Below are 57,671 nucleotides of genomic sequence, written 5' to 3'. Positions count from 1 at the left end.
AGATTTTTGAAACACTTTATTTTGCCGCTGTAACCGCATCTATGGAAATGGCCAAAGAAGAGGGTGCGTATTCTACTTTTGAAGGTTCTCCTATATCTGAAGGAGATTTCCAATACAATCTTTGGGGTATTAAGGATGAAGATTTATCAGGAAGATGGGATTGGGCAAAGCTTCGTAAGCAAGTGAAGAAAAACGGGGTTCGTAACTCATTGTTGGTAGCCCCAATGCCAACGGCTTCTACCTCACAGATTTTGGGGAACAACGAGTGTTTTGAACCATATACTTCTAATATTTATACAAGAAGAGTATTATCTGGTGAGTTTATTGTTGTAAACAAACACCTTTTGGAAGATTTGGTAGGTTTAGGTTTATGGAATGAAAATATGAAGCAGGAATTAATGCGCGCTAATGGATCTATACAACATATAGAAACTATCCCGCAGGACATTCGCGATCTCTACAAAACCGTTTGGGAGCTTAGTATGAAAGATATTATTGATATGAGTCGCCAAAGAGGGTATTTCATTGATCAGAGCCAGTCTTTAAACTTGTTCATGGAAAACGCAAACTATTCTAAATTAACGTCAATGCATTTTTATGCATGGAAGAGTGGCTTAAAAACGGGTATGTATTACTTGCGAACCAAAGCAGCGGTAGATGCTATTAAGTTTACATTGGATAACAGTAAAAAGAATGCAGCACCAGTTAGTGTAGCTGCAGAAGCTGAAGCAGCGGCAACGACACCACCTGTGGAAGCCGCCGTGGCAATGGAGGTGAATACTACGCCACAAGCAGAATCTGATATTCAGCCTATGACGCCACAAGAAATGAAAGAAATGATTGCCCGTGCCAAAGAAGGTCAAGCAGATGATGATTGTTTGATGTGCGGTTCTTAATCCCTAGTATTTTAATAGACTTAAAAACCCTGACTTTTTAGTTGGGGTTTTTTTATGTCTTCAATTTAATAAATGTAAATAGAAAGTATAGTCTAAAATGCTTTTGTACTGAGCATAATTAGGGAATAAGAAATAGAAGTGAAAAATTTAGAGACAATGAGGTACAGGTAACCATTACCTAGAAGAAAATTTTATAAATCGAAGAATAGATTATTTCTCCAAATATGGCCTTGCTACTGCTGAAAATATATATGCAGCAATATATACGATGAGTATGATGATATATTTGTCCATTGTGCCCCTATGATAGATTGTATACTATATACGTAGTAAAAAGGGTATAAAGATTACAACAAAACACTGAAAATGATAAAATTTCAGAGAATTTTAGGAAAAACGGAGCTGAATAAGAGAAGTTTCCAAACTTTTTTGAAAATATGCCTTTAGCTCACCATTATAAAATAGGTACTGGATTAATTACCTAGGGAATAATGAAGTGGGATTATTCTAATTGGCCTTTTACTTCTTTTCTTCTAAAAAAGCTAAATGCTAATTTGGAAATTAACATAAGCGCCGTGTAAGTTATAAGTAGGTATATATATGGAGTCATATCATAACAACGGAGCTTTTGTATGCTATGTTACTTCCTTAGTATGTAGAACATCGAAAAGTGTCAATATACTCGTTAAAATGCAGAAGCCATATGATAATTACGATGAAATACATCTTCTTTAAGCTAAATGGCGCATTTGATATAAAAACCAGCTCCTATTTTATTCTAAAATCGGGGCTGGTTTTATGTGTAAGTAGGTAATTATAGAAATGAATCTTCTTGTATATAGGCATCTATAACTGCTTGTTCACCTGCCTTTCCATCTTTGGAATTACCATGTTCCATTCCCAATACACCTTTAAATCCCTTTTCATGAATCCATTTAAATACATTTTTATAATTGATTTCACCGGTGGTAGGCTCTTTTCTACCAGGATTATCTCCAATTTGTATGTAGGCTATTTCGTCCCAGGTAAGGTCCATATTGTGGATAAGATGACCCTCGGTTTTCTGCATATGATAAATGTCGAATAGGATTTTACAGGCAGGACTATCAACACCTTTACAAATCATATAGGTCTGATCCGAATTTTGTAGGTACAAGTCTGGTGAGTCAGAAAGAGGTTCTAAAACCATGGTCAGTCCGTGAGGTTCTAATATTTCGGCACCTCGTTTTAGTGCTTCAATAACATTTCCGTCTTGAACCCCAATAGGAAGTTTTCTTTCAAAACCCCCGGGTACGACGGTCATCCATTTGGCATTAACACGTTTGGCAGTTTCAACGGCTCGTTTGCATCCATTTAAGAAAATATCAATATACTCTTGTTTGCCAGCTGCAAGGGTGTTTTTCATGTTTCCTCCTTTATCAACCACAAAAACACCCATGGTCATGCCTCTTTTAGCAAGTGTTTCTCCCATTTTGGTCTGCAGGGTAACATCGCGCTTCATCATGCCATTATCTTCAAATGCAGTAAAACCTTGGTCTGCCATAAAGTTGATCTGATCAATAGGGTCATCACCTGCTAATTCTTTGAACATGCCCAAATGGGGCGCATATTTTAGATTGAATTGATGCGGTTTAAGTGGATTGGAGCTTAAGTTGGAGTACGCAAAATTACCACCTAAAGACAGGGCTCCACCTGTTAATGCAGATTTTTGAATAAAATTTCTTCTTTTCATTTTGTATATAGGTTTGGGTTTGTATTTGTAAAACAAAAAAGAGCCGTAAGTAAATTCTAATTTACCAACGGCTCTTCTTTTATAGGCACAATTCTTATGTTAGAGTGACCAAGCTTTTCCGCCAGTCAGCTCCTCTGTGTCTGCACAAGCAATATACTCACCAGGAATTGGTAAATAGGCTAAAACCTTTTCGCCAACATATTCAGAAGTTTTATACCCCCAAATAGTCATACCTCTAAGGTTATTGGCAAAAGCAAATCTAGAAATGCCATCATCTAGCAAAGCCTCTTTACCTTCGGCAATAGCCTCATTGTATTGTTTGATCGCCAAATTATTCTTTACTTCGTCTTCTTTAGTCACCTTTAAGGCAGCGGCAAGAACAGGTTCTAGTTCTTCAGAAGTTAGGTCTGCGGCTTTTTCTTTGCCGGTATCTTTCAATGCTTTTTCGATAAACCTATCCATAGACATTTTAAGGAAATCTTGTTGCTCCTTTTCCATAACCTGATCCGCGAAACGGTCAATGAAAATATTAACCTGAGTTTCTGAAGCAGAAGGCGTATCCGTTTTTGGAAGAATGATGTCAACTAATTTGGTCAATACCGCTCCTTGGTCTTTTGTAAAGAATTCAGGAGTCCATTCAAGTACGGTTTCGTTTTTACAACTTTGAACAATACTTAGCAAAGTTGGGGTGGCAACGGTATAACCCAATGCTATACCCATATTCTTGAGTGCTTTTCTTCTATCCATTATATATTTCCTTTTTTAAGTTGTTTTACAGCATGGTCTGCTGCTCTAGCTGTAAATGCCATATATGTTAATGACGGGTTTACACAACTTGCAGAGGTCATAAAAGAACCATCGGTTACGTAAACATTAGGGACATCATGAATTTGGTTATTGCCGTTCAATACAGATGTTCTTCTATCTCTACCCATGCGTGCAGTACCCATTTCATGTATACCTAGACCTAAACCTGTTTCACGATCATGACCCTTAACATCCTTCACGCCTGCTTTTTCAAGCATATCTATGGCAGATTGCATCATGTCTTTACGCATATTTAGCTCATTCTCTTTAAATCCGGCGTCAAAAGTAACTGTTGGTAGTCCCCAATCATCCAGTTTGTCATAGTCTAAGGTCATCCGGTTATCTTCATACGGGAGCACCTCACCAAAACCGCCAATACCTATAGTCCAGCCACCTGGTTTCAGAATAGCATCTTTTAGGTCTTTTCCGTAAGATAGCTCAGCAACTGAGTCTTCCCAGTTCCCTCTACTAGCGCCTCCTTGGTAACCAAAGCCACGTTTGTAATCTTTTCTTTCCGTATCGCCACCTAAGTTTCTAAATCTTGGAATATAAACACCATTAGGTCTACGACCTTTATAGTATTTGTCATCAAAACCATCAAATTTACCAGAAGCACCTACACCTAAATGGTGATCCATGATATTGCGGCCCAACTGGTCAGAATCATTACCCATACCATTAGGGAAACGATCGGATTTTGATTGCATTAATATAGAGGTAGATGCAATTGATGATGCGCAAAGGAAAATAACCTTCGCCTTAAATTCATATGCTTCTTTAGTAACTCTATCTATAACTTTAACACCGGTTGCTTTTTTGGTTTCCGGATCATAAATAACTTCATGTACAATGGAATCCGGACGCAACGTCATATTACCTGTAGCTTCTGCAGCAGGCAAAGTAGAAGAAAGACTGCTAAAGTAGCCTCCAAAAGGACACCCTCTAATACATCTGTTTCTGTATTGACATTTTGTACGGCCATCAAAATTTTTGGTGCCCGTAATATGGGCAACTCTACCAACGGTTACCGCACGACCATCAAACTCTTCACCAACTTTTTCTTTGAAGTGCTCTTCAACACAGTTAAGGTCCATTTTGGGAAGAAAGTTGCTGTCCGGTAATTGGGGTAAGTTTAATGCTTCACCACTAACACCGATATAGTCTTCAACTTTGGCGTACCAAGGCTCAATATCTTTATAACGAACTGGCCAGTCTACTGCTATACCATCTTTTTTATTGGCTTCAAAATCAATATCACTCCAGCGGTAGCTTTGGCGGCCCCACTGTAATGAACGGCCACCTACGTGGTATCCACGCATCCAGTCAAAACGTTGTATTTCGTTGTATGGATGCTTAAGGTCGTTCACGAACCACATCTTGCTTGCGGCATTGGTGGTATAACCTGTTCTGTTCTGTTTTTCTTGTTGTGCGATGTCCTCTTTAGTTGGCTTTCCTCCGTTAGGAAAGTCCCAAGGGTCCATGGTCGCAGTTTCATAGTCTTCGATGTGCGTCACCATACGGCCGCGCTCCAGTACTAAGGTCTTAAGTCCAGCCTCACACAGCTCTTTTGCTGCCCAGCCTCCGCTAATTCCTGTACCTACCACAATCGCGTCGTAAGACTCTTGCTCCTCGTTGTAATAAAATTTGCTCATGTACAAAATTGTTTAGTCCATAAATTTATTAAATATTAAATTAATTTTCTACATTTAATCGCTATACATCTTGTTAAGGTGACATATATGGAAGTAATCTACCTCCAAATCCTTAAATTTCAATAAACTAATCTCAAATAATGAAAAGAAGAAACTTTCTAAGAAATAGCTCTCAAGCCGGTTTGGCACTTTCGATTTTAGGATTTGCTGCTTGCAAGGAGACTAAAAAGGGTGAAAAAGTAACTGATGCAGCTTTAGAACCCGAAGAAACGATTGTTGAACCTTTCTTTAAATTATCATTAGCCCAATGGTCCATTCACAGAATGATCAGAGAGGATGGCGTTGATCCTTACACATTTGCTGAGAAAGCAAAAAATTGGGGTTTTTCAGGATTGGAATATGTTAGTCAATTATATAACCCTGAACTGGAAGATGCCGGATATTCAGATGAGGCAATGGCAGCTTTTGTAGAAAAGTCCAATGCCGAGGCTAAAAAGCATGGGATGCAGAATGTTCTTATCATGATTGATGGTCAGGGTAACCTTGCTGTTAGTGATGAAAAGGAAAGGAATGAAACGGTAGAAAAACACAAAAAGTGGGTAGATGCAGCAGCAGCTATGGGGTGCCATTCTATACGTGTAAATTTGAGTGGAAGCAATGACCCGGAAGAATGGAAGAAAAATTCAATAGATGGTCTTACAAAACTATCTACCTACGCAAAAACAAAAAACATTAATATCTTGGTAGAGAACCACGGGGGGCTATCTTCTAACGGAGCAATGCATGCTGAAGTTATGAAGGCCGTAGCGTTGGATAATTGTGGAACACTACCCGACTTTGGTAACTTCTGTATTACTAGAAAAAAAGACAGTCGTGAGTGTGAAGTAATGTATGACAAATACAAAGGAGTTAAAGAATTAATGCCTTATGCTAAAGCGGTAAGTGCTAAATCTCATGATTTTGATGCAGAAGGTAACGATACCGATATTGATTATGTTAAAATGCTTCAAATGGTAAAAGACAATGGCTATACCGGATTTATTGGTGTAGAATATGAGGGTAATGAATTAGGTGAAGAGGCAGGAATTATTGCCACCAAAAAATTGTTACTTAAAGCGTCTAAAGAAATTAGCTAAACCAAAATAGATATCTGTTGTCGTGAAAGTATTTTTCAATCAATTATTCGACTATAATTTTTATTGCAACAAAAAAATCATTGAGGCAAGTATCTCACTTGAGATAATGCCTCAGAAAAGCATTGTGTTGTTTTCGGAGATATTGAATATGCACCATATCTATAATGAGCATATGGCCAAACGTAAACCTAAATTCAAGATAGGGCAGTTGCACGATGTGAGTACTTGGGCGGATATTCATTATGAGAACCAACGTAGTTCATTTGATATTACTTCGGAAACAGAAGATTTTGAAAAGCGAATAGATTATGAGAATGATGAGGGGAAGCTTTTAATCCATACCGTTCAAGACATGCTTTTCTATATTATTAATGAGTCAACACACCACCGTAGCCTCATAGAGGTAGATTTTGAAAGTAATGGGTTAAAACCGTTTCGAACAAATTACATTACGTACAAACAGTAGCACGTGCCAATGACTGCCAAAATAAAGACCCAACTTTCAATAATGATGTTTTTGGAATTCTTTATCTGGGGTGGCTGGTTCGTTACCTTGGGGATATATCTCCCTAATACGCTAGGTTCTACGGGGAGCGAAATAGCTTTAGCATATTCAACACAATCATGGGGCGCTATTTTAGCACCCTTTATTATTGGCCTTATTGCCGACAGGTATTTTAACGCAGAACGTATTTTAGGTGTGCTACACGTAATAGGCGCTGCGTTAATGTATGCCATGTACCAAGCAACAGATTTCTCGGGATTTTTCCCATATCTCTTGGTTTACATGATTATGTACATGTCTACATTGGCCTTGGTGAATTCGGTTTCTTTTAACCAAATGAAAGACCCGGCCAAAGAGTTTTCGTTCGTGAGGGTTTTTGGAACTATAGGATGGATTACTGCCGGTTTGCTCATAAGTTATTTTAATTGGGATTCGCAAGAGGGGATAACCGAAGGGTTTTTGAGGAACACTTTTCTAATGGCTTCTATATCATCCGCATTATTAGGAATATTTAGTTTCACCTTACCCAAAACACCACCAACGGCGGATAGGTCTCAAAAAATTAAATTGGCGGATATCCTAGGATTAGAGGCCTTGGCGCTGTTGAAGAACAGGAATTTTCTCATTTTCTTTCTGGCTTCGGTGCTTATCTGTATTCCCTTGGCATTCTACTACCAGCATGCAGGACAATTTTTAGGGGAAATAGGAGTTGAAAACCCGGCAGGTAAAATGACTATTGGGCAGATTTCAGAAATTCTGTTTCTTTTGCTCTTGCCTTTCTTTTTTAAACGTTTTGGTTTTAAAATGACCATTGTAGCTGCAATGTTAGCTTGGGGATTAAGATATTTGATGTTTGCCTACGGCGATACGGGAGAATTAGTTTTTATGTTGTTGACGGGAATTGCACTACACGGTATATGTTATGATTTTTTCTTCGTTTCCGGACAGATCTATACAGATAGTAAAGCAGGCGCAAAATATAAAAGTTCAGCTCAAGGGCTCATAACTTTGGCAACTTACGGCGTAGGAATGCTAATAGGTTTTTGGGTTGCGGGAGCCATTACGGACAGCTACGTTTCAGAAGGTGCTCAACATGATTGGAATACCATATGGTTATATCCGTCCGCATTTGCGTTTCTGGTGCTACTACTGTTTGTCATTTTGTTCAAAAATGAAAAAATAGCCTATAAATCATAGTTATTTTATTAAATTCAAACTCTTAAAAAACAAGAAACACAAAAAGCCTTAAACAAGGCTTTTTACTAATTAAAAGGATTATAAAATGCCAAAGAAAATCAGACTCGGAATTTTAGGTGGAGGTGGTGACTCCCTAATAGGTGTTCTACATCGTGTAGCATCTCATATAAACGATAATTATCAAATTGTTGGGGCTGTATTCAACCCGGATTTTGAGCAAAATATAGCTTTCGCCAAAGAAATAGATGTCCCTACTGATCGTATCTATAAAGATTTTGATACGATGGTGGAAGAAGAAATGAAACTGCCAGAAGAAGAGCGAATTCAGGTATTTTCTATTCTTACGCCCAACTTCCTTCATTTTCCAATGGCTTTAAAATTGTTGGAAAACGGTTTCAACGTTATTTGTGAGAAGCCCATGACAACCTCATTGGAAGAAGCTAAAAAATTGCAAGCGGCTCACGAAAAGGCAGGAACTGTTTTTGCTTTGACACATACTTATACAGGTTACCCAATGGTACGCCAAATGCGTGAAATGATTAAAAATGGCGAATTAGGAAGAATTCACAAGGTAGATGCGGTATATTACCAAGGGTGGATCAATGAAATTATCCATGACCAAGAAAAACGTTCTTCGGTTTGGCGTTTAGACCCTAAAAAGGCTGGTATCAGTTCTTGTATTGGAGATATTGGGGTGCATGCCTTTAATATGGTAGAATATACAACAGGACTAAAAATCAAATCTATTTTGAGCGATTTCAACTATTTGTACGAAGACAACCAGATGGATGTTGATGGAACGGTTCTTATTAGAATGAACGACCATGTGAAAGGAATAATCAGAAGTAGTCAGGTGGCTACAGGTGAAGAAAACGGACTTGGAATTGCTATTTATGGCGAAAAAGGAGCTTTCAAATGGGAGCAGGAGAATCCTAACTATCTGTATGTGATGAGTGATACAAAACCAACTCAGATATACAAACCAGGTCATGCGTATAACAGTGAACTATCTTTAGGAGGAACAAAACTGCCTCCAGGACACCCTGAAGGTATTTTTGACTCTATGGCTAATATCTACCTTGGTGTTGCAAAGGCGATAAGAGGAGAGCAGTACGATAGTGGTGAGTACCCAACCATGACCGATGGTGTTCGTGGTATGAATTTCATTGAGGCTACAGTAGAGTCCAATAAAAACGGAAATACTTGGGTAGAATTGGAAGATTAAATCGTCTAAATTTCTACATCACAAAAAAACACCCCGAAAGTATTTAGCTTTCGGGGTGTTTTGTTTCTGATCACATTAGCTGATATATACCCTTATTTTACCGGTTGTATCATAAAACTAAAAGATAAATTATCTGGTTTAATTTGATATTCTTCATGGGGTAATAAGCCCCAGCTGTTATCGCCTCCAACGCCCATTTGACTATAATCAATATTAATGTTGATGAGGTCTCTAATAGGAATATCATAGGTATGGCGCTGTTGTTTTTCCATGCCCTCGTCAAAATCTGAATTGTATTGGTTATGGGCGCTAAAACCAAACAGTTTTGATGAAGAAATTTGAATTCCTTTACCGTTTTTATTTAAAAATGATAACGTACGGATATCCGTTCTGTACCCATTTTCTTGCGGACGTATGTATTCAAAATACAAATCCTTTACTGTTGCATCATATTTGCCCACCAATGCCGAAGTTTTTCGGTCTTGGTAATTCTCATGTGGACCTCTACCGTACCAGCTCACTTTATCGTATGCCGAGTCTATGATAAAGTTATTTCCAAAACGAGGAACAATGGGCAGGCTATTCTTAATGTTAGAAAGGTCTGTGCTTACTAAAATATCTCCCTTATTATTAATAGTATAAGTTACTGATGCTTCTCCTTGTACAGAAGGTAAGCTATACATGGCCGTAAGCTGTAAATCGTTTTTAATTTTAAACGGATTCTTACTAAGTTTTACAGCGTCAACAACCTTTTTACCGTCATTGGAGTTCAGTTGAAAACTCGTCAGGTTTTGAGTTTCGGTAGCCTCTTTCCAGACATTTAGACGTTTAGGCATATTGTACCCATAATCATTATCGGTTGGAGCGCGCCAGAAGTTTACACTCGGTCCGGTTTTAATTAAGTTGCCTTGGCCGTAGTCTAATGTTGTCAAGCTACCATCGATACTGTTAAAACCGACTTCAAATCCTTCTCCTTTAATTTTTACGGTGCCATCTACATTCGTAACTGTAAGTCCATTGGTTTCCATTTCAAAAACGCTGGGGGTAAAATCGGTCAGTTTAAATTGCTCATAGGCTAATAAGTAATCTTCAGGTATAAGAGCGTCAGCGCTTTTAGTGGTTGCATAAATATTTAAGAAGTATTCAGCTTTTTCGTCGGTCAATTCCGGTAGGGCAATTTGAAACTCTTTAGACTCATACGGAGCTACTGCTACATCGGTAATATTACCAGCCTTCACCTCAATTCCGTCTTTGAACAATTTCCATGTGAAATTATATTCTGAAAGGTTGGTGAAATCATATTTGTTAGTAATCGTGATTTTACCTGATTTAGGGTCGTTCGATTTAAATTTTACATATTGATATACCTTTTTTACCTCGTACAAAGCAGGGTGAGCCGAACGGTCAGGGTCAACCAATCCGTTTAAGCAAAAATTATTGTCATTTTGTAGGTCCGAAGCACCAAAATCTCCTCCAAAGGCATAGAATTCAACACCGTCTTCATTTTTTGTTTTTAGGCCTTGATCAACCCAATCCCAAATAAAACCACCTTGCAACACGTCGTATTTTTCAATAACATCCCAATAATCCTGAAGATTACCAACGCTATTCCCCATGGCATGGGCATACTCACATTGAATAAGAGGTCTTTTAGGGTCGTTTTCGGCATATTTAATAGTCTGTTCTATAGTTGCGTACATTGGCGCTTGAATGTCCGTATTCGCATATTGGGTGGCTCCTTCGTATTGAACAGGGCGAGTAGCATCATGTTTTTTAAGCCATTCATAAGTAGCAAAGAAATTTTCTCCATTACCCGCTTCGTTACCCAAAGACCAAGTAACAATAGAAGTGTAGTTTTTGTCGCGTTCGTACATTCTTTCGGTACGGTCTAAATGCATGGCTTTCCATTCTGGTCTGTAGGCTGGGTGTATTTTCTTAGCTTCCTCATCGTTATCAAGACCTTGGTTGGTAGTTCCCATACCATGGATTTCAATATTGACTTCATCAACTATGTAAAAACCATATTTGTCTGCCATGCGATAGAAAAACTCATTTTTAGGATAATGACTGCAACGTATAGCATTTAGGTTGTTGCGCTTCATTACCTCCATATCTTTTAGTGTTACCTCTTTGCTGATAACATGACCAGTGGTTTCATCATGATCGTGTAGGTTGGCGCCTTTAATAAGAACAGGTTGACCGTTGACCAAGAACTGGTTGTTTTTGATTTCAATTTTTCTAAAGCCTATTTTAGAACTTACGGCTTCGGTAACGACTCCTTTTTTGTTTTTAAGAACGAAAAGTAAAGTGTAAAGGTTAGGTTTTTCGGCATTCCAAGTTTTAATACTTTTTAGTGAATTTTCAAAGTTTACCATAGCAGTGTCTCCATTGAAAACCACTTCTTTTTCTTCGGAATAGAGTTCTTTGTCACCGTCTAAGAGCTGTACGGTTGCTTTATATCCTTTTGCTTTTTTTGCTGTGTTTTCCAGTTCCAGGCTAACGTTAAGAAGACCATCAGAATAATTGTTTTCCAGGTCGGCAATAGCACGGTAGTCTTTAATGGTGGTTGCCTTCGTGGCATATAGGTAGACATCACGGTCAATACCGCTCAGGCGCCAAAAATCTTGGTCCTCCATATAACTGGCATCGGACCAGCGAAGGACCTGTACTGCCAATGTGTTCTTTCCGGGTTGTAAATATTTGGTAATATTGAATTCTGCTGGGGTTTTACTTCCCTCGCTATAACCAACTTTTTGACCGTTTACCCAAACATACATGGCACCGCTAACGCCGCCAAAATGTAAATAGATGGTATTGCCTTCCCAATTCTCTGAAACCTCAAAATCGCGCTTATAACTTCCTACGGGGTTTTTGTCATGGGGAATGAAGGGAGGGTTCTTTGGAAATGGATACACTACATTAGTATAGATAGGCGTGCCGTAACCTTCCAGTTCCCAATTGGAAGGCACCGGAATTTTACCCCATGCAGATGCGTCAAAATCTGTATTCTGAAAATCTACAGGTCTGGACATTATATTATCGGCGTAGTTAAAAAGCCAATCCCCGTTTAAGGATTGATAAAAAGGAGAGTTTTCCCAGCTGTCATTTTTCAATGCATTTTCAGTCGTTTCGTACCGATAGAAAGAAGCAGTGGGTGCTTCACGATTAATTTGAAATATTTGGGGATTCTCCCATTCTGGGTTTTCCCATTTAGGAGCTTGACCTTGTGCAGATAAAAATGATAAGAAACCGAACAGGGATAGAAAGAAGCCAAATAATGGCTTTGTGGGCGTTGAGATGCGCATAGTTGAGTTAGTTTACATTGATGCTGTACAAGGTAAAAAAACTTTAGAATAAATTAAGCCAATGTATCATAATATAGCACAGATTATTAGGAGCTATATATGCTACAAAAAAATAGGCCTAATACTTTAGTACTTGGCCCTTGTTCAAAAATTAATGCTGATTTAGGTTGAAAAAGATTATCGTTCAAAAACCTTTTCAAATTCTTGACAAACAATAATCATACTTTCGCTTGCTTTACGATTGAAAGCCGCCAATTCTTTAGTATAATATTCCCAATGTACTTTTTTCCAATAAGCTAAACTCTTATCGCCCTCACCCTCCATTCGGGCGTGTTCTTCAGTGATGCTAAAATACGGTTTAAGCTTTACGGAAGTGGTTCTTACAATACACTGTGCTTCACCTTCCCAATTGGTTACGACCATGAAGTCACCAATTTTTGGCAGTGGCTCTTTGGCGTATTGCAAACCCAGTAGGCTTGGGGATGTTGCACGTTTGATGCCTTTTTTGACCAATGCGGCACATTCGTTGGCATCCAATTCGTTATTACAAAAGTGAACTACTTTTGGGGTGTCTACAAAAGCATGTTCTAAGTGCTTGTCTAGATAATCTCCCCATAAATTTCGGGCTGAAGCGTTTTCCATATAGATATTGTGGTTAGCTAATCTTTCACGGTTTTAGTGAGAAATATAGTTCAACAAGATACAAACGACCGAACAATTTTAGTGAAATTTTAGAATATCAGACTGATTTATCGGTCGTTATACCTATTTATGAAAATTTTCCTGCTTTTAATTGTTCTGCGGCATGGTTTGCCGCCCTAGCGGTAAATGCCATATAGGTCAGCGAGGGATTCACACAGCTTGATGATGACATAAACGCACCATCCGTTACATATACATTGGGCACGGTATGGATTTGATTGTTTTTGTTAATAATAGAGGTTTTGGAACTATGCCCCATGCGTGCCCCACCCATTTCATGAATACCTAAACCTGGTCCGCTAGACTCCTCGTAAGGTTCTACATTCTTAAAACCCGCAGCTTTGAACATATCTACAATCTCCTTTTTAATGTCTTTGCGCATTTCGTATTCGTTCTCTTTGAACTCCACATCAAAATCCAATTGGGGAAGCCCCCATTTGTCCTTTTCGGTTTCGCTAAGGGTTACACGGTTGTCATCATATGGCAGGAACTCTCCAAAACCGGTAACACCAATTTGCCAATGACCCGGTTTAAGAATAGATTCCTTAAGTTCTTTTCCATATCCCATTTCTGCAATGGAAGCCGACCAGTCTTCACGGCTGGCACTGCCTTGATAACCAAAACCACGTAGGTAATTTTTACGTTTGGTCTTTTCGTCTAGGTTAACAAACCTAGGAATGTAAAAACCGTTAGCTCTTCTTCCTTTATAATATTTATCTAAATGTCCATCTACTTTGCCAAATGCTCCAAGCTTATAGTGATGGTCCATTATGCCGCGCCCAAGCGCATCGGAATCATTGCCCAGTCCGTTTGGAAAGCGCTCGTTTTTTGATTGTAGAAGAATGCCCACAGATGCCATTGCAGAAGCGCAAAGGAAAATTACTTTTGCTTTAAACTCTATTTTTTCGTTGGTTTCGGCATCAATAATTTTAACGCCAGTAGCCTGTTTTGTACTATCGTCATACATTACTTCATAAACAATGGAATTGGGTCGTAAAGTCATATTGCCAGTTCGCTCTGCAGCAGGTAGTGTAGAGGAGTTACTGCTAAAATATCCCCCGAAAGGACAACCACGCCAACAACGATTTCTATTTTGACAAGTACCCCGGCCTTCGAAATTGGCTTCAGGGTCAGTTATATGTGCTGCACGGCCGATAGTAATTAAACGTCCATCTTCAAATTTTTCTGCTATGGAGGCCTTAAAATCTTCCTCCACACAGTTCAAGTCCATTTTGGGCTGGAAGATACCATCCGGCAATTGTGGAAGCCCTAAACTCTCTCCACTTACCCCAATATATTTTTCTACTTTGTCGTACCAAGGTGCAATATCTTTATAACGTACGGGCCAGTCCACACCAATACCCTCTTTCCGGTTGGCGTCAAAATCAAGATCGCTCCATCGATAGCTCTGTCTTCCCCAGGTCAAAGATCTACCACCTACTTGGTACCCTCTAATCCAGTCAAAACGTTTGGTTTCGACATACGGGTGGTCTATATCATTAACGAAAAAATGCTTAGAGTCCTCGGTTGGTGCCCAGCCTACCCTGGCTTGTACATGGTATTTAGCTTTGTCTTCTTTGGAGAGCTCTCCCTTTAACGGGTAGTCCCAAGGGTCATCGTGCATAGTGGTGTAATCTTCAATATGCTTTACCATGGGGCCACGTTCGAGTACCAAAGTTTTTAATCCGTTCTCACATAATTCTTTAGCGGCCCAACCGCCACTAATTCCAGTCCCGACAACAATAGCGTCGAATTTTTCTTCTTTATTCACGGTCGTATTTTTTGTTTTAAACGTGTTGTATTCGCTATATTTATAACTTCTCTAGAAGATAACATTTGAGAAGATTACAATAATTAAATATAGGGTTTTTCTTTAAAAGCAAGGAAAAAAGAGATAGCCCATTACTAAATACAAACAACTATAGGATGAAAACAATTAAAGGGCCTGGTGTTTTTTTAGCGCAATTTGTAGACAGTAAAGCACCGTTCAATACGTTAGACGGCATGTGTAAATGGGCTGCGGATTTAGGTTACAAAGGTATACAAATCCCTACATGGGAGAGTTTTTTAATAGATTTGGACAAAGCAGCCGAGAGTCAGGATTATTGTGACGAGCTTAAAGGAAAAGTGAATTCTTATGGGCTGGAAATTACGGAACTTTCAACTCACCTCCAAGGTCAATTGGTAGCGGTTCACCCTGCTTACGATTTAATGTTCGATAATTTTGCTCCAGATGCCGTCAAGAACAATCCGAAAGCACGAACGGAATGGGCCGTAGATGTGGTTAAAAAAGCGGCTACTGCAAGTAGAAGACTGGGACTTAATGCCCATGCTACTTTCTCCGGTGCTTTACTTTGGCATACATGGCACCCATGGCCACAAAGACCTGCTGGTCTTGTAGAAATGGGTTTTGAGGAATTGGCTAAAAGATGGATGCCTATATTGAACCATTTTGATGAACAAGGTGTTGATGTTTGTTATGAAATCCACCCAGGAGAGGATTTGCACGATGGAGATACTTTTGAGCGCTTTCTGGCCGCAACGGGTAACCATAAGCGTGTAAATATCCTTTATGATCCAAGTCACTTTGTTTTGCAACAGTTGGATTATATTGAGTACATAGACCATTACCACGAGTTTATTAAATCTTTTCACGTAAAAGACTCTGAGTTTAACCCAACAGGAAAGAAAGGAGCTTTTGGAGGTTATAACGATTGGGGCGATCGTGCCGGTAGATACCGTTCTTTAGGGGATGGTCAAATCGACTTTAAAACCATTTTCTCTAAACTTACGCAGTACGGCTGTGATGTTTGGGCAGTTATGGAATGGGAATGTTGTATTAAGAGTCCTGAACAAGGTGCTCGTGAAGGCGCTATCTTTATCCAAGATCATATTATTGAAGCTACAGAAAAAACTTTTGATGATTTTGCAGGTTCGGCAATCGATAAAGAAATGCTTAAAAAAATATTGGGTACCTCTTAAAACGGTATAACAATAGAAGTGAATGACATGAAACGGTTCTTTTGTTTGTAAAACAGGAGAATCGTTTTTTTTTAAATAGTAGAACAAACTAACTTAAAACAACAAGACGCATGAAAAATTTAATGGTAATCGTTTGTATGGCGATAATAGTTTTTGGTTGCAAGGACAAAGCCGAAAAAACGCAGAAAGAAAAGGAAAAGGAACGTATTGCGGAAGCCGAGAAAGCAGCTCCACCACAGGAGTGGACGGTTCTTTTTGACGGTTCTTCTTTTGATGGCTGGAAAGAATATAACAAAGAAGATGTTTCCAGTAACTGGAAGTTGGAAGATGGCGCCATGGTATTTTATCCTCCAAAAGAGAGAGGTGAGGGCGAAGCTTTTAATTTAGTTACTGAAAAGGAATACACAGATTTTATTCTGTCTTTAGATTGGAAGATATCCGAAGGCGGTAATAGTGGCGTATTCTGGGGAGTGAATGAAAAACCCGAGTTATCTGAAGCGTACCAAACGGGGCCTGAAGTGCAAGTTTTGGATAATGAAAAACATCCGGATGCTAAAAATGGAACTACTCATCAAGCAGGATCCTTATATGATATGGTGGCGCCGTCCCAAGATGTAACAAATCCGGTGGGAGAATGGAATACCATGGTAATTACAATCAATCATAAAGAACAAAAAGGCAGTATTTCTTTAAATGGAACTGATGTTGTTGACTTCCCGGTTGGTAATGAAATGTGGAACGTTATGGTGTCTAAATCAAAATTTGCAGATTGGGACCATTTCGGAAAATTCACTACCGGAAAAATAGGTTTACAAGACCATGGTAATATGGTTTCTTTTAGAGATATAAGGATTAAGGAGCTTTAGTCATAGCAGAATTGCTTAGCCCTTTTTGGATAATGCCTTCTTAAATATAGGCAACTTAAAACAATATGTAGTTAAGTTGCCTATGTTTGGTTTTGAGATGTTTAATCTTCTTCTTTGTGCAATCAGTTATGGATGAACAGGACCTATACTTTCCGTAATTACGTTATATTTGCCAAAATTCATAGCAATTTATGATTCAGTCCATGACCGGTTTCGGTAAGCACGTTATACAGCTTCCAACCAAAAAGATTACCGTAGAGCTAAAATCCCTTAACAGTAAAAGTCTTGATTTAAACGCTCGTATGCCTTCTGCATATCGCGAAAAAGAACTTGAACTTCGTAAAACCATTGCAAGTTCTTTGATGCGTGGCAAGGTTGATTTTGGACTTTACATTGAATTGACCAGCGGTGAAACGTCAACAGAGGTTAATGAAGCAGCGGTCAAGAATTACATGAAGCAGTTAAAGGCCATTGCAGATGGCGATGAGATTAAGTTGCTAGATATGGCTCTTAGAATGCCGGACTCTTTGAAAACGGCACGGGAAGATATTGATGAGGCCGAGTATGAGTCTATAAAGCTTGCGGTTCAAGAGGCGTTAAAGGATATAAACACTTTCCGTTCTGAAGAAGGTCAAGTACTGGAAAATGATTTTCTTGAGCGAATCAAGAATTTACAGGACCTCTTGGAAAAGGTAAAAGCTATGGATCCTGATCGTCAGTCAGATGTTCGCGAGCGATTGAACAAAGCGGTTAGCGACCTAAAGACAGATCTTGATGCCAATCGTTTTGAACAAGAGTTGATTTATTATCTTGAAAAGTATGATATAACCGAGGAGAAAGTGCGCTTGGCTAATCATCTAGATTATTTTACAAGCACCTTAAATTCTAATGATTCCAATGGAAAGAAATTAGGTTTTATAGCTCAGGAAATTGGGCGTGAGATAAATACCATTGGTTCTAAGGCTAATTATGCACCAATGCAGCAATTGGTAGTGCAGATGAAAGATGAACTCGAAAAAATAAAGGAGCAGATGCTCAACGTACTCTAACGTATCCATTCAAACCAAGAACTCATGAAAGGCGGTAAACTCATTATATTTTCGGCACCTTCTGGAAGTGGTAAGACAACCATAGTACGCCATTTATTAAAGCAACCCGAACTAAATCTTGCGTTTTCGGTTTCGGCCACTTCAAGACCCAGAAGAGCCAAGGAAAAACAAGGGGAACACTATTATTTTATCTCGATTTCCGAATTCAAAAACCATATTAAACATGATGATTTTCTAGAATGGGAAGAGGTATACCGAGATAATTTTTATGGTACGCTTAAAACGGAGATAGAACGTCTTTGGGCCGAAGGTAAAAACGTGATTTTTGATATAGATGTGGCCGGTGGCTTACGAATTAAACGCAAATTTCCGGATAAGACATTGGCGGTCTTTGTAAAACCACCAAGTGTAGATGAACTTAAAATTCGTCTTAAAAAGAGAAGCACCGAAAGTGAGGACAAAATCAATATGCGTATTGCCAAGGCATCAGTAGAACTAGCAACTGCACCGCAGTTTGATAAGATAATAAAAAACTACGATCTAGATACGGCTCTGGAAGAAGCCCATCAATTAGTTGCCGAGTTTGTTGGTGCTGACATTGAAAAGTAGTTTTCTAGGACATTTTAATTTGTTCAGTTTTACATGAAAAAGGTAGGTCTTTATTTTGGTACTTTCAACCCTATACACATAGGGCACATGATAATTGCGAACCACATCGTAGAATTCTCGGATTTGGATGAGGTTTGGTTTGTAGTAACTCCTCAAAGTCCGTTTAAGACCAAGAAAACTTTACTTGCCGATAACCATAGATATCAAATGGTATATGAGGCTACAAAAGATTATCCTAAGCTCAAACCCAGTAAAATAGAATTTGATTTACCACAGCCAAATTACACCGTGAATACATTGGTACACTTAAGAGAAAAATATGGTAAAAACCATGACTTTGCTTTGATTATGGGTGAAGATAATCTTAAAGGGTTTCACAAATGGAAGAACTACGAGGTAATTTTAAGTGAATACAATCTATATGTCTACCCAAGAATTTCCGAAGGAGAAGTAGAACACCGTTTTAAGGGGCATTCAAAAATTCATAAGGTAAATGCGCCCATAATGGAAATCTCCTCTACTTTTATTCGTAAAAATCACAAAGATGGTAAAAACATTCGTCCTTTACTTACGGATGCTGTTTGGAAGTATATGGATGAAATGAATTTTTATAGGTAGATTATTTACTTAATATTTTTCTTCCGTTCTCAGAATATATCATTTTCAACGTCTCGTCACTTAAATCCAATCCGTTAAGTGGCCAATGATACGAAAATAGGTCCCAAGCATAAAAGTGTTCGTCAGCACTTTCTAAAATACGAAACGTAGTCTCATACATGCTGGCATCCATTCCCATATCCGTTCCATACACCAATCTATCTTTATATTTTTCAAAGAAAGCTTTTGTACGACGCGGTACAGGAGCTACTTCCGAATATCGTGCAGATATATCAGCATATAAATTAGGATGTTTATCCAACAGTTTACTTAAAATTTCCAAGTCATGGCTGGTATTGGCAAAATGGCAAGCAATAAAAGTAGTGCCTCTGTTATTCTTGACTGCATTAGATAATGTAGTTAATAGCTCTTTGTGAGAAAGAACACCCTCTTTAGAGGTGTCTACTTTCCAGGTATATGCATTCATAAGACCATCGTTTTTTTCGTTCATAGGTAAATACATCCAATAGGGGTCTGCTACATGGACACTAATAGGCATACCCAACTCACCACATCTTTTTAAAACAGGTTGTAACCGCGGATCATCCATATGAAGACCCGGTGCTTCAGCTGGTTTTGAATAAAAAAGGCCAAGACCTTTGTCACCTAATTCGCCCACACCTCTTGCACCTTTGTCAAAACATCTTTCTAATTCCTTGACAGCCTTTTTGGTCCAACCTTTTTCGTTATAGCCGGTGTAATCAAAACCGCACCAGACTTCAATTTGGTCGCCATATTTAGAGTACATGTCATAGATGCTGTCAAAACGGGATCCAGTGGAGTAGGTTAGAATGACTGACTTTTCTACGTTATGGCTTTTCATCGTAGCAATCCATTCCTCTAGTTCTTTTTCTGATTTAGCATCAGGATGTGAGTGAAAGTCTATGACCGGATACTTAGCCCTTATAATTTTTGTTGTAGGAGTGTTGTAAATGCTTTCGGGTTTAAAATCTTTAAGGAGTAGTTTATCTTGTGAGTACAATGGGTTGGTAAGAAATAAAACCAAGAGGGAGAAGGACAATAATTTCATTTTAGGAAGAATTTAGTTGATGTTCTTTAATCATAAAAAGGTACTAAAAAGCTTCCGTTCATCATAGGCTGAAACGAACCATTCAGAAAAAATGGGGGAAATTTGGTGTTTTAAGTAGGACTAAATTTAAAACTAGATTGGGAGTTACTGTTGCAGGAATCAATAAAATAAGGAACGAAAAGGACTATTTGTTTAACTCTTCTAAATTGTGAACTACCCAATCATAAGCCTCATCCAATTCATGGAATACAGCAATTGGTTTTTTTATAAACATTCTTTCCAAAGTGGCTATCATACGACGATACTTGTTTTCTGAAACAATAGCCATCCCCATAAGATTTGGAAACATATCTACTATTTCTTTATAGCCCATGGGATCCATTGAATATGAATTTTTTCTATGTGAAATATAAATAAACGGTTTAGTCTTTCCGTATTGGCGTTTTAAAATCCTTATGGGTCCAAGGGAGTCTACCTTACTAACATCTGCGCCTTCAGCAAATTCCCCGACCAAAAAGTTGGAGTAAAACCAAAATTTGGCAAATCCAAAATCGTGGGTTGCCAACAGTTCGTGCTTTATAGATGTAGACGTTTTCATACCGTACCTTAGATGTTAAGGTACAATTTTAACTGAATAAAATATACGGATTGTTGGAAAAGAAACTAACTAAGATGTACACGTGCAATTTTACTAGTATGTAATAGGCCTATTTATCGGGGTCAAAAAGAGTTACTTTATATTGAAATTTCTGAGGTTCCGAGTTAATAAGTACATTGTCTATTGTGATATTGTAGGTAGTATCTTCCGTTATAGAATTACCGTTTACATCAGGTTGCCATACAATAGTATTATCACCATAGATACCGGTTAATTCCTCAATGCTTAGAGAAATAGAATTACCGTTCTCAGCTTTCATTGAAATAGTGGTTTCAGAGAAATCTGCGCTAGCAATTGAGAAAGACCATCTGGCATAGGCAAGTCTACCTGGCAAGTAACCTTCTGGTGGCCAAGCTATAAAGCTAGGTGCGTCCAAAGGAGTAGTGCCTGGGTTTCCCAATACCCAAAGCGCATTGTACCCACTCGTATTTCCTATACCGATTTCTTGTAATCTTGGCCATAGCAGCCATCTTCGGTGACCTACAGGAAAATTTTCATTACCATGATCGCGGATATAGGAATCTATGGATGCTGAGTTTTTTGTTGAGGTCAGTAAAGCATTACCGGCGGCTTCTGTTCCATCACTAGTATAACAATTCCATGTTTCAGGTGGGAAATGATTTAGTGTATTGTTGGCATGCATCATAAGTGCTGCCTGTTGTGATTTATTACTTTTAGTGGCGTTTTCTGTAATTGTATTTTTCAAACCTACCGCTGTTCTGTAATATGCCAAACGCATTAGTATTTTTTCTCTAATGGGTTCGGGAACGGTACCCGGATCACAATTCTCTACGTTGCCGGACCATGCTATTTCGTTTGCCGTATTACCGGAAGCTAAGTAATAGTCTTCGTAAAGCTTTTTAGCATCATCTCTTGCACTTAGGTCTAGATTTGCGATTAATTCTTCCTCTTCTTCCTGAATGAAGGTGGAGCTCTCTTTACTGCATGATAGAAATAGTGTAAAACAGCAAACTGCGGGTGCTAGGTAGTTTATTAGGCGCATTAGATAAAGATTTGGGTATCTTTTTACTAACGGCTAAAATTATAGAAAGGTATTTTTTTTCGATAAAGTGATTATCGTGCTAAAAGGATGACACAATTTTTAACCAAATAAATCCGAGATTTATACTTTGGTATTGGCGTGTTGATCGTAAGTTTCTAGCAGATTCATGGTAGCTACAAGAAGATCTTTAGTTTCCAATAACAAGCTAAAGTATAAAGCTGTGTTTTTGGGGCTAGACTCATCAGTTCTTGTGCGCTCTACTTGCTTGTGAATTTTCATATCCACTTTTTTGAACAATTCTTGTTTGTGAATAATGAGTTCCGTTAGTTTTAAGAAATCCTTAGTCTCGAATATAGTTTCAATCTCTTTAAATAGTTGATCTAAGTACCCATCTGTTTCCTTAAGATCTTTAATCTGGTTGAACCTTAATTTCTTATGATTATTATGTACATGCTTGTAGCCTGCTTTTGCTATATATTCAAGAGATTGAGTCATATCTTGCAAGTAGCTCAAAATAGAAATATAGAAATTACTGGTACTTACACTAGATTCATCAAGGTTTTTAATAAAGTAGAAAATGTTATCCCTAAGATCTTCAACCTCTTTATCAAACTTGTTTATTCCTTTTTTACTCCTTTTAAGCGTATCAATATCATGTTTGGCCAAACCATCTATACTCTGGGTATAAATTTTATTGGCTCTTTTAATGGCAAGAGAAATGTTGGCAGCACTTTCGTCAATTACACCTATGATAGAGTTGCTTTCTGCTCTTTCTAATTTTTGCTCCAATTTGGTCTCCTTCATCTTTTTAGTGTGAGAAAGATAGTTTTTCCCGATCAGAAGAAAAGCAACGATCAATAAGACACTAATGGCCCAAATACCCCCTAAATGGATGACGTAAGCAATAATAGCGGCTGCAGTAAAAGCACTTAAGGCGGTAAAGAACCATCCGCCTATTACATTAAGAACACCTGCCACACGATATACTGCACTTTCCGCACCCCATGCTCTATCTGCCAAAGAAGTTCCCATAGCAACCATAAAAGTAACGTAAGTGGTGGAAAGAGGAAGTTTCATTGAAGTAGCCAAAGAAATAAGAACACTGGCGACCATTAAATTAACGGATGCACGAACCAAATCAAATGCAGGTAAATCTTGAACCCTGCTTTTAGGTACATAAATGTAAGGCTTTTCAAAGCGAGTGTCCATTTTCTTTAATAGTGCCTCGGGAATAAGAGCAGATATACTTTCGGAAGCCGTAATTGTAAATTTTACAATCTGTCTAGACAGAAAATTAGGCTGAAAACGCTCATCACCTTCATCTTGTCTAGATAAATCTACACTGGTTTTAACTACATTTTTTGCTTTAGATGAAAACCATAAGGTCACTACCATTATCATGCCTGACAACAGTAATAAGTATTGGGGTGTTTGTACTGCAGAGGCAAGACCCTCCATTGTATATTTATCCGCATCAATACCAGAAGAGCTCCAAGTAGTGTAAGATTCCATAGCGGCTAATGGTACACCAATAAAGTTTACAAGGTCATTTCCGGCAAAGGCCATAGCGAGAGCAAATGTACCTACTACGATAATCAAGGTGTATATATTGATTTTTGTTAAAGTAGAAACTAACCAGGAAAATAATGTCCATACCACAAAATTGCTAAGAATAAACAAGGCTTGTTTGTTAGCGATCATATCAAGAATCTCAGGGCTAAAGACAGAAGCACTTTTAAGACCTTTTACTAGGATAAAGTAAATGATAGAAGTAAGGGCGAATCCACCAAAAATAGCACCTACCCATTTTGGTTTATTTTCAAATTTAAAGGAAATAAGTAAACGAGAAACGAACTGTACTAAGGCACCTACACTAAAAGCAATTACAACTGATAGTAGAATACCTAAGATAATCTCTGTTGCTTTATCCGTATTAATGTACGTCCACAAATCGGATACACCACCATCGTTACCTGCTATTTTCACCAAGGAAATGGCTACTGCCGCCCCTAAAAGCTCAAAGACTATAGAAACGGTCGTGGATGTGGGCATTCCTAACGTATTGAAGAAATCTAACAATAGAATATCCGTTATCATCACCGCCATGAAAATAATCATGATTTCGGCAAATACGAATTGTTCAGGATTAAATATACCTTTTCTGGCCACCTCCATCATTCCGCTAGAGGAAATCGCTCCAAAGGCTATACCAACGCTAGCAACAATCATTACCGTTCTAAATGATACGGCTTTTGAGCCAATTGCAGAGTTCAAAAAGTTCACAGCATCATTACTTACACCAACGACCAAGTCAGTTATGGCAAGCACGGCCAGTGCAATAATCATAAAAAGGTAAAGGTTCTCGCCCATCAAAAATAAAATGTGCACAAAAATGGTATTATAATTTATTAATTACGTTAAACTAAGGTTATGAAGTAGGGCCTGCTATTAGCTGGATATCTACAATTTAATTTATGGTACCGCATAAGGGTTATCAAGTCCTCAATGTTTGGGGTATTAAGAGTTTTAGTAAAATTATGGAGGTAATTTAGGCTATTCAGGGCATTTAAAAGAATGTGTTGTCAGCTTTTTTTGGAAATATTTGTGTGGTTTGAGCAATATTTTGATAGTTATATCGTTTTCAATGTAAATTTAATGTTAAGCAATAGTGTTTTTAACGTAAATTTATTTATCTTTGATTGAGTAAACAGGCACAGAATCATTTTAAAATCAACGACATGAAAAATTCAATTATACTTTTCGCCCTTGCATTAACTATGACAGTTGGGTATGCCCAGAAGGAAAAAGAAGTTAAATTAAACAAGGACACTAATTTAGTAGAGGCTACATATTTCCATGATAATGGAGAGGTAAGTCAAAAAGGAACTTTTGATTTAGCTGGAAAATTACACGGTCAGTGGATCAGCTTTGATGAAATGGGAGAAAAAGTATCTAAAGGAAATTACAATAAAGGTGTTAGAACCGGAAAATGGTTTTTCTATAACGACGGTGCTGTAAAGGAAGTGGAATTTGATAATAATGTTATTGCTAATGTTATTAATAAGGAGAAGAAATCTGCAGTGGTCTCAAAGGACTAACAAATCTATTGTATTGAAAAAGGGAGTTTTCACATTGTGAAAACTCCCTTTTTGTTTTTATGATATCTTGACTGAAACTACTTGTCTAAGCTAGTAAGTGCTGTTTCAGGATTTTGCAATGTGTTCTCATCTGCAAATGTCATTTCGGGAAGACTTAGAGTTTTAGCTTGTAAACCTTGAGTTATCTGCAAAGTATTGGAAGCGGTTACCTGAACAGGAATTTCATGCGCTTCATAACCCAAAAAAGTAATTTTTAAAATATAATTACCCGGTTCAATATTTGATATTTCAAAGTTGCCACGAAAATTGGTCTGAGTCTTAAATTTTGTATCCTTAATCTGCACATCAGCAAACAACAAAGGTTCATTGTTCATTTCCATGTCATAAACAGTTCCTTTAATAGCTCCTTCTTCTTGAGCAAAAAGGCTTAGTGTACATACAAAGGCAAGAAAGAATAACGTCTTTTTCATTGGTTCTTATTTTCTTTGCAAAGAAAACCCCAGTATGTTAAGTTAGGGTTACCTGAAGTTTAATTGTTGATATTCTTAAGGTTAAATAACGGTGCGTTCTTTTGTATACAAAAAGGTATTGAAATTGAAAAAATGTAACTTGCGTGACTTAAAAAGTTGTTATGAACTGGGAAAATTTATTGTCTCTTAAGCGTCAAGGTGATACGCATAAAAGATTACGTAAAGAACAGGATGAGACAAGGTTGGGTTTTGAAGTAGATTATGACCGAATCATATTCTCTAGTGCATTCAGAAGTTTACAGGATAAAACGCAGGTTATTCCCTTATCAAAAACAGATTTTGTTCATACTCGTTTAACGCATAGTTTGGAAGTTTCGGTTGTAGGTAGGAGTTTAGGGCGTATTGCAGGTAAAAAGATTCTTGAAAAACATCCTTTTTTAAGTGAGATTTACGGTTATAGATTTAATGATTTTGGAGCCATTGTGGCTGCTGCGGCATTAGCCCATGATATTGGTAACCCTCCTTTTGGGCATAGCGGCGAAAAGGCCATAGGTGAATATTTTATCACGGGAAATGGAAGAAAATATGCATCGGTTTTAACTGAAAAGGAGTATCAGGATATAATAGATTTTGAAGGAAATGCCAATGGTTTTAGATTATTATCACAATCTAGGGAGGGTGTTATTGGAGGTTTGCGATTGAGTTATGCAACTCTTGGGGCTTTTATGAAATACCCTAAAGAATCGCTGCCTAAAAAAGCTTCAAAACATATAGCTGATAAGAAATTCGGTTTTTTTCAGCCTGAAAAAGAAGCTTTCCAAGAAGTGGCAAAAGATTTGGGTCTTCTACAAACTAGGCAGGGAAAGGATATTTCTTTCGCTAGGCACCCCTTAACCTTTTTAGTAGAAGCTGCAGATGATATCTGTTACACTATAATTGATTTTGAAGATGGTATTAACCTTGGTCTTATTTCAGAAGACTATGCGTTGGAGTATTTAATAAAATTAGTTAAAAACACCATAAATACCAAAAAGTATAATTCTCTGAAATTTAAGGAAGATAGGTTGAGTTATTTGCGCGCCCTTGCCATCAACACCTTGATAAGCGATGCAATTGCGGTATTTATTGAGAATGAAGATAAAATACTGAGTGGTACTTTTAATACTGCTTTATTGTATCAAAGTGTGTTTAAGGCGCAAATTGAAGATATTATCTCTATTAGTGTTGAGAAAATATACAGGTCTCAAGAAGTAATCGAGAAAGAAATAGCTGGGTATAAGATTATATCAGATATACTAGAGGTATATACCAATGCACTAATTCGTAAGAAGGAGAACATAGCCTCTAATTACGATGCATTAATGCTAAAGACGCTACCGGAATTTTATAGAAATACAGAAGATTCTGTGTATCACATTCTTTTAAATACATGTTGTTACGTAGCTAGCCTTTCGGATAGTGCGGCAGTGCACATTCATAACAAAATAATGGGGAAACAACTTTAGAAGGCATAGGAAACACCAACCCCTAATAATTGTTTAAATTGAATGCGTGGGTTTCCCGCATCCACAACAATACCATTGGCATCTTTTTGTTCGTCAAAAAGAATGTCATCATCGTAGATAATATGTGTTCCTATGGTGGTAATTACATATTTGTTTACTTTTAAATCAAAATTAAGCTCCCAGTCCACATCTATATTTCCAAACTTCTGGAGGTAATCCGTATATAGGCTTAACCGATGCTTTAAAATCATATTCTTGTAAATCTCTTTTTGGTACTGATTAGTGACCAGAAAACCAAATTCAAGAAATATTTGTTCTCCTTTTTCAAGTATATTTCCATCGGCATCCAACACGGCTTTTTTTACACCAAAAGCCCCTTTATTGGCTAACTCCTCGTCTAAAACAAAAGTTGCCTTTTGCGTTATTGGAGAAATATAGAGGTTAAATTTTTGATCTTTGGTAATGTAAGATGTACCGGCACCTAAAAATGAATATCCAGGAGCCATAAATCTTGAAATAGGTGATGACCTATCCGGATATTTATAACCGTTGGAAAATTGGGTGTTGAAGTTGGCTTTCGCCGAATAATACCAGTTGCTAATAGTGTCTCTTTGTAAACCAAAAGTAGAACTAAACCGAATGGCATCATCGGTTTTTCTCAATTTCTGTTCATCTTGAACATTAAGTCCATATCGCATCTCCATATAGTTATCCCATTGGATATATCTAAACTTATAATTTCTCTCAAAGCGAGCGTTCCCTAGAGCTGAGATAGAGTTATTACCACCCGCATTCCAATTCACAAAAGCTACTTCACTAAAATTAGCTCCTAGTTTATTAACGTTAGTCCAAAAGGAAGGTACTCTAAATCTGTTAGGTTTTTCATCTAGGGCATTGGTCCGGTTAAAAGAAATGACGGGGTTCATTAAATCTACACTACGTGGTACAAATTTTATCTTTTCTTGAGTTTTCCTAATGACTACGGTATCTACAACAGTAGTATCTATTACCATAGTATCAATTTCCATTTCCCTCCCCGGTGGCAATGAATCTTGATTTTGCCCAAAAGAAGAAAGGCAGATGCTAAAAAAAAGAATAAATAAGCATGTTTGGTTTGGGTAGTTATTCATTAAGTAGCGTTTTAATTTGTTCTTTTATTCTCATTGGGTCAATTTTAGCTTGGACATGTAACTGTTCAACGGTGCCATGTTCGATAAAAACATCGTCAACTCCTAAAATATGTATTTTTTTAGAATAGCCTAGTTCATTGGCTAGTTCTAGGATTGCAGACCCAAAGCCGCCCATTTTACTTCCATCTTCAATAGTAATTATGTGCTTGTACCGTTTTAAAATAGTGCAAAGAAGATTTTTGTCCAAGGGTTTTACAAAGCGCATATCATAATGACCTATTTTGTTTTTTTTGTCAATTTCAAGTATAATATCCGCAACTATATTTCCGATATGACCTATAGTTAATAAAGCAAGTTCAGAACCTGTTCTTAAAGTTCTTGCTTTACCTATTTCAATTTTTTCAAAGGAATTTTTCCATGTTTTTTGAACTCCTCGCCCCCTGGGATATCGAATAGCGATGGGATGGTTTAAGGCCAATTGGGCCGTGTACATCATATTCCTAAGTTCCGTTTCGCTCATTGGTGCAAAAATAGTCAAGTTAGGAATGCATCTTAAATAAGCAATATCATATATCCCATGATGAGTGGCACCATCTTGACCAACAAGACCGGCCCGATCTAAACAAAAAACAACAGGCAAATTCTGAATAGCTACGTCATGTATGACTTGGTCATATGCGCGTTGAAGAAAAGTGGAGTAAATTGTGCAATAAGGAACTAAGCCTTCCGTAGCCATACCAGCGGCCAAGGTTACGGCGTGCTGTTCTGCAATGCCAACATCAAAGGCTCTGTCCGGTATTTCCTCCATCATATATTTTAGCGAACTGCCCGTGGGCATTGCGGGAGTTATACCAACAATATTTTTGTTTTTGCGGGCTAATTCTACTAGTGTATGTCCAAAAACATCTTGGTATTTTGCAGGTTGGTTGGCTACTGCTGGTTTTTTATGAAGCTCACCGGTGCGTTTGTCAAATTTACCAGGGGCGTGATAGGTAACTTGGTTTTCTTCGGCTTTCTTTAACCCTTTTCCCTTAGTGGTTATAACATGCAACAATTTTGGTCCGGCTACCAATTTTAAATGATTTAGTTCGCTGATCAATGTATCAAGGTCATGGCCATCTAATGGGCCTGTATAGTGTAAGTTGAGACACTCAAATATATTCTCATCTTTTGCCGTTCCTTTTTTTACATTGGTCAAGTATTTTTTTAAAGCTCCAACACTTGGGTCAATACCAATAGCGTTGTCATTAAGTATAATCAATACATTGGAATTGGTAGAGCCAAGATGATTTAAGGCCTCAAAAGCCATGCCACTGGCAATGGAGGCATCACCAATTACCGCAATATGCTGTCTATCGTTCTCATTGTTCAACTGAGCGGCCATAGCCATACCCAAAATAGCAGAAATTGAAGTAGAGCTATGTCCTGTGCCAAAGGAATCATATATGCTTTCGCTTCGTTTTGGAAATCCGCTTATGCCACCTAATTGCCGGTTGGTATCAAAAATCTCTTTTCTTCCCGTTAATATTTTATGTCCGTAGGCTTGATGGCCCACATCCCAAATAAGTTTGTCCGTAGGCGTGTTAAAAACATAATGCAGGGCAATAGTCAGTTCTACAACGCCAAGGCTAGCTCCTAAGTGGCCTTCTTTGGTTGCAACAATATCAATAATAAAATCCCTTAACTCTTGAGCAAGTTGATAAAGTTCCTCTTTTACCAATTTGCGTAAATCCTCAGGATAGGTAATATGCTTTAGAACTGATTTCAAATTAAAGATGTAAAATGTAAAAATAAGCGTTTAGCTGTGTAGAGACAATTCTTTTTAATTCAGTGTTGAATATTTGCGAAGTCAATTAGGACAGCTTTTGGTTGGTGGAAAATTTTAATATGGGCAAGTTATGCGGATCTTTCGAAAAGTATGGCATAAATTTGTGTTAAACCCTGGTTATGATAGAGCCTTTTGATGATGCGTATTATATGAAGAAAGCACTTCAGGAAGCTGAAGCCGCTTATGAAAAGGGTGAGGTACCTATAGGAGCGGTTATTGTTATACAGGGCCGGGTTATAGCACGTGCCCATAATCTTACGGAGCAATTAAATGATGTTACCGCTCATGCGGAAATGCAGGCTATAACCGCTGCTGCAAATTTTCTGGGAGGTAAATATCTACAGAACTGTACACTCTATGCTACTCTAGAGCCCTGTCAAATGTGTGCTGGAGCACTTTATTGGAGTCAAATTTCAAAAATAGTTTATGCAGCCAAGGATCCTCAAAGGGGTTGTGGCGTTATGGGAACAAAATTGCATCCAAAGACGGAAATGGTAGGTGGACTAATGGAAAATGAAGCCAGTGATTTGTTGAAACGTTTTTTTAACGAAAGAAGGAAAAACAAATAACATCTGCTTTTGGAGCATAAAAAACCCCAACCGAAGCTAGGGTTAGCGTTGTTGGTAGCTTTTATACTAGCCTACAACTAGTACTTGCGCGGCTACAATGCCTTTCCGGCCTTCCTCTTCCTCATATTCTACTTTCTCACCTTCATTTAGAGCCGTACCGTTTAATGCAGTAGCGTGTACAAAAATGTCTTTTCCGGTTTCATCGTTAGTTATGAATCCATATCCTTTGGATTCATTGAAAAATTTTACTGTGCCAGTCATGATTAATTGAAATTAGTTGATAATAGTTTACAACTAAATTATAAATTTTTTGATTAGGCAAAGTTAAAATGAAGTAATTTTTATGATTAAGATTGTTGATTATCAGTCTTTTCGGTTTCATTACCTCTCATTTTTTTTATGTTCTCCTCAGTAAGCATATAGTCTTTCATTTTCTTTCCTTTACTATATGTGAAGAGAAATAAAGGCATGGCCACAAGGAAAAGTCCAAGGGTACCAGAACCAATAAATTTATGGCTCAAAGGCAAATTTTCTTCTTGAATACTGAAGCCATAGATGATAGCAGCAAAACAACCCAAAGTGATTAAAGAAACAAGGTATTTCATAGTAGCGGTAAAATTACAAAACCTTTTAAGACCTTATCTTGTAAAATTAATGAGTTCTCGCCTATAGGCGGTCAAGAGTTTGGATTTTGATACAAAGCCTATGTATCTGCCATTTTTAATAACCGGTAGGTTCCATGCCCCGCTGTTCTGAAACTTTTCCATTACTTTTTGCATACTGTCTTTTCCATGAAAGATATGTTCGGGAGCATTGTGCATAAAGGTCTCTACTTTGGTGGTTTCATAAAGAGAGGTGTCAAACATAAATTCTCTTATATCATCTAATAAAACAATACCTACTAAAGATTGGTTTTTATCAACTACAGGGAAAATATTTCTAGCTGATTTTGCAACGGACTTGTGAAGCATGTCTCCCAGTGTCATATCAGGATTTACAGTTTTAAAGTCTTTTTCAATAACATCGTCCAGTTCCATAAGTGTCAATACCGATTGGTCTTTATTGTGGGTCAGTAGGTCTCCGCTTTGGGCCAGCTCTCTTGTGTATATAGTGTAATCAACTGCGTTTTTGGTTATAAGATAAGATATGGATGAGGTAATCATTAAGGGAACAAATAACTCGTAACCACCTGTAATTTCAGCAATTAAAAATATTGCGGTTAAAGGCGCGTGTAATACACCGGCAATGAGACCTGCCATGCCAATTAACGTGAAATTACTTTCGGAAACGGCAAAACCTAAGCCTGAGTGGTTCACGATTTTTGCCATTACATTGCCAAGTGCACTACCCATTACCATGGTTGGGATAAATATTCCACCAGCACCACCAGCTGCCAATGTCGTGGTCATTGCTACCGCTTTAAAAATGGTTATTCCGAACAAAAGAGCTATAACAACCCAGATATTTTGAGTGTAATCATCAAAAGGAGTTTTGCCCAAAGCTTTAATATGGTCACCGTGAAGTAGGTCGTTAATAAAGCTAAAACCCTCTCCGTATAACGGCGGAATGAAATACAACATTATGCCTATGGCCAATCCGCCAACTAGGAGTTTGTATTTTGGGGTTTTTAACCTGGCAAATAGCTTTTGAATACGAAAATACATTCGTGTAAAATAGATGGAAGCGAAAGCTGTTCCTACACCTAAAATGATATAAAATATAGTGTCCTTTATCTCAAAATTCTGAGTTAAGGTAAAATTAAAAAGCACCTCGTTACCTAAAAAGAAGTAAGAGGTCAAAACCCCAGAGATAGAAGCCAATAATAGGGGAAGCATAGAGAGCATGGTGAAATCCAAACTAAAAACTTCCACTGCAAAAATGATAGCCGCAATGGGTGATTGAAATATAGAGGCAATGGCACCGGCCGAAGCACAAGCAATCAATAATGATCGGGTTTTTGCGTTAATGTGAAAAAACCGTCCAATATTTGAACTTATGGCAGCTCCCGAAGCAACTGCAGGGCCCAAGAGACCCGTAGATCCACCAAAACCGATAGTTAAGGGAGCGGCGATCAATTGGGTATAAATATGATTTGGTTTAATTACCCCTTTCTTTTTAGAAAGTGAAAAAAGAATAGAAGAAACCGCGTGTTGAAGTGGTTCTTTATGAATGTATTTTACGTAAAGATAAACAAGCGTCAGGCCTATTATGGGTAGTATAAAATAGAGCCCGTTGTTTGAAATGAAAATCCCCTTTTCAAGAGACACCTCAATAAAGTAAACAATGTTTTTTAGTGTAACGGATGCCAGCCCTGCTAAAAGCCCTACCAATACGCTCATGATTTGCGTAAAAGTCTTATTGGAGATATTTTTATATCGCCACTTTAAAAATTTAGTAGATAGTCTTTGTAGTTTGGTTGGCATTAAACAGATTTGCTATCTAAAAGTATAAAAAAATCCCACTCCAAGGTGGGATTTCTTTGCTATCCTTTTATATCTAGCTTTAGATTTAGTTCGCGAAGCTGTTCTTGGTCAATTGCTGCGGGAGCATCAATCATAACATCACGTCCGCTGTTGTTTTTTGGAAAAGCGATAAAATCTCTAATCGTTTCCTGACCCCCAAGAATAGATACCAATCGATCTAATCCGAAAGCAATACCTCCATGTGGCGGAGCTCCATATTGAAAGGCATCCATAAGAAAACCGAATTGAGCCTGTGCTTCTTCTGGCGTAAAGCCTAGGTGTTTTAACATTGTGCTTTGTACGTCTCTATCGTGAATACGAATAGAGCCGCCTCCTATTTCATTACCGTTCAGTACCAAATCATAGGCATTGGCACGTACCGCACTTGGGTCGGTTTCTAGCAATTCTAACTGTCCAGGTTTTGGGGAAGTAAATGGGTGGTGCATGGCGTGGTAATTACCAGTTTCTTCATCAAGTTCCAATAGAGGAAAATCAATAACCCACAACGGTGCGAACTCCTCAGGATTTCTTAAACCTAATCTTTCAGCCAGTTCCATTCTAAGAGCACTCAATTGAGCTCTGGTCTTGTTGGCATCCCCAGAAAGAACACAGATAAGATCACCAGGTTTTGCTCCGGTAGTTTCAGCCCATTTGGACAAATCTTCTTGATCGTAAAACTTATCTACGGTAGATTTGAAACTTCCATCTTCATTATACTTTGCATATACCATTCCTTGGGCACCAATTTGTGGTCTTTTCACCCAATTTACCAAGGCATCTAATTCTTTACGCGTATAATTTGCAGCACCGGGTACCGCAATCCCAACCACCAATTCCGCGGAATTGAATACCCCAAATTCTTTATGTTGTGCTACGGTGTTTAGCTCGCCAAATTCCATCCCAAAACGAATGTCCGGTTTATCATTACCGTAGATGCGCATAGCATCATCATAGGTAATTCTTGGAAAGGCAGATATTTCAAATCCTTTAATTTCTTTCAGCAGATGTTTGGTAAGCCCTTCAAATTCATCAAGAATATCTTCTTGTTCTACAAATGCCATCTCGCAATCAATCTGCGTGAATTCTGGTTGTCTATCGGCTCGGAGGTCTTCATCACGAAAACACTTTACAATCTGAAAGTATTTATCCATACCTCCCACCATAAGTAATTGCTTAAAAGTTTGAGGAGATTGAGGCAAGGCGTAAAACTGCCCTTCGTTCATACGACTAGGCACAACAAAGTCCCGAGCTCCTTCCGGCGTGGATTTTATTAAATATGGTGTTTCAACTTCAATAAAACTCTGGTCACTAAGGTACTTTCGTACTTCCATAGCCACCTTACTTCTAAAAACAAGATTGTTTTTAACAGGATTCCTGCGAATATCCAAATAGCGATATTTCATCCGTAGGTCTTCACCGCCGTCAGTTTCATTTTCTATGGTAAAGGGAGGTGTTTTAGATTCGTTTAGAATAACTACCTCATCTACCAAAACTTCAATATTACCAGTAGCAAGATTTGGATTTTTCGAAGATCTTTCAATGACCTCACCGGTTACCTGAACAACGAATTCCCTACCTAAATGCCTTGCTTGCTCCAATAATTTTGAAGAGGTACGATCTTCATCGAAAACCAACTGCGTAATGCCATAACGATCACGAAGGTCTACCCAGACCACAAAACCTTTATCACGAGTTTTTTGTACCCATCCGGATAGGGTTACTTTGGTTTCAATATGCGATTCTCGTAATTCTCCGCAAGTATGGCTTCTGTACATTATTAGATAGGTTTAAAGAGCAAATGTAAGAAGTTATGATGGTATCATCTAAAAAAATATGCCAATCGTTTTAGTTGATCATATCATAATTAATTGTCCTTGGAAACGCTAAAATTTAACAGATATTTTAGTTTTGCAGTAATTCTTGATTAACTTGGTAGGAAAATGATTAATTCAAAACATATAAAATGAAGAAAGCTTTACTTAAAAAGTTATATTTCCTTGCACTTTTAATACTGCCGATAACGATATTGGCCCAGGAAACTATTACAGGAACTATTATCGACCAAAATGGGGAGCCTCTTCCTGGTGTTAACGTCGTTTCCAAAGGAACCATGAACGGAACCACAAGCGATTTTGATGGAAATTACAAAATTGCAATTGATAGTTTTCCTGGGGTTTTAGTTTTCTCTTCAATAGGATTCAACACTAAAGAGGTAAAATTTGCTGAGGCAGGAGAAGTAAATGTAATTTTACAAGAAGGAGTTGCACTTGATGAAGTTATTTTAGTGGGTAACAGATCGAAGCCTAGAACAATGTTAGACTCCCCTGTTCCAATTGACAATATTGGGGTGTCTGAATTACGTAATACTGGGCAGCCTACCATTGATAAAATGTTAACGTATAAAGTACCTTCGTTTAATTCAACTACACAAACCGTTTCGGATGCTACAGCTCATTTTGACCCTGCGGATTTGAGAGGCTTGGGGCCAAGTAGAACTTTGGTCTTGGTTAATGGCAAAAGAAAGAACCAAAGTGCTTTGGTTTATATCAATGATACACCTGGTAAAGGTGAGGTGGGTGTGGACCTTAAGAGTATACCTGCCGCCGCAATTTCTAGAATAGAGGTTTTGAGGGATGGTGCTTCTGCTCAATATGGTTCGGATGCAATTGCGGGTGTTATTAATATGGTTTTGAATAAGAATGTTGAGTATACTACTGTTAATGTTACATCTGGTATTACATCTGAAGGAGATGGATTTAAGCTTGGTGCAGATGTTAATACCTCTATTAATCTTGGTGATAATGGTGGGTACTTAAATTTGACAGTAGGTTATTATCAGCAAGAAGAAACGAACAGAGCTGGTACTCCAGGGGATGATGTTCTTTTTGGAGTTGCGGCAGATGACCCCACATGGTCTTCTTGGTTATCTGCTAACTCAGATTTAGGTATGACTGTTGGTCAACCTAAATTAAACAAAGCGGATATCTTTATTAACGCAGGGGTGCCATTCAAGAATGGGAAAGGTGAGTTTTATACATTTGGAGGATTCACGTATAGAAAAGGAAAGAGTTTTGCCTTGTACAGACCTCCTTATTGGATAGCTGATCCATTTAATTTGCTTCATGAAGCTGGTTCAGAATATCAAGGTTTTCAACCAACTTTTGAAACAGACGTTCGAGATAATAATGCTACAGTAGGGGTGAAAGGAGAGGTTTTAGGTTTTAATGTCGATTTGAGCGGTACATATGGTAGAAATGCTATTGACTATGAAGTTAACAACAGCCTTAATGTTGATTTAGGAGCAAATAGCCCAACTTCATTTGATGTAGGTGCATATTCGTTTAGCAATACACTTGCTAATTTAGATTTTTCTCGTATTCTAGGTCAAGTGAGTATTGCTTTTGGAGCAGAAGTTAAAGAGGAACGTTTCACGGCGGAAGCTGGTGAGCCTGCATCATATTTTGGAGGTGGAGCACAATCCTTTCCTGGTTTGCAGCCTGCAAACGCCATTATTGCCAAAAGAAGTAATTATGGTGTGTATGGAGATTTAGAGTGGGAGCCAACGGAACAATTTTTGATTGGTGGTGCAATCAGATATGAAGATTTCAGTGATTTTGGAGATAACGTTTCTTGGAAGGTGAACGGAAGATATTCTTTGGGAGAAAAAGGGGCGTTAAGAGCTTCGTATAGTACAGGTTTTAGAGCACCTTCTTTACATCAGATTTACTTAAGTAATATTCAAACATTAGTATCTGGAGGAACTATTTCCAATCAAGGTACATTTAACAATGTTGATCCCGTAATTAGAGAAGGATTGGGCGTGCCACAATTGACTGCTGAAACTTCAAACAATATTTCTGCGGGTTTAACATTTGAACTAATCAATAATTTTACTGCCTCCTTGGATTTCTATAATGTTAGAGTAGATGACCGAGTACTTTTTACTGGAGAAATCGGTAATGATGGAGATGATACCACAACAAATCCAATAGAACAGATTCTTGATGATAACAGTATTACAAGTCTCAAATTCTTTGTGAATGCGGTTAATACAAATACCTCTGGTGTGGACATTGTTTTGAACTATCGAAATATAAAAATAGGCAGTGGTGTACTTTCCGCTACTTTGGCCGCCAACTTTAATGAAACAAAAATAGAAGGGCAAATTGATACACCACCTTTATTGGCTGCAAATGATTATATTATTTTTAATAGAAAAGAGCAATCAAGGATAACATCGGCGAGGCCTAAAAGTAAAGTCTTACTTGGTCTTGACTATAATATCGGCAAATTTAATGTGGCTCTGAATAATACATATTTTGGAGAGGTTAGTTGGAGCCATTCTAGCAACGGGCTTAACGGAGCAGATTTAGGAAATGGCCCTTTACCTACTGATGATGCTGCTTTTGATCAAACTTTTGGAGGTAAGGTCATTACAGATTTGATAGTTGGGTACGATTTCAGCGAAAAAATTTCAGCATCACTTTCTATTAATAATTTGTTCAACGTATATCCGGATGAAATTGATACTAAAGGTGACTTTGTTACTGATTTAGGAGGTAGATTTAAATATCCTTGGGAAGTAAATCAATTTGGATTTAATGGTACAGTAATTAACGCAGGAGTTACCTTTAAACTTTAAAAGATTTACAAATTTGAATAAACAAAAACCCCGCCAATTGGCGGGGTTTTTCCATGGAATAAAACCACATTTTAAACAGTAGGTTCTAAGCTTTTTTCTATTGTTCCTGGTCGTTCCTTTTTTCTTCCCCATACTGCAATTTTTATTCTGTAGGTAATATTGAACAACACCGGTACAATAATTAATGTTAGGAAGGTTGCTACTATCAATCCAAAAATAACCGTCCATGCTAATGGCCCCCAGAAAACAACATTGTCACCGCCCATATAGATTTTTGGATCAAATTCAGAGAACAATGAGAAGAAATCAATATTAAGACCTATTGCTAACGGAATTAAACCTAAAACGGTGGTAATAGCAGTTAGAATTACGGGACGTAATCTTGCCTTGCCACCTTTTGTAATGATTTCAGTTACCTCTTCTAAAGAAATTAAATCTTTATCGTTAAGACCCAATTCTACTTTCTTTCGATCAATAAGTATTTGGGTATAATCTAGGAGGACCACCCCATTGTTCACAACAATACCTGCGAGCGAAATAATACCCATCATGGTCATCATAATAACAAAAGACCATCCAGTAGCAATCAATCCGCCAAACACACCAATGAAGCTCAAAAAGATAGCAATCATAATGATAAGTGGTTTGGAGATACCTCCAAATTGGAAAATTAGAATCAACATAATCAATCCCAATCCAGAGAAGAATGCACCTACCAAGAACTGCATTTGTTTATTTTGTTCTTCAATCTGACCGGTAAAGTCAATCTGTACATCTTCAGGAAGCCCCTTAAAATTATCCATCTCCTTTTGGATTTCCGCTACAATGGCACCTGCATCACTAAAACCAGGTTTTAGCTGAGAATATATGGTTACAACTCTTTTCTTATCCTTATGTTTGATGGCGCTAAATCCAGATGAATTTCGTTGTTTGGCTACTGCCGAAACGGGAATCTCTTTTATCTGACCATTTGAAGGATCTCTAAAAATGATGTTCTGATTGAATAAGGCATTTTTGTTATATCTAATATCCTCATTGAAACGAACATTTATGTCGTAATCATCACCATCAAGCTTGTATACACCTGCTTTTTCACCAAACAGCGAACGTCTTAATTGAAGTCCCACCTGACCTACGGAAACACCCAGTTCACCAGCTTTCTCTCTGTCAACAACCACCTGCATAGAAGGCTTGCTCTTGTTTACATCGATTTTTAATTCTTCAATACCGGCAACATTTTTTGTGTTGATAAAGTTTCTAACATCTTCAGCGGTATTGATCAACTCCGTATAATCCTTACCTTCCAGTTCTATATTTATCGGGTAACCTGCCGGTGGACCGTTGGCCTCTTTTTCAACTGAGATTGCAACACCAGGGTATATTCCGGTAAGTGCCTCTTGTATCTCCCCACGAAGCACTTCAGTGTCGCGGCCATCCCTGTATTTATACTCTCGCATAGATACCGTTACCTTTCCACGGTGCGGCATTTCTGCCGAAGAACCACCATCCGTTTGTGGGTTCCCTGCACCTTCTCCCACCTGCGAGACTGCGGATTCTACCAAATAGTTATAATCACCATTAGTATATTTATCTTGATTGGCAACAGCAAAAACCCTAGCTTCAATCTCTTTGGTAAGTTTGTTGGTCTTATCTATTGCTGTTCCTTGAGGATATTCGATATAGGCATAAATCTCGTTTGGTTTGTTATCCGGGAAAAACTCAACTTTAGTACGGCCACTACCCAAAGATGCTCCAAAAGCCATAAAAACACCAATTAATAAAAGGAAGGTGATTCCAAAATACCAATACACGTTCTTACCTCGTAATGAGTGTGCGATTCGTCTTTCGTACCAATTCTCAAAACGTACCATAGCACCATTTTGGAAGCTAATAGCCCATTTTTTCAAAGCATATTTATATACCCAGAACATGATGGCCGTTAAAATCATTACGGATCCTAAACCACTCATTGCCCCTCCAAAAATTAAGATAAATAGACCAAAACCACCTAATATGGTACTGATTCTAATTAACTGCTTTACTGTAAGTTCTTTTTCGCCAATTTCCATAAACTGGGAAACTAACATAGAGTTCATGAAAATTGCAACAAAAAGTGAAGAACCAAGAACTACAGATAAGGTAATGGGGAAGTAAATCATAAACTGCCCAAAAATACCAGGCCATAAACCCAAAGGCACGAATGCCGCTACTGTAGTTAATGTTGAGATGATGATAGGAAATGCAATTTCACCAATACCTTTTTTAGCAGCTTCGGTACGGGACATACCTTCGCTCATTAAGCGGTATACATTTTCGACTACAACAATACCGTTATCTACCATCATACCCAGACCCATGATCATCCCAAAAAGAATCATCGTGTTCAGGGTATAGCCAAGGTTGTTCAATATCATGAACGACATAAACATGGACATAGGAATGGCAAAGCCCACGAAAAGAGCATTTCTAAATCCTAAAAAGAACATCAGTACCGTTACCACTAGGATAATACCAAAAATGATATTATTCACAAGGTCATCTACCTGATTCAAAGTTCTTCCCGAAGAATCATTGGCAATGGTGATGTTCAGATCAGCAGGAAAATAAGCTTCCTGTTCCTTTTTAACGATTTCCCTTACTTTCGTGGTAGCTTCGATCATGTTTTTCCCAGAACGCTTTTTAATGTCCAACATAACCACACTTGTACCGAATTCACGTGCAAAAGTGGTTTTTTCTTCTTCGGAGAAAGTTACCTGGGCAATGTCTTTTAAATAGATTGCCCCATTTTCTGACTTTACGACAAAATCGTTCAGTTCCTTTGGATCTTTCACTTCGCCCAAAATACGAATGGTGCGCCGCTGACCTCCGGAGAGAATGTTACCCGCAGACATAGTGGAATTACCGTTGCTTACCGCGTTAATTATGTCCTGAAAGCTAACTTTAGAAGCCATCATCTTATAGACATCTACTGCAATCTCTACCTCTTTTTCTTGTGCACCACGAATGCTTACCTCCTTGATCTCCGGAAGGTCCTCAATCTCATCTTGTAAATACTCCGCAAATTCCTTTAATTTTTCTACAGGATAATCTCCTGTAAAATTCACGTTCATAATAGGGAACGACTCCGAAAGGTTCAGGTCAAAAACATCAGGTTCAACTTTGGCGTTATTAAAAGTGGGCCAATCTTCACTGGCCTTTTCGCTATCAACTTCGTCTTTTATTTTCTGTTTTGCTTGTTCAACGGATAACTCCTCATCAAACTCAACCGTGATGATAGAATAATCTTCCTGTGAAGTTGAGGTTACTTCTACCACGTTACTTACGTTCTTTAAACGGTCTTCAAGTGGGTCTGTAAGTAATCTTTCTACATCTTCTGCCGTGTTACCTGGGTAAATGGTACTGATGTAGATTTTGGTCTCTACAATTTCCGGAAAATCCTCGCGAGGCATCGCAAAATATGATTTTAGCCCTAACCATAAGAATATGGCAATCATAACGTAAATGACGGAAGGGTTGTCTATAGCCCAAGATGAAAGGCTAAACTCTTTGCTAGCATTTTTTTGCTGTTTACTGCTCATCGGTCTCGTCATTTAGAATTTGAACCTTCTGGCCATTTTTAACACTTCTGGCACCTTCTTCAATAATATAGTCTCCATCACTTATCCCTGATAAAACTTCAATTTGACTTCCTTGTGTTTTACCGGTCTGAATAATACTCTTTTTCAAAATCGCTTCATTCTCACTACCATCTAATTCGGCAATAAAAACGTATTGGTCTCCTTCAGCATTTTCCGATATGATACTTTGTGGAATAACAATGGCATTCTCACTTGTATAATCATTTATATTCACCTTTGCCGTAAGGTTGGGTTTTATATTTCCTTTTTTGTTTGGAACGGGAATTTCAATGGTAAAGGCTCTATTGCTAGGATTGATGAAATTACCGGTCTGTCTAACTTTTGTAACTATTGTATCGCCTAAAACAGGAAAGTATACTTTGGCTTCTTTTCCAACTTTAATACCATCTAAATAGGTTTCCGGAACATCTACCTCAATATACATATCAGAAAGGTTTACAATACGAAAAACCTCAGAGTCTGGACCTGGAGAAACTACTGTGCCTTGATCCTTGATAACATCATCTATAATTCCTGAAAAGGGTGCTCTAATAGTGGATTTTCCTAATTGACTCTGTGCTTGTTTGATGGCATCTTCGGCAGCTTCGTAATTGGTTTTCGCTGACAAATACTCTATCTCAGAACCTATTTTTTGTTCCCACAAACGTTTTCTACGCTCAAAAGTAGTTTTGCTAAGCTCGGCCTGAGTTTTTAGTTGAGATAATTGACTGCTCATACCGCCATCATCTATTGTTGCCAATAGTTGACCTGCACTTACTCTTTGTCCGTCTTTAACATAAACACGTTGTAAAGTACCGGACATTTCAGGATATACAAGAACGTTTTGTTTAGTTTTGACATTTCCTTGAAGCTCTAAGAAATGATCGAATTTTGCCGCTTTAGCAGTTACGGTAGTTACTAGAGGCAACTTTTCATCGCGACTCATGGTGCTAATTACAGAATCAAGTTTTTGAAGTTCGTCTTCAATAGATTTCTGTTGTTCGGAAAGTTCACTTTTTTTAGCTCGGATACTCTCTAAATCTCCCTGCGCAATGACGTCATTAACAGATGCGTCCTTCCCACCACAAGCGGAAAAAAGTAGGGCGGTAGTTGCTAAGAATAGTATTTTTTTCATCGTAATAAGTTTGTTATGTTATTTATCTTAATTACTTAAGATTAGAATTGGGTTCGTTTATAATGACCTCTAAATCGGTTTTTTTGTTGATGACTTCTACCATAGATTGCAGGTAGCCTTGTTGTGCATCATAGAGCTGGGTTTGTGCCTGGCGAAGCTCAAAGCTGCTGGCAATACCTTCAGAATATTTAATTTGGTTTTTGTTTTCGATACGTTCCGCCAAATCTAAATTTTGCTTTGCTGTTTCATATTCCTCTATGGCAAGGATATAATCGCTTTTAGCAGATTCTAGTTGAAGCCTTATAGATTCTTCCGCTTCGGAAAGTTGGGTTTTGGCTTTTTCCATGGCAATTTTGGCTCTTGCAGTACTTGCAGAACGTTTACCGGAACTAAACAAAGGAATAGTAAGGTCAACGCCTAATATTGAAGAGTCAAACCAGTCTTGCTCACCTTTAAAAAAACTAAAATCATTTGAGTAAGCAGCAGTACCATAATTAAGAAAGGTATTTAAGGTTGGTAGGGCTCTACTTCTTGCCAGCTTCCACTCATAATACCTTTGTTCAGTAAGATTCATGGCCAATTTATAATCTACATTGTTAGCCATATCAAAATCTACTTCCATTAGGCCAAAGTCAATTTGAGTTGTGGTAAGATTATCTAGATTCTCTTCCAATTTAGTAGGAGCATCAATAGCAATACCCATTACAAGGTTTAGCATTTGGCGAGTTATATTTTCAAGTCTAATGGTATTCTTCAATTGGCTTTCTACAGATGATAGCGTAATTTGTAACTGCTCAACACTTTCTTCGTCACCAAGTCCGTTTTCATATAGTTTACTGGTCTCAAAAAGATTTTTATCCAATACGGCCTTATTCTTTTCTAGAATGGCCACACTTTCTTGAGCTAGCAGCACATTACCATATGCTTCAACCACAGATTTTCTAACCTCCTGGTCCATTTTCTCTTCATTATTGACACTATAACTCAAAAATGCCTTTGTTGCCTGTACACCAACTATATATGAGCCATCAAAAATCTTTTGGGTTAAAGTGGCAGTTGCCGTAGCAGACTGAGCTTGACTAAAGATTACATCTGTATATGTTCCGGGTTCGCCACCAAAAAATTCTGCGGGAATTACGGTTACAGGTTGCTTTAATTGATTTTGATAGCTTACCGATCCGTTAATTTGCGGAAGTCCGTCTGCAATAGTTTCCCATTTTTGTTTTCGGGCATCCGTAAGGTCTCTATCTGCATTAATTGCACTGTAATTGTTTTCTAAAGCAAATGCAATAGCTTCTTCCAATGTAAAACTGTACGTTTTTTCAGGAGGGTCTTGGGCAACTGAAAGTACAGTTGTAAGCAAAGCCATGGTTGTTATAAATAGGTTTTTCATTTATTCATGATTTGAATTTATAATTTCATTTAAAACTTTTCTTCCTTTAGGCGTAACAATTCCTCTTAAATGGTATTCTAGATAATAGTCCATTAAGGCGTTGGATGGAAACTGTTCTTCTGGAAATAATTGATAGTCCTTAATACTGGTTATACCAGAAAAATATATCCGGGAGATAAATTCAATATTTAAATTTTCTCTGTATATCCCGTAATCGATACCCCTCTTTATATTATTTACCACACACGCTTGCATTACTCCAAACTGTTTAGCTTTTAGTGTATTATGAATTTTTGGATAATACTTTTGGAGCTGATATTGCGGGGAAGACTTTTCTCCCTTTAGATGAATCATTACAAACTTTTTAATGTCGTAAAGCTCTTCGATAGGATCTTTGTGCAGCGAGCAAATTTGATTTATACCTTCGGATATTTCACAAAAAAGATTGCCGGTACATTCTTGAACTAATGCAGTTTTATTTGCATAATGGGTGTAAATGGTTTTTTTAGATATTCCCATTTCATGGGCAAGATCGTCCATAGTAACACTCTTGAACCCTAAAGTCAAGAACATGTTTGTGGCTTTGTCTAAAATTTTTTCTTTCATAGAAGCGTCAAAGATAAGTTGGAAACTTTAAAAACATTAAAAGTTTCCAAAGTTTTACAATTTTTTAACATACCGTTATTATAGTTTAGCTTTTCTTTTTTTGGTGAGTTATATTTTATTGTTCTTGTTTGTCCATTCCGCTAATTGATGTGAATGCGATGTATTTTTTATTGGTTATTTTTTACAAAATCCTATAAAAGCATATTCTTTATTTAAATGGTCTTATTTTTGAAAAAATTTCCTTGAATGCATTCCATAGAATTTTACCGATCAGAGTTTATATCGTTTTTAGAGCAAAAGGCAATTAAAAAAGAGCCAAAGAACCTATATAGTCCTATTTCCTATATTTTAGGATTAGGAGGTAAACGCTTACGACCCGTACTCACATTATTATCCGCTGAAATATTTGAAGCTGATTATAAGGTTGCGTTAGATGCTGCTTTAGCTGTAGAGACGTTTCATAATTTCTCTTTGGTTCATGATGATATAATGGATGATGCGCCTTTAAGGAGGGGAAAATCCACTGTGCATGAAAAATGGGATATTAATACAGGCATTCTTTCTGGTGACGCAATGCTTATTACTGCATATCAGCTATTTGAAAATTATGATGGAGACACTTTCAAGAACTTGGCTAAACTTTTTAGTAAGACCGCATTAGAGGTCTGTGAGGGTCAGCAATATGATATAGATTTTGAGGAAAGAGATGATGTAACTTTACCGGAGTACCTTAAAATGATAGAATATAAAACTGCTGTATTGGTAGCTGCGGCTTTGCAAATGGGTGCGATTATTGCTAAGGCATCGGAAAAGGAGCAGAGTGAAATCTATAATTTTGGATTGAATCTAGGTCTGGCGTTCCAATTACAAGATGACTATTTAGATGCCTTTGGGGATCCAAAAACTTTTGGTAAGCAAGTAGGAGGTGACATTATTGAAAATAAAAAAACGTATTTGTATTTAAATGCTCTAGAATTAGGTTCGGAAGTGCAGCAGAAAGAATTGTTGGATATGTATTCTATTCAGCCGAAAGATCCTTCCGCTAAAATTGAAACTATTAAAGAGATTTTCAATCAAACCGGTTCTGCGGAGTACACCCAAAAAGCAATTGAAGATTACACGCAACGTGCTTTTAAACTTTTAAATACACTTGATATCTCTGATAATAAAAAAGAAATTCTACATGATTTTGGAGAAGGGTTAATGCGAAGGAGGGTTTAGATTAGCCTATTAAACAGAGCCTTTAAGAACAGCGTAGTAGGACAAGCAGATATGAATTTTAAATCTTCAAAAAGGGAAGTTTGTTCATCTAGGAATTTAAAAATTAATTGGGGTGGGCACTTCTTGAAAAGTGATTCAAATATTTGGTGCCCTTGACCATTTCTTTTGGCTAGGACATCTAGAAATAGCAAATCATAGAACCAAAATCTATTTTTAAAGCTTAACTCGTTTAAAGGTTTACCGGTTTTTAGGAATGAAATCAATACGGGAATTTTCTTTGAAGTACTCATAAAAGTATAACCCGTACTAGGTTTGGCCCACCCACCAGCAGTACCTATATAGCGTAAGTTTTCAGTGTGATGTTCATTAAAACTATATGCGGTCATAGGTATACTTCCTTTTTCTATTTCCGTAATTTCGTAACTGCCACATTTTAATTTTTTCTGAAGGTAGTTGGCTAAGGCATCTTCATACTCTTCTTTTGAAAGGCGTTTTTCTGAAAAGAGGGTATATTCTACTAAGGCTTCGTTTTCAGAAAAAGGAAGGATGTACATGAAGCGTGTATTTCCTTTTTGTTGAACAGAAAAATCCATGTAGGTGGCTTGATCTGGATTGAAAACGGGTTTTTCGGTTTTTATGGTCCACCCTAAAAAATGCTGTTGTAATACTGGATATTTTTTCTGGTGGGTCGCCATTTTGTAATCGAAGATACTGTTAAAGACTTTGGATGCGGAGTAATTGGCATTAGTTGTTTTTACTAAAATTTTTGAGCCTTTTTCTTTGACATTGAGTACTTCTTGTTGCCTATAGATAACGTTTTGGCTGTCTTTCAGTGTTTCAAAATAGGTCTTGTAAAAATCTATTCCCTGAACCATTTTGTATTGATAGGGGGCAATGGCATAATCTTTAGAGAAATTTTTACTTCCAAAATAAATATGATTCCATGTTTTAGAAACTATAGAATCAAACTGGCCTTCGCCTTTTTCCCAAAAACACCAAGTTCTATCATTTGACGTTTTTGCATCTTTATCAAGCAGTAAAATAGATTTTTTTGAAAAGAAGTCATCATTTACCATTGCATTAGCAAGCATTAATCCTGCAGCTCCTGCACCTATGATGATATAGTCAAAATGTGTTGTCTTTTCCAAAAGCTGAATATGGTCGTTACTTTTTCAAAAATAGCGATTCTATTCAAGCCTATTGAGATTTTAATTAATACGATACCTCAAACCAAAAAATCCTCGAATACCTTGATTTGGTCCATAGACGTACGACGGATCAAAAGTTAAAGCATCCGGGTTATTAGGTGTAGCTACAGCGGAAATACCAGAAGCAGAATCGGGCACATTTTGTGCACCTATATAGGTATTGCCACTCCCGTCTTCAAAAGTTACATTTTTGTCAAAAGGGTCATTTGCCCGTGCAATGATAAAGGGATTACCGCGGTTTGGGGTCCAGTCTAACAGATTTTTTACTCCTCCATAGAACTCAAAATTTTCTAGCCCCTTCCAAGTAAATTGTACGTTCTGTATGCTCCAAGCTGGCGAATAGTCACTTCGCGGGTCGGTATCTCCAAGTGTTGGTAAACGCATGGGGCCGTAAATGTTTCCGGAATAGTCTACGGACAAATTAAGTCTTTTAAACTGGTAGGAGGCAGTCCAAGTACCAGTATAGCTTTCGGTAAGAATTTGTCTTGTGGTAACACCACCTTCTGTTTGACTTACATCTTGAACCGTAGCTCCAATTAAAAATTTAAATCCGCTAGGGAATGAAACGTCAATATTGGCACTGGCTCCTTTAGATACCGATTTTCCGTTTAGGTTATCATAGATAATCTGGTTAGGGTTAGTGTCGTAATCCGGTAGAATAGCATTGCTGAAATGTGTGTAAAAAACTGATGCATCCAAGCTTACGAACGTGCCATTATCTGCATAAATCTTTTTTAGATAGTTGATATTCATGTTGAAAGACCTTTCTGGGTCCAGCGCTTCAGTAACAATTACATCTCTAGCGCCGGTTAATGCGGCATGGTCTTCCGTAAATAAATTAACAACCCTAAAACCAGTACCTGCATTGAAACGTAAGATATCATTATCCGTAATTTTATATCTATACGCCATTCTTGGGGTATAAATACTCCCATGTCTTTTATCATAATCATAACGCATACCTAATAAAAGAGAGTGCTGTTCGATAAATGAAATTTCATCTTGTACGAATAGACTGGGTATAACCACTTCATCTGCAGTTACGGTTGCCGTAGTATTGTCATCATAATAATTGTAGCGTAAGGCCGTACCGACTAATATATCATGATTTTCTAATTTCTTGTCCCAAGTAAATTGCCCAAAACCTATGCGCTGATCGGCTAAATACGGTACATCGCCGTAAACCGAGTTTTGGTTGTGGTCATTATATGAGAAAGAGAAAAGAACCTTTTCTTCTATGGGTAGTTGGTATTTGCCCAAAACTTCCCATCTACGTGTATATATACTTTCGCCATAAATTTCATCACCACCTCTAAACTCTGGTGTCCATTGCATTTCTCCACCCCAGCGGTCTTCGTAGAAAAAACGTCCTGCAAGAGAGAATATACGGTTTTCTTTACGTTGAAAGTTCCATTTTTGAAAAACGGAAATACGGTCTTGTAAAGTAAGATCAGTAAAATTATCACCGTTGTTATCAATTGGGTTTGAATAATTAAAATAGTTGATACCTAATAACATATCAGTTTTTTTCCCAATGCTGGCTTTTGCCCCTACATCAAGATTTGCTTCTCCCCAACCGCTTACAAAGGCGTCAGCAAAGAAATCCGGTGCATCTAGAGTGTTCTTGGTAATAATGTTTATGAGTCCGCCAACGGCTTCACTTCCGTAAAGACTAGAAGCAGGTCCTTTTACAATTTCTATTTGTTCAATTAAAGAATTAGGTATTCCGGAAAGACCGTAAACCGTACCCAAACCACTCACAATAGGCATGCCGTCAATTAGTACTAGTGTGTAAGGGCCTTCAAGTCCGTTAATATGAATATCGCCTGTATTACACACATTACAATTAATCTGAGGACGAACACCATTTACGTTTTGTAGCGCTTCAAAAATACTTGCTGTGGGATTTTTTTTAAGAAAAGTAGGACTATAAACTTCTACAGGCACTGGACTCCCAGAACGGCTTACCGCTTTTAAGGTTCCACTCACCACCATTTCCTCTAGTTGCTCAGAAGCTTGACTTAGCTTAATATCGAGCGACTTATCTTCATTGTTTTCAAATGTGATCTTAGTAGAGAAATTTTGATAGCCTATGGCGGAAACCTTCAATATATAGGTCCCCGACGGAATCTTTTCTAGGGAATATGAACCATCTTCATTTGCTGATGTTCCATATGTTGTTCCTTTTAAATAGAGATTGGCAAAAGGAACCGGACCTTCTGTATCCGTTATTTTTCCACTTACACTGTTGTTTTGGGCGCTTGTAACACCAACAACTAGAATGAATATAAGGAAAAATAAGCGGTAATGTAAGTTATTTTTCATTGACAAAAATCAAATTTTAGACAAATCTAAATATTTGTTTTTAGATATAAAAATGTATTTTTGTGTGATTGAAATTTTATGACACTTTCAGAAGAAGATTATATAAAAGCTATTTATCACCTAGGAAAGGGTGAGAATAGTATTGTTTCTACCAATGAGGTTGCAGAGCAGATGAGTACCAAGCCATCCTCAGTGACGGATATGGTAAAGAAACTTTCGGATAAAGGCGTAGCGAATTATAAAAAATATAAAGGAGTATGTCTTACAGAGTATGGACTAAAGGTGGCTTTAACGCTTGTTAGAAAACATAGGCTTTGGGAAGTTTTTTTGGTAGAGAAGTTAAACTTTGCTTGGGACGAGGTGCACGAGGTAGCCGAGCAATTGGAACACATTAAGAGTGAGAAATTGACCGATAGTTTGGATAAACTTTTAGGCTTTCCGCAAGTAGATCCTCATGGCGACCCTATTCCTTCTAAAAATGGGGAATTTAAAAAAGCCGTCAAGAAACTTTTGAACGAGATACCTGTTGGTACTAGTGGCACATGTGTTGGGGTTAGGGATTCATCTGCACCGTTCCTAAAATTTTTGGATAAAAATAAAATTGCTTTAGGGGACACCATTTTAGTATTGGAAAAGGAAGAATTTGATGGTTCACTGTATATTCAGGTAAAAGGAGAGGATATTCGTATCTCAGACCAAATTGCAGCAAATCTATATCTTAAAATAACAGAATAATATGGAACAGGTAATAGATTATTTTGAGTCAATAGACCCAGTTTTAGCGGCTTTCTATGCTACGTTATTTACTTGGGGTCTTACTGCTGCAGGTGCAGCCTTGGTCTTTTTCTTTAAAGGAATGAACAGAGCGTTGTTAGATGGAATGCTTGGATTTACGGGAGGTGTTATGGTGGCGGCCAGTTTTTGGAGCCTATTGGCGCCAGGTATTGAAATGAGCCCGGGGGAGGGTTTCGTAAAGGTTATACCGGCGGCCGTTGGTTTTCTTTTGGGGTCGCTCTTTATTTTTGGATTGGACAAAATTTTACCGCATTTACATATTAATTTTAAAGAGAGCGAAAAGGAAGGAATTAAGACGCCCTGGCACCGGACAACTCTCTTAACATTGGCAATAACACTACATAACATTCCTGAAGGTTTGGCCGTAGGTGTACTTTTTGGCGGCGTTGCTGCGGGGTTTGATGGTGCCAGTATTGGTGGAGCGGTAGCCTTGGCTTTAGGTATTGGTTTGCAAAATTTTCCGGAAGGTTTTGCCGTGGCTATGCCGTTAAGAAGACAAGGTCTTAGTAGAACGAAAAGTTTTATGTACGGGCAAGCATCTGCATTGGTAGAGCCAATTGCTGCGGTATTGGGAGCATGGGCGGTTATGACTTTTCAGCCTATTTTGCCTTATGCCTTGTCGTTTGCTGCAGGAGCCATGATTTTTGTTGTAGTAGAGGAAGTAATACCGGAAACACAACAGGATAAATATACGGATATTGCCACTATGGGTTTTATTGGAGGCTTTATTATAATGATGACGCTAGACGTTGGCTTAGGGTAGATTTAACCTAAATTGTGTGCATAGGTCTTGATAATTGGGTTTTTGCGTTTGTTGTTGTTCGGTTAATTGTGTTAAATGTAGGAATACTTTTACTTAATTTATTTAACTTTATGACATACAAGATAATTAATAGAACTTCGTTTGATATTAAGACTGACTTTTTATTCAAAACGGTCAGTTTGTGAAAATCCAAGCTTATGATAGCCCCCGAAAATCATGAAAATGAAGCAGAACGTCTAGAGCTGTTGCAATCCTATTCTATTCTGGATACAGAATTAGAAGATGATTATGATAATTTGGTTCTATTGGCATCTGAGATATGCGGAACTCCAATATCTGTTATAACACTTCTAGATAAAGATCGCCAATGGTTCAAGGCTAGACAGGGGTTAGATGTTAGTGAAACAGAAAGAAAGTACTCCTTTTGTGGGCATACGATTCATGAACCTAGTAATGTATTTGTCATTGAAGATGCTACAAAAGATGAGCGCTTTCATGATAACCCCATTGTAGTGGGTGATCCCAATGTTATTTTCTATGCGGGTGTTACTTTAAATGGTGCCAGTGGTTTACCTTTGGGAACACTTTGTGTAATTGATCATAAGCCGAAACAACTTACGGAAAGTCAGTTAAATGCTTTAAAAATTCTTTCCGATCAGGTTATGAATCTTTTGGAACTTCGGAAAAATAAAATGCAACTGGAGAAGGCTAATGAAGAACTGGAATTGGCTAATAAAGAACTTGATAATTTTGCGGCGGTGGCAGCTCACGATTTAAAATCTCCGCTCAATAATATCATTACTCTTTCTAATTGTTTAAATGATTTCTATGCCCCCAAAATGGATGATGAGGGTAAACAAATAATAGAGTTTATAAAATCTTCTTCGGAAACTTTGAAAAAGCTTATTACCGGATTGCTTAATTACAGTAAATCAGGTCAATATAAAATAGAAGATAAAACTATTATACGTTTAACTGATTTACAGAAGTCAATTTCGGAACTTTTTGGAGGCCATAAGGAATGCTCTATAACTGTAAAAAGTGATTTAGATTCTATTTATGCCAATAAGGTAGCAGTAGAGCAAATTTTAATAAACCTAATTGCGAACGCAGTTAAGTACAATGACAAACCTAATATTGAAATAGAGTTAGAGATTAAAGAAAGCGATAGCTTTTACGAATTTGCCGTGAAGGATAATGGACCGGGAATTCATAAAGAGGACCAAGAGAAAATCTTTAAAATCTTCGAAATCATTTCTGAGCAAGACAGGTATGGCGAAAAAGGAACAGGTATTGGATTAGCAACCGTAAAAAAAGTAGTTGAAGGTCTCGGTGGAATTATCACCGTGGTTTCTCAGATAGGTGAAGGCTCAACGTTTACCTTCACCATAAAGAGTCCTATTATTCTAGAATCACCTGTTGCTTAAAGCTTGTTTGCTTATCTATTGATTTCTTCAATAAGATTCGCAACCAAGGCGGTCCACCCGGTTTGGTGAGAGGCGCCTACACCTCTACCATTGTTACCATCAAAATACTCATAGAACAAGATTAAATCTTTAAAATACTCATCAGTATATTTATCTTTGTCCAATTCATTTACCGGTCGGTTTCCATTTTCGTCTTTTCTAAAAATACCAATTAGTCTCTTGCTGATTTCAAAACCTATCTCCTTTAAATTTAACTGATTGTCGCTTCCTGAAGGATAGGAAAATTTTAGATTGTCTCCAAAATAGTTGTGGTATTCCTTAAATGAACTAATGAAAAGATAGTTCATTGGCATCCAGATAGGTCCACGCCAGTTTGAATTTCCTCCAAACAAATCTGTTGACGATTCTGCGGATTCATAATCTATGCCGTATATAGAACCATTGATTTCGATTTGATATTTGGTCTCGTGTGCTTTAGATAAAGAACGTATACCATAATCTCCTAAAAACTCGGATTCATCTAAAATGCTATGAATTAAAATATCCAAGCGTTTTTTAGGAACTAGTGACAGTAGTACATCCTTGTCTGGGTGATATTCTTCTACGACTTGATATTTTTCAGTTTCAACACGGTATTTTCGGTACCAGTCCATACTTGCTTTAAACCTAGGAAGTTTATTTAAGCACTCTTTACGAATATTTAGAACAGCTGCCAATGATAAAAGACCAGATATAGATCGGACTTTGATCGGTATTTTTTTACCGTCGGGCAAGATGAGTGTATCATAGAAGAAGCCTTCCTTCTCATCCCACGAATTCATTGAACCTTCAGTAATTTTATTTAAAGCTTCGGCAATGAAAACAAAATGGCCAAAGTATTTCAGGGCCATATCCTCAAAGGTATCGTCATGCATTGCTATTTCAAGGGCAATTTCAAGCATATTCAAACAGTAAAGTGCCATCCAAGAGGTGCCATCTACTTGTTCCAAAACACCACCACCGGGAATACCGTTACTACGGTCAAAAACCCCAATATTATCGAGCCCAAGGAACCCTCCTTCAAATACATTATTATTTAGGCTATCCTCTCTATTTACCCACCAAGTAAAGTTTAATGCCAGTTTATTGAACATTCGCTTTAAAAAGCTAAGGTCACCCTTACCGGTTTTGCGCTGTTCCATCTGATAGATTTGAATAGCGGCCCATGCTTGCACAGGAGGATTTACATCACTAAAATTCCACTCGTAAGCCGGTATTTGACCGTTTGGAGCCATGTACCATTCTTTGGTAAAGAGTAAAAGTTGCTTCTTGGCAAATTCATGGTCCACCATAGAGAAAGTAACACAGTGAAAAGCAGAATCCCAAGCAGCGAACCAAGGGTATTCCCAAGCATCTGGCATGGATAGAATATCATGATTCCTAAAAGTTTTCCAAGTACTATTACGACCATGTTTTCGCTCATGTGGCGGATGAGTTCCAGGATCGCCCTGCAACCATTGTTCTACCTCGTAATTATAGTATTGCTTTGTCCATAGTAAACCTGCAAAAGCTTGCTTCTGAATTTCCCGTTCTTCGTCAGATGAGTTTTCTGTTATAGATTCAAGAAAAGATTGTGATTCTTTAATTCTTTCCTTAAAAACAGCTTCAAAAGTGTCGTCAATAGGGGTAGCAACATCTTGGGGGGAAAGCCGTAATTTAATGGTTTGGGTTTCACCGGGCGCCAAGTTCAATTCATACATTGGTGCGCACTTGGTTCCCTCTATATTTTTTTCGGCTAATGAAAAATCATTGCCAATTACCGCATCATGAAAGAGATCTTTTTTAAACGGATGTTCGTTGGTACCGTTAAACACGCGTTCCGTATTGGTTTCGTTCTCTGTAAAAAGAACTCTAGAAGGTGAATCAAAGTAGAGATTGTATTTGCCAACGTAACTGTGGTCTACAGATACATGCGGCGCTTTTTTTGTACCTTTTTTTTTGATCACGGGCTTTTTCTCCATCCCCGTAAAACTCCAGAAATTCCGAATCCAAAGGGTGGGTAAAACAACGGCCTTAGCTTCTTTTGGGCCACGGTTACTAACGGATATCTTTATTAAAATATCTTCTCCTGCAGCTTTCGCATATTCCGTATGGACATCAAAATATTCATTGTTATCAAAAACACCGGTATCCAACAGCTCAAACTCTGTGTCATGTTTCCCTCTATTGCGGTTTTCCGATACTAATTGATTATAAGGAAACTCATTTTGAGGATATTTGTAAAGATGCTTCATGTAGGAGTGTGAAGGTGTGTTCTCTAAATAGTAATAGAGTTCTTTAACATCCTCACCATGATTTCCTTGCGGTCCGGTAAGCCCAAACAAACGCTCCTTTAAAATAGGGTCCTTGCCGTTCCATAATGCCACTGAAAAACAGATGTTACAATAGCGGTCTGAAATACCTGCAATACCATCTTCTCCCCAACGATAGGTTCTACTTCTGGCGTGGTCATGAGGCAAGTAATTCCAAGCATCTCCATTGGCACTATAATCTTCGCGTACCGTACCCCACTGCCTTTCACTTAGGTATGGTCCCCACTTTAGCCAATCTTTTTTCTTATTGTAATGGTCTTCTAACCTTTTGTCTTCTTGGGTCTTTTGGGTCATAAATTTGAATATGATTGGGGTTAAAGGTTCAATTCTTTCTAGGTTGGACCTTCTCTTAAACTCTAAACTAAATTAGGTATATAATGAGGTCTTAGCAAGTTATATCTGATGTAGCTTATAAAATTTTAACCACCATCGGAAATTTTCGCCACTTTTGTACGTTCATAGAGTAATTGAATGGTGTAGAGCACCCAACGGTATTCAAAATGAGAAATTACTATTGATATGCAGAAAAAAGGTCATGTATTGTGGAATATTTTGGGCGTAATTACTATAATCATTTGCCTTTTTGCCTTTGTTCTGCATTATAAAAACTGGACTAAAACCGATGCTTCGGGTCTAAAAGTATTATCCGGATTTTACTTGCAAGAAGTTCCTTTTTCCGAATTGGATAGTGTGGATTTTGTGGAAAAGATACCACCTATGGTAAGACTTAATGGATTTTCTGCCTTTAATAAGGAAAAAGGTGTTTTTAGGGACTTTAAAGATTCACTTACCGACAAAAAAGTGTATGTCTATGTGGATAATTATGAGAATCAGAAGATAAAAATTGTACATCATGATTCTTTGAAACTTTTCATTAACCTCAAAGATTCGACAGATACTCAGCAGATATACGATCTGCTTTCCAGTAAGTTAACTGTTGAGCCTAACTAAAAGCCTGAGTACTATTCTAAACCAAAGGTTAGTTTCCTTTTTCACATTAATTTCGTTTTAAATTATCTACAGTCCTTTGTTATTCAGGATAATGTGTTGTATTTTGTTTACTTAATCATTAAACAAACAATCATGGAAACAGATGAAATTGCTTCTAAGTTAGTAGCGTGGTGTAATGAGGGAGATTATGAAAAGCCCTATCAACAATTGTATAGCGATAAAATCGTAAGCATCGAAAACGATGGCAAAGCAGAAGGTGCTTATGTAGAAGGTTTTGAAGGTATCAAGAAAAAAGGGGAATGGTGGCAAGAAAATTTTGAAGTTCATAGTAGTAAAGCTTCGGACCCTGTTGTGGCGGATAATTGGTTCTCCGTAAAATTTACTATGGACACTACTCATAAACCATCTGGGCAGAGGTCTACATCATCTGAAATTGCTGTGTACGAAGTGCAAGACGGGAAAATTGTAAAAGAGCAGTTCTTCTATAACGATCAAGGATAGAATTTCATAAAACCGCATATTGAAATAGCCAACCGACTTTCGGTTGGCTATTTGTTTTAGAAACGGCAACACCTATCTTTGGAACAAAATTAATTCATGGTTCTAGTGGCTCAGATTTTTGGTGCGTTATATGGTCTTTTGGCAGTAGTGTTTGGTGCTTTTGGAGCGCATGCCTTAAAAAAAATACTTTCTGAAGAACAGCTTAAAAGTTTTGAAACCGGTGTTAAATATCAGATGTACCATGCCATCTTATTGTTAGTCATTGGCTTTAATTTTAATATGGATGTGCCTTTTCAGCAGTATATGGTCTATTGCTTTGTAATTGGAACGTTATTATTTTCTTTCAGCATATATGCTTTGGTCATTAGTTCTGCAAAAGGAAAAAAACTACGCTTTTTAGGCCCTATTACGCCCGTTGGCGGATTACTGTTGGTGTGTGGTTGGGCATTGTTGCTGTTCAGCTTTGTCCGGAACCTAATTTAATTTTCTGATTGTACTTCTGACGTAAATTCCTTTATAGCCTGATTAGGTTCTATAATATCATGACCTTTCCAAAAGTTGGGGTCGTAATCTGGCATATAAGTGGGTAGAACGCCTGTTTTTTCCTTAAATGCTTCAAATTGTCCGGAGTTGATCGGTTTCTCATCAAAAACAATTAGTTCATATTGATTGATGTTACCGAAAGCAGCATCTACTTTTAGTGCTAATTCATTTTGTTTGCGTCTACCTTTTACATTTTTGTTCTTTTCGATAATAGTTAATGGCCTTTTAAATCCGGCGCGTATACCTTTGATGATACTATAGTAACGTAAATGGTATTTTTGGTCCGGGCCTTTATCGAACAAAATACTTCCTTTTGCTAAGTATTCGTTTATAGATACGCCAAGGAGCTTAAAATCACGAAGGGATTCCGTATTCTCAAAATCCATACGTATAAGAGCGAAATCATCCGAGTTTATATAGAGCATTCCTCCATATTCAGGAGAACCATCAGGTACGAACTTTATAACATATACAGCTTGGTCTCCTAAATACGTATGGTTTTCAAGTGTTAGTTCATAACGATTTGGTCTATATATGACGTTGTAATCCGTATCATCAAAAATGGGTAGGTTTTCAAAAAGGTTGCCTAAAGTCTTTCGTTTGTATTCAAGAAAAAATTCACGTCTTTCATCTTTCTTTTTCTTCTCTTCCTCAAGCTGTTTGTTTAGGGCGGCAATATCGGTAGAGTCTATTTCCTCTTTAAAAACATCACCCATATCTTCTGCGTCTACCTTAGTGCCAAAAAGGCCAGACTTTACCTTAAAATAGGAGTCGGTCTTAATATTTTCCTTTACTATTTTATTAAATTTCTCTTCTAATAATTCTACATCAAGCTCTTTACTTTTGTCATAGAGTTCGGAGGCCTTTATAAGGTCTAGTTTTTGCTCGTCACCATCATCTGAACCATAGAGGTCGCCTAACATCTCTGTATAATAGATGTTGTTTTTTGGGACAGTTTGAATTACGCTATCCAAGAAATTTTTATTGAAAGCGTCAATGGTAGATTTCTTTATCTGGTAGTCGGTTTTTATAATTTTACTCTGGTACGTTTCTCTTAGAAATAGTCGTTTTTTAGAAAATCGGGTAATGTAGTTTTTTTCTATGTTATCCTCTACCAGTT

At 37.7% G+C, this 57,671-nt stretch carries 46 protein-coding genes (2 of these 46 cut by a window edge); 21 read left to right on the top strand and 25 right to left on the bottom strand.

Annotated features, from left to right (window positions below):
- Positions 1–896: the final stretch of a ribonucleoside-diphosphate reductase subunit alpha gene (locus tag KO521_RS15435; RefSeq protein WP_215940811.1), read on the top strand. It extends 1,582 nt beyond the left edge of the window; 896 of the gene's 2,478 nt are visible here — the last part of the coding sequence; its start codon lies off the left edge, out of view; the stop codon is at positions 894–896.
- An 814-nt stretch (positions 897–1,710) separates the two neighbouring features.
- Here KO521_RS15435 and KO521_RS15430 read toward each other — a convergent pair.
- The 3 genes from KO521_RS15430 to KO521_RS15420 form a co-directional block, all read right to left on the bottom strand.
- Positions 1,711–2,628, bottom strand: a complete 918-nt coding sequence (locus tag KO521_RS15430; protein ID WP_215940810.1) for a hydroxypyruvate isomerase family protein — start codon at positions 2,626–2,628, stop codon at positions 1,711–1,713.
- 99 nt (positions 2,629–2,727) lie between these two features.
- Positions 2,728–3,375 carry a gluconate 2-dehydrogenase subunit 3 family protein gene (locus KO521_RS15425; RefSeq protein WP_215940809.1) on the bottom strand — a complete coding sequence of 216 codons (648 nt, stop codon included), beginning with the start codon at positions 3,373–3,375 and terminating at the stop codon, positions 2,728–2,730.
- Positions 3,375–5,087, bottom strand: a complete 1,713-nt coding sequence (locus KO521_RS15420) for a GMC oxidoreductase (RefSeq protein ID WP_215940808.1) — start codon at positions 5,085–5,087, stop codon at positions 3,375–3,377. Before KO521_RS15420 ends, KO521_RS15425 begins: the two co-directional genes overlap by 1 nt.
- A 140-nt stretch (positions 5,088–5,227) precedes the next feature.
- On the opposite strand from KO521_RS15420, the gene KO521_RS15415 reads away from it, so the two are divergent.
- From KO521_RS15415 to KO521_RS15400, 4 genes are all read left to right on the top strand, one after another.
- Positions 5,228–6,223 carry a sugar phosphate isomerase/epimerase family protein gene (locus KO521_RS15415; RefSeq protein ID WP_215940807.1) on the top strand — a complete coding sequence of 332 codons (996 nt, stop codon included), beginning with the start codon at positions 5,228–5,230 and terminating at the stop codon, positions 6,221–6,223.
- 22 nt (positions 6,224–6,245) lie between these two features.
- The gene (locus tag KO521_RS15410; protein ID WP_215940806.1) at positions 6,246–6,689 is read left to right on the top strand and encodes a DinB family protein; all 444 of its coding nucleotides are present in this window, start codon (positions 6,246–6,248) and stop codon (positions 6,687–6,689) included.
- Between the two features lie 9 nt (positions 6,690–6,698).
- Complete coding sequence (locus tag KO521_RS15405) at positions 6,699–7,925, top strand: MFS transporter (protein ID WP_215940805.1); 1,227 nt, start codon at positions 6,699–6,701, stop codon at positions 7,923–7,925.
- A gap of 85 nt (positions 7,926–8,010) precedes the next feature.
- Positions 8,011–9,150, top strand: coding sequence for a Gfo/Idh/MocA family protein (locus KO521_RS15400; RefSeq protein ID WP_215940804.1), 1,140 nt, complete (start codon positions 8,011–8,013; stop codon positions 9,148–9,150).
- A 92-nt stretch (positions 9,151–9,242) separates the two neighbouring features.
- Here KO521_RS15400 and KO521_RS15395 read toward each other — a convergent pair whose 3' ends face one another.
- The 3 genes from KO521_RS15395 to KO521_RS15385 all read right to left on the bottom strand — a co-directional run bounded on the left by KO521_RS15395 (position 9,243) and on the right by KO521_RS15385 (position 14,928).
- Positions 9,243–12,455, bottom strand: a complete 3,213-nt coding sequence (locus KO521_RS15395) for a glycoside hydrolase family 2 TIM barrel-domain containing protein (protein WP_215940803.1) — start codon at positions 12,453–12,455, stop codon at positions 9,243–9,245.
- 177 nt (positions 12,456–12,632) lie between these two features.
- Entirely contained in the window at positions 12,633–13,097 is a 465-nt protein-coding gene (locus tag KO521_RS15390; protein ID WP_215940802.1) for an ASCH domain-containing protein, read from the bottom strand.
- A 127-nt stretch (positions 13,098–13,224) separates the two neighbouring features.
- Positions 13,225–14,928 (bottom strand): GMC oxidoreductase, encoded by a 1,704-nt coding sequence (locus KO521_RS15385; protein WP_215940801.1) that lies wholly within the window; start codon positions 14,926–14,928, stop codon positions 13,225–13,227.
- Between the two features lie 155 nt (positions 14,929–15,083).
- On the opposite strand from KO521_RS15385, the gene KO521_RS15380 reads away from it, so the two are divergent.
- The 5 genes from KO521_RS15380 to nadD all read left to right on the top strand — a co-directional run bounded on the left by KO521_RS15380 (position 15,084) and on the right by nadD (position 19,281).
- The gene (locus KO521_RS15380) at positions 15,084–16,139 is read left to right on the top strand and encodes a sugar phosphate isomerase/epimerase family protein (protein WP_215940800.1); all 1,056 of its coding nucleotides are present in this window, start codon (positions 15,084–15,086) and stop codon (positions 16,137–16,139) included.
- 110 nt (positions 16,140–16,249) lie between these two features.
- On the top strand, positions 16,250–17,005 hold the full coding sequence (locus tag KO521_RS15375; protein WP_215940799.1) for a 3-keto-disaccharide hydrolase: 756 nt from the start codon (positions 16,250–16,252) through the stop codon (positions 17,003–17,005).
- Positions 17,006–17,196: 191 nt separating this feature from the next.
- Positions 17,197–18,054, top strand: a complete 858-nt coding sequence (locus KO521_RS15370) for a YicC/YloC family endoribonuclease (protein ID WP_215940798.1) — start codon at positions 17,197–17,199, stop codon at positions 18,052–18,054.
- A gap of 24 nt (positions 18,055–18,078) precedes the next feature.
- Positions 18,079–18,663 carry a guanylate kinase gene (gene gmk / locus KO521_RS15365; RefSeq protein ID WP_215940797.1) on the top strand — a complete coding sequence of 195 codons (585 nt, stop codon included), beginning with the start codon at positions 18,079–18,081 and terminating at the stop codon, positions 18,661–18,663.
- 33 nt (positions 18,664–18,696) lie between these two features.
- Complete coding sequence (gene nadD / locus KO521_RS15360; protein ID WP_215940796.1) at positions 18,697–19,281, top strand: nicotinate (nicotinamide) nucleotide adenylyltransferase; 585 nt, start codon at positions 18,697–18,699, stop codon at positions 19,279–19,281.
- A gap of 1 nt (position 19,282) precedes the next feature.
- On the opposite strand, the gene KO521_RS15355 is transcribed toward nadD, so the two are convergent.
- The 4 genes from KO521_RS15355 to KO521_RS15340 form a co-directional block, all read right to left on the bottom strand.
- Positions 19,283–20,350 carry an amidohydrolase family protein gene (locus tag KO521_RS15355; protein ID WP_215940795.1) on the bottom strand — a complete coding sequence of 356 codons (1,068 nt, stop codon included), beginning with the start codon at positions 20,348–20,350 and terminating at the stop codon, positions 19,283–19,285.
- A 184-nt stretch (positions 20,351–20,534) separates the two neighbouring features.
- Positions 20,535–20,948, bottom strand: a complete 414-nt coding sequence (locus tag KO521_RS15350; protein WP_215940794.1) for a hypothetical protein — start codon at positions 20,946–20,948, stop codon at positions 20,535–20,537.
- A gap of 109 nt (positions 20,949–21,057) precedes the next feature.
- The gene (locus tag KO521_RS15345; RefSeq protein WP_215940793.1) at positions 21,058–22,011 is read right to left on the bottom strand and encodes a CAP domain-containing protein; all 954 of its coding nucleotides are present in this window, start codon (positions 22,009–22,011) and stop codon (positions 21,058–21,060) included.
- A gap of 120 nt (positions 22,012–22,131) precedes the next feature.
- Positions 22,132–24,381 carry an inorganic phosphate transporter gene (locus tag KO521_RS15340; RefSeq protein WP_215940792.1) on the bottom strand — a complete coding sequence of 750 codons (2,250 nt, stop codon included), beginning with the start codon at positions 24,379–24,381 and terminating at the stop codon, positions 22,132–22,134.
- Between the two features lie 368 nt (positions 24,382–24,749).
- Here KO521_RS15340 and KO521_RS15335 point away from each other — a divergent pair, with 368 nt between their 5' ends.
- Complete coding sequence (locus tag KO521_RS15335; protein ID WP_215940791.1) at positions 24,750–25,109, top strand: toxin-antitoxin system YwqK family antitoxin; 360 nt, start codon at positions 24,750–24,752, stop codon at positions 25,107–25,109.
- 77 nt (positions 25,110–25,186) lie between these two features.
- Here KO521_RS15335 and KO521_RS15330 read toward each other — a convergent pair whose 3' ends face one another.
- Positions 25,187–25,579 carry a carboxypeptidase-like regulatory domain-containing protein gene (locus KO521_RS15330; protein ID WP_215940790.1) on the bottom strand — a complete coding sequence of 131 codons (393 nt, stop codon included), beginning with the start codon at positions 25,577–25,579 and terminating at the stop codon, positions 25,187–25,189.
- Between the two features lie 161 nt (positions 25,580–25,740).
- Here KO521_RS15330 and dgt point away from each other — a divergent pair, with 161 nt between their 5' ends.
- Complete coding sequence (dgt, locus tag KO521_RS15325; protein ID WP_215940789.1) at positions 25,741–27,084, top strand: dGTP triphosphohydrolase; 1,344 nt, start codon at positions 25,741–25,743, stop codon at positions 27,082–27,084.
- Here dgt and KO521_RS15320 read toward each other — a convergent pair.
- Both KO521_RS15320 and dxs read right to left on the bottom strand, forming a co-directional pair.
- The gene (locus KO521_RS15320) at positions 27,081–28,214 is read right to left on the bottom strand and encodes a DUF3078 domain-containing protein (RefSeq protein ID WP_215940788.1); all 1,134 of its coding nucleotides are present in this window, start codon (positions 28,212–28,214) and stop codon (positions 27,081–27,083) included. The genes dgt and KO521_RS15320 overlap by 4 nt on opposite strands.
- Complete coding sequence (dxs, locus tag KO521_RS15315) at positions 28,207–29,982, bottom strand: 1-deoxy-D-xylulose-5-phosphate synthase (protein ID WP_215940787.1); 1,776 nt, start codon at positions 29,980–29,982, stop codon at positions 28,207–28,209. The genes KO521_RS15320 and dxs overlap by 8 nt, the downstream gene beginning before the upstream one ends.
- A 179-nt stretch (positions 29,983–30,161) precedes the next feature.
- Between dxs and KO521_RS15310 the strand changes: the two genes are divergently transcribed.
- Positions 30,162–30,611 carry a nucleoside deaminase gene (locus tag KO521_RS15310; protein ID WP_215940786.1) on the top strand — a complete coding sequence of 150 codons (450 nt, stop codon included), beginning with the start codon at positions 30,162–30,164 and terminating at the stop codon, positions 30,609–30,611.
- Positions 30,612–30,677: 66 nt separating this feature from the next.
- Here KO521_RS15310 and KO521_RS15305 read toward each other — a convergent pair whose 3' ends face one another.
- From KO521_RS15305 to aspS, 4 genes are all read right to left on the bottom strand, one after another.
- Positions 30,678–30,872, bottom strand: coding sequence for a cold shock domain-containing protein (locus tag KO521_RS15305; protein WP_252730084.1), 195 nt, complete (start codon positions 30,870–30,872; stop codon positions 30,678–30,680).
- Positions 30,873–30,958: 86 nt separating this feature from the next.
- Positions 30,959–31,216 carry a hypothetical protein gene (locus KO521_RS15300; RefSeq protein WP_215940785.1) on the bottom strand — a complete coding sequence of 86 codons (258 nt, stop codon included), beginning with the start codon at positions 31,214–31,216 and terminating at the stop codon, positions 30,959–30,961.
- Positions 31,217–31,249: 33 nt separating this feature from the next.
- Complete coding sequence (locus KO521_RS15295) at positions 31,250–33,034, bottom strand: chloride channel protein (protein WP_215940784.1); 1,785 nt, start codon at positions 33,032–33,034, stop codon at positions 31,250–31,252.
- A 59-nt stretch (positions 33,035–33,093) separates the two neighbouring features.
- Positions 33,094–34,848, bottom strand: a complete 1,755-nt coding sequence (gene aspS, locus KO521_RS15290; protein ID WP_215940783.1) for an aspartate--tRNA ligase — start codon at positions 34,846–34,848, stop codon at positions 33,094–33,096.
- Between the two features lie 188 nt (positions 34,849–35,036).
- Between aspS and KO521_RS15285 the strand changes: the two genes are divergently transcribed.
- Positions 35,037–37,715, top strand: coding sequence for a TonB-dependent receptor (locus KO521_RS15285; protein ID WP_215940782.1), 2,679 nt, complete (start codon positions 35,037–35,039; stop codon positions 37,713–37,715).
- A gap of 71 nt (positions 37,716–37,786) precedes the next feature.
- Here the strand turns inward: KO521_RS15285 and KO521_RS15280 are convergent, their stop codons facing one another.
- Genes KO521_RS15280 through KO521_RS15265 form a run of 4 tightly spaced genes read right to left on the bottom strand, consistent with a single transcriptional unit; the run spans position 37,787 to position 44,466 of the window.
- A complete protein-coding gene (locus KO521_RS15280; RefSeq protein ID WP_215940781.1) occupies positions 37,787–41,293 on the bottom strand; it encodes an efflux RND transporter permease subunit in 3,507 nt (1,168 codons plus the stop codon).
- On the bottom strand, positions 41,283–42,467 hold the full coding sequence (locus KO521_RS15275; protein WP_215940780.1) for an efflux RND transporter periplasmic adaptor subunit: 1,185 nt from the start codon (positions 42,465–42,467) through the stop codon (positions 41,283–41,285). Before KO521_RS15275 ends, KO521_RS15280 begins: the two co-directional genes overlap by 11 nt.
- A 31-nt stretch (positions 42,468–42,498) precedes the next feature.
- The gene (locus tag KO521_RS15270) at positions 42,499–43,860 is read right to left on the bottom strand and encodes a TolC family protein (protein WP_215940779.1); all 1,362 of its coding nucleotides are present in this window, start codon (positions 43,858–43,860) and stop codon (positions 42,499–42,501) included.
- Positions 43,861–44,466, bottom strand: coding sequence for a TetR/AcrR family transcriptional regulator (locus KO521_RS15265; RefSeq protein WP_215940778.1), 606 nt, complete (start codon positions 44,464–44,466; stop codon positions 43,861–43,863).
- 246 nt (positions 44,467–44,712) lie between these two features.
- Between KO521_RS15265 and KO521_RS15260 the strand changes: the two genes are divergently transcribed.
- The gene (locus KO521_RS15260; RefSeq protein WP_215940777.1) at positions 44,713–45,687 is read left to right on the top strand and encodes a polyprenyl synthetase family protein; all 975 of its coding nucleotides are present in this window, start codon (positions 44,713–44,715) and stop codon (positions 45,685–45,687) included.
- On the opposite strand, the gene KO521_RS15255 is transcribed toward KO521_RS15260, so the two are convergent.
- Both KO521_RS15255 and KO521_RS15250 read right to left on the bottom strand, forming a co-directional pair.
- Positions 45,684–46,835, bottom strand: a complete 1,152-nt coding sequence (locus KO521_RS15255) for a lycopene cyclase family protein (RefSeq protein ID WP_252730083.1) — start codon at positions 46,833–46,835, stop codon at positions 45,684–45,686. The two genes, KO521_RS15260 and KO521_RS15255, sit on opposite strands and share 4 nt — an antisense overlap.
- 60 nt (positions 46,836–46,895) lie before the next feature.
- Positions 46,896–49,220 (bottom strand): TonB-dependent receptor, encoded by a 2,325-nt coding sequence (locus KO521_RS15250; RefSeq protein WP_215940776.1) that lies wholly within the window; start codon positions 49,218–49,220, stop codon positions 46,896–46,898.
- Positions 49,221–49,298: 78 nt separating this feature from the next.
- Between KO521_RS15250 and KO521_RS15245 the strand changes: the two genes are divergently transcribed.
- From KO521_RS15245 to KO521_RS15235, 3 genes are all read left to right on the top strand, one after another.
- Entirely contained in the window at positions 49,299–49,955 is a 657-nt protein-coding gene (locus KO521_RS15245; RefSeq protein WP_215940775.1) for a metal-dependent transcriptional regulator, read from the top strand.
- Between the two features lies 1 nt (position 49,956).
- Positions 49,957–50,778, top strand: coding sequence for a ZIP family metal transporter (locus tag KO521_RS15240; RefSeq protein ID WP_215940774.1), 822 nt, complete (start codon positions 49,957–49,959; stop codon positions 50,776–50,778).
- A 197-nt stretch (positions 50,779–50,975) separates the two neighbouring features.
- Positions 50,976–52,205 (top strand): sensor histidine kinase, encoded by a 1,230-nt coding sequence (locus tag KO521_RS15235; protein ID WP_215940773.1) that lies wholly within the window; start codon positions 50,976–50,978, stop codon positions 52,203–52,205.
- A gap of 11 nt (positions 52,206–52,216) precedes the next feature.
- Here KO521_RS15235 and KO521_RS15230 read toward each other — a convergent pair whose 3' ends face one another.
- Positions 52,217–54,850, bottom strand: coding sequence for an MGH1-like glycoside hydrolase domain-containing protein (locus tag KO521_RS15230; protein ID WP_215940772.1), 2,634 nt, complete (start codon positions 54,848–54,850; stop codon positions 52,217–52,219).
- 225 nt (positions 54,851–55,075) lie between these two features.
- Here KO521_RS15230 and KO521_RS15225 point away from each other — a divergent pair, with 225 nt between their 5' ends.
- From KO521_RS15225 to KO521_RS15215, 3 genes are all read left to right on the top strand, one after another.
- Entirely contained in the window at positions 55,076–55,507 is a 432-nt protein-coding gene (locus KO521_RS15225; RefSeq protein WP_215940771.1) for a hypothetical protein, read from the top strand.
- Between the two features lie 132 nt (positions 55,508–55,639).
- A complete protein-coding gene (locus tag KO521_RS15220) occupies positions 55,640–56,008 on the top strand; it encodes a nuclear transport factor 2 family protein (RefSeq protein ID WP_215940770.1) in 369 nt (122 codons plus the stop codon).
- A gap of 96 nt (positions 56,009–56,104) precedes the next feature.
- Positions 56,105–56,491 carry a DUF423 domain-containing protein gene (locus tag KO521_RS15215; RefSeq protein ID WP_215940769.1) on the top strand — a complete coding sequence of 129 codons (387 nt, stop codon included), beginning with the start codon at positions 56,105–56,107 and terminating at the stop codon, positions 56,489–56,491.
- On the opposite strand, the gene KO521_RS15210 is transcribed toward KO521_RS15215, so the two are convergent.
- Positions 56,488–57,671, bottom strand: the 3' portion of a protein-coding gene (locus KO521_RS15210; protein WP_354668214.1) for a carboxypeptidase-like regulatory domain-containing protein. The gene runs 406 nt beyond the window's last position; only the last 1,184 of its 1,590 coding nucleotides appear in the window; the start codon falls outside the window, past its right edge — the gene reads right to left on this strand; its stop codon occupies positions 56,488–56,490. The genes KO521_RS15215 and KO521_RS15210 overlap by 4 nt on opposite strands.

Source organism: Zobellia uliginosa (assembly GCF_018860745.1).
GTDB classification, from domain to species: domain Bacteria; phylum Bacteroidota; class Bacteroidia; order Flavobacteriales; family Flavobacteriaceae; genus Zobellia; species Zobellia uliginosa_B.
Note: the sequence above shows the minus strand (reverse complement) of the source record. Positions and strands in the feature narration are given on the sequence as shown.

What these genes read in the sequence shown, in the direction of transcription:
- KO521_RS15430 (WP_215940810.1), bottom strand. Translation starts at nt 2,628, where the DNA reads ATGAAAAGAAGAAATTTTATTCAAAAATCTGCATTAACAGGTGGAGCC.
- KO521_RS15425 (WP_215940809.1), bottom strand. Translation starts at nt 3,375, where the DNA reads ATGGATAGAAGAAAAGCACTCAAGAATATGGGTATAGCATTGGGTTAT.
- KO521_RS15420 (WP_215940808.1), bottom strand. Translation starts at nt 5,087, where the DNA reads ATGAGCAAATTTTATTACAACGAGGAGCAAGAGTCTTACGACGCGATT.
- KO521_RS15415 (WP_215940807.1), top strand. Translation starts at nt 5,228, where the DNA reads ATGAAAAGAAGAAACTTTCTAAGAAATAGCTCTCAAGCCGGTTTGGCA.
- KO521_RS15405 (WP_215940805.1), top strand. Translation starts at nt 6,699, where the DNA reads ATGACTGCCAAAATAAAGACCCAACTTTCAATAATGATGTTTTTGGAA.
- KO521_RS15400 (WP_215940804.1), top strand. Translation starts at nt 8,011, where the DNA reads ATGCCAAAGAAAATCAGACTCGGAATTTTAGGTGGAGGTGGTGACTCC.
- KO521_RS15395 (WP_215940803.1), bottom strand. Translation starts at nt 12,455, where the DNA reads ATGCGCATCTCAACGCCCACAAAGCCATTATTTGGCTTCTTTCTATCC.
- KO521_RS15390 (WP_215940802.1), bottom strand. Translation starts at nt 13,097, where the DNA reads ATGGAAAACGCTTCAGCCCGAAATTTATGGGGAGATTATCTAGACAAG.
- KO521_RS15380 (WP_215940800.1), top strand. Translation starts at nt 15,084, where the DNA reads ATGAAAACAATTAAAGGGCCTGGTGTTTTTTTAGCGCAATTTGTAGAC.
- KO521_RS15375 (WP_215940799.1), top strand. Translation starts at nt 16,250, where the DNA reads ATGAAAAATTTAATGGTAATCGTTTGTATGGCGATAATAGTTTTTGGT.
- KO521_RS15370 (WP_215940798.1), top strand. Translation starts at nt 17,197, where the DNA reads ATGATTCAGTCCATGACCGGTTTCGGTAAGCACGTTATACAGCTTCCA.
- gmk (WP_215940797.1), top strand. Translation starts at nt 18,079, where the DNA reads ATGAAAGGCGGTAAACTCATTATATTTTCGGCACCTTCTGGAAGTGGT.
- nadD (WP_215940796.1), top strand. Translation starts at nt 18,697, where the DNA reads ATGAAAAAGGTAGGTCTTTATTTTGGTACTTTCAACCCTATACACATA.
- KO521_RS15355 (WP_215940795.1), bottom strand. Translation starts at nt 20,350, where the DNA reads ATGAAATTATTGTCCTTCTCCCTCTTGGTTTTATTTCTTACCAACCCA.
- KO521_RS15350 (WP_215940794.1), bottom strand. Translation starts at nt 20,948, where the DNA reads ATGAAAACGTCTACATCTATAAAGCACGAACTGTTGGCAACCCACGAT.
- KO521_RS15345 (WP_215940793.1), bottom strand. Translation starts at nt 22,011, where the DNA reads ATGCGCCTAATAAACTACCTAGCACCCGCAGTTTGCTGTTTTACACTA.
- KO521_RS15340 (WP_215940792.1), bottom strand. Translation starts at nt 24,381, where the DNA reads ATGGGCGAGAACCTTTACCTTTTTATGATTATTGCACTGGCCGTGCTT.
- KO521_RS15335 (WP_215940791.1), top strand. Translation starts at nt 24,750, where the DNA reads ATGAAAAATTCAATTATACTTTTCGCCCTTGCATTAACTATGACAGTT.
- KO521_RS15330 (WP_215940790.1), bottom strand. Translation starts at nt 25,579, where the DNA reads ATGAAAAAGACGTTATTCTTTCTTGCCTTTGTATGTACACTAAGCCTT.
- dgt (WP_215940789.1), top strand. Translation starts at nt 25,741, where the DNA reads ATGAACTGGGAAAATTTATTGTCTCTTAAGCGTCAAGGTGATACGCAT.
- KO521_RS15320 (WP_215940788.1), bottom strand. Translation starts at nt 28,214, where the DNA reads ATGAATAACTACCCAAACCAAACATGCTTATTTATTCTTTTTTTTAGC.
- KO521_RS15310 (WP_215940786.1), top strand. Translation starts at nt 30,162, where the DNA reads ATGATAGAGCCTTTTGATGATGCGTATTATATGAAGAAAGCACTTCAG.
- KO521_RS15305 (WP_252730084.1), bottom strand. Translation starts at nt 30,872, where the DNA reads ATGACTGGCACAGTAAAATTTTTCAATGAATCCAAAGGATATGGATTC.
- KO521_RS15300 (WP_215940785.1), bottom strand. Translation starts at nt 31,216, where the DNA reads ATGAAATACCTTGTTTCTTTAATCACTTTGGGTTGTTTTGCTGCTATC.
- KO521_RS15295 (WP_215940784.1), bottom strand. Translation starts at nt 33,034, where the DNA reads ATGCCAACCAAACTACAAAGACTATCTACTAAATTTTTAAAGTGGCGA.
- aspS (WP_215940783.1), bottom strand. Translation starts at nt 34,848, where the DNA reads ATGTACAGAAGCCATACTTGCGGAGAATTACGAGAATCGCATATTGAA.
- KO521_RS15285 (WP_215940782.1), top strand. Translation starts at nt 35,037, where the DNA reads ATGAAGAAAGCTTTACTTAAAAAGTTATATTTCCTTGCACTTTTAATA.
- KO521_RS15280 (WP_215940781.1), bottom strand. Translation starts at nt 41,293, where the DNA reads ATGAGCAGTAAACAGCAAAAAAATGCTAGCAAAGAGTTTAGCCTTTCA.
- KO521_RS15275 (WP_215940780.1), bottom strand. Translation starts at nt 42,467, where the DNA reads ATGAAAAAAATACTATTCTTAGCAACTACCGCCCTACTTTTTTCCGCT.
- KO521_RS15270 (WP_215940779.1), bottom strand. Translation starts at nt 43,860, where the DNA reads ATGAAAAACCTATTTATAACAACCATGGCTTTGCTTACAACTGTACTT.
- KO521_RS15265 (WP_215940778.1), bottom strand. Translation starts at nt 44,466, where the DNA reads ATGAAAGAAAAAATTTTAGACAAAGCCACAAACATGTTCTTGACTTTA.
- KO521_RS15260 (WP_215940777.1), top strand. Translation starts at nt 44,713, where the DNA reads ATGCATTCCATAGAATTTTACCGATCAGAGTTTATATCGTTTTTAGAG.
- KO521_RS15250 (WP_215940776.1), bottom strand. Translation starts at nt 49,220, where the DNA reads ATGAAAAATAACTTACATTACCGCTTATTTTTCCTTATATTCATTCTA.
- KO521_RS15245 (WP_215940775.1), top strand. Translation starts at nt 49,299, where the DNA reads ATGACACTTTCAGAAGAAGATTATATAAAAGCTATTTATCACCTAGGA.
- KO521_RS15240 (WP_215940774.1), top strand. Translation starts at nt 49,957, where the DNA reads ATGGAACAGGTAATAGATTATTTTGAGTCAATAGACCCAGTTTTAGCG.
- KO521_RS15235 (WP_215940773.1), top strand. Translation starts at nt 50,976, where the DNA reads ATGATAGCCCCCGAAAATCATGAAAATGAAGCAGAACGTCTAGAGCTG.
- KO521_RS15230 (WP_215940772.1), bottom strand. Translation starts at nt 54,850, where the DNA reads ATGACCCAAAAGACCCAAGAAGACAAAAGGTTAGAAGACCATTACAAT.
- KO521_RS15225 (WP_215940771.1), top strand. Translation starts at nt 55,076, where the DNA reads ATGCAGAAAAAAGGTCATGTATTGTGGAATATTTTGGGCGTAATTACT.
- KO521_RS15220 (WP_215940770.1), top strand. Translation starts at nt 55,640, where the DNA reads ATGGAAACAGATGAAATTGCTTCTAAGTTAGTAGCGTGGTGTAATGAG.
- KO521_RS15215 (WP_215940769.1), top strand. Translation starts at nt 56,105, where the DNA reads ATGGTTCTAGTGGCTCAGATTTTTGGTGCGTTATATGGTCTTTTGGCA.